Raw genomic sequence first — 57671 nt, 5'->3', positions numbered from 1 at the left:
CCAGGCCGTCGATCCTGGCCAGCTCCTGCGGATTGTCGGCGTTGACGGCGATGCCCAGCGCGAGCGCCTCGCGCAGCTCCGCCGGGGTCTTGGCGGGCGAGTCCAGCACCGTCCGCTCCGGCGGCACCCCGGCCGCCCGCGCCAGGGCCAGCTCACCGGGGCTCGCCACCTCCGCCCCGATCCCGGACTCCCGCAGCAGCCGCAGCACCGGCACCAGCGGACCCGCCTTCACCGCGAACGCGTGCAGCACCGGCGTGCCGGCCGGAAGGACCGCCTCGAACGCCGCCCGCAGCTCGGCCGCCGCCTCCCGTATCCCGGCCACGTCCAGCAGCCCGGCCACGGGTGTGCCCGGCCCGAGCAGCCCCTGCTCGACGACGGCCCGCACTGCCTCGTCCCGCCGCGCCACCCGCTCCCGGTCGGCGTCGGACAGCGGACCGTCCGCCGCCGGACCCCACACGTTCTCCGCCACGGCCCGCGCACCCCGCGCGGCCCGGCCCTCGTCGGCCTGTTCCATCGGTGTCCCCGTCGCCTCGTTCACGTCCATGGTCCCGGCCACGCGCCCGCGTCGCCGTCCGGTTCCCGTATTGACTAGCTATATTCAGCACGCGACGATGTGAATATCTGCAACCCGCACCCAGACTCGAACGCAGACCCAGTCCCACATTCCGGCCCGGGAGGCACCCATGTCAGGACCCCGTCCAGTCCGAGCCCCGCGCGGTACGGAGTTGAGTGCCCTCGGGTGGCAGCAGGAGGCCGCCCTGCGGATGCTCCAGAACAACCTCGACCCCGAGGTCGCCGAGCACCCCGACAAGCTCGTCGTCTACGGCGGCACCGGCAAGGCCGCCCGCGACTGGCGCTCCTTCGACGCCATGGTCCGCACCCTGCGCACCCTCAAGCAGGACGAGACCATGCTCGTCCAGTCGGGCCGCCCGGTCGGCGTGATGCAGACCCACGAGTGGGCGCCGCGCGTCCTGCTCGCCAACTCCAACCTCGTCGGCGACTGGGCCAACTGGGAGGAGTTCCGCCGCCTGGAGGCCCTCGGCCTGACCATGTACGGGCAGATGACCGCCGGCTCCTGGATCTACATCGGCACCCAGGGCATCCTCCAGGGCACCTACGAGACCTTCGCCGCCGTCGCCGCCAAGCGGTTCGGCGGCACCCTCGCCGGGACCATCACCCTCACCGCCGGACTCGGCGGCATGGGCGGCGCCCAGCCGCTCGCCGTGACGATGAACGACGGCGTCGTGATCTGCGTCGACTGCGACCCGCGCGCCATCGACCGCCGCATCGAGCACCGCTACCTCGACGTGCGGGCCGACTCCCTCGACCACGCCCTGCACCTCGCCACCGAGGCCCGCGACCAGCGCACGCCGCTGTCCATCGGCGTCCTCGGCAACGCCGCCGAGGCGGTGCCGAAGCTCCTCGCCATGGGCGCCCCCATCGACATCGTCACCGACCAGACCTCCGCCCACGACCCCCTGGCCTACCTGCCCACCGGCATCGCCTTCGAGGACATGGCCGACGCCGCCGCCAAGGACCCGGCCGGCTTCACCACCCGCGCCCGCGAGTCCATGGCCCGGCACGTCGAGGCCATGGTCGGCTTCCAGGACGCCGGCGCCGAGGTCTTCGACTACGGCAACTCGATCCGCGGCGAGGCCCAGCTCGCCGGGTACGAGCGGGCGTTCGCCTTCCCCGGCTTCGTCCCCGCCTACATCCGCCCCTTGTTCTGCGAGGGCAAGGGCCCCTTCCGCTGGGCCGCCCTGTCCGGCGACCCCGCCGACATCGCCAGGACCGACCGGGCGATCCTCGACCTCTTCCCCGAGAACGAATCCCTGGCCCGCTGGATCAGGATGGCGGGGGAGCGGGTCCACTTCCAGGGCCTGCCCGCCCGCATCTGCTGGCTCGGCTACGGGGAGCGGGACAGGGCCGGCGAGCGGTTCAACGACATGGTCGCGAGCGGCGAGCTGAGCGCGCCCGTCGTCATCGGCCGCGACCACCTCGACTGCGGCTCCGTCGCCTCCCCCTACCGCGAGACCGAGGCGATGCTCGACGGCTCCGACGCCATCGCCGACTGGCCGCTGCTCAACGCCATGGTCAACGTGGCCTCCGGCGCCTCCTGGGTCTCCCTCCACCACGGCGGCGGCGTCGGCATGGGCCGCTCGATCCACGCCGGGCAGGTCACCGTCGCCGACGGCACCCCGCTGGCCGGCGAGAAGATCCGCCGCGTCCTCACCAACGACCCCGGCATGGGCGTCATCCGGCACGTCGACGCCGGCTACGACATCGCCGAGGACGTGGCGGAGGGGCGGGGCGTGCGCGTCCCGATGCGCGAGGGCGACGAGACGCCCGAGGGCGGCGTCGCGTGAGCTTCCACAGCATGTGGACGGAGCTGCTGCCCGTCGGCCGCAGCTCCGCCTCCGGCGGCTACCGCCGCTACGCCTGGACCCCCGCCGACACCGACTGCCGGGCCTGGTTCCGCGAGCAGGCCGAGGCCCGCGGGCTCACCTACGAGACCGACCGCAACGGCAACCAGTGGGCCTGGCTCGGCGACCCCGCCGCCGGGAACGCCCTGGTCACCGGCTCCCACCTGGACTCCGTGCCCGACGGCGGCGCCTTCGACGGCCCCCTCGGCGTCGTCTCCGCCTTCGCCGCCCTCGACGAACTCCGCGCGCGCGGCGTGCCGTTCACCCGGCCCTTCGGCATCGTCAACTTCGGCGACGAGGAGGGCGCCCGCTTCGGCCTCGCCTGCGTCGGCTCCCGGCTCACCTCCGGCGCGCTCACCGTCGAGGCCGCCCACCGCCTCACCGACGCCGACGGCATCACGCTCCCGCGCGCCATGGAGGCCGCCGGGTACGACCCCGACACCCTCGGCCCCGACCCCGAACGGCTCGCCCGCATCGGCGCCTTCGTCGAACTCCACGTCGAGCAGGGCCGCGCCCTCGACCTCACCGGGGACGCCGTCGGCGTGGCGAGCGCCATCTGGCCGCACGGCCGCTGGCGCTACGACTTCCGCGGCGAGGCCAACCACGCCGGCACCACCCGCCTCGCCGACCGCCGCGACCCCATGCCGGCCTACGCCGAGACGGTCCTCGCCGCCCGCCGCGAGGCCGCCCGCGCCGGTGCCGTCGCCACCTTCGGGAAGGTCGCCGTCGAACCCAACGGCGTCAACGCCATCCCCTCCCTCGTCCGCGGCTGGCTCGACTCCCGCGCCGCCGACCAGCCCACCCTCGACACCGTCACCGGCGCCCTGGAGAAGGCGGCCCGCGCGTACGCCGACGCCCACGGGGTCGAACTGGACGTCGTCCGCGAGTCGTTCACCCCCGTCGTCGAGTTCGACCACGCCCTGCGCGACGAGATCGCCCGCCTCCTCGGCACCGGCACCGACCTCACCGTGCCCGTCCTCGGCACCGGTGCCGGACACGACGCCGGGATCCTCTCCGGCGCCGTCCCGACCGCCATGCTGTTCGTACGCAACCCCACCGGCGTCTCGCACTCCCCGGCCGAGCACGCCACCGAGGACGACTGCACGGCCGGCGTCACCGCGCTCGCCGACGTACTGGAAGGGCTGGCCCACAGGTGACGCGGACCTACTGGCTGGAGCACGCCTGGCTCGGCGACCACGTCGAACCGGGCGTCGCCGTCGGGACGGCCGACGGACGGATCACCAGCGTCCGCACCGACACCCCCGCCCCGCCCTCCGGCGCCGAGGTACTGCGCGGCCTCACGCTCCCCGGGCTGGCCAACGCCCACAGCCACGCCTTCCACCGTGCGCTGCGCGGCACCGTCCAGGTCGGCAGCGGCACCTTCTGGACCTGGCGCGAGGTCATGTACGCCACCGCCGACCGGCTCACCCCGGACACGTACCACGCGCTCGCCCGCGCGGTGTACGCCGAGATGGCGCTCGCCGGCATCACCGCCGTCGGCGAGTTCCACTATCTGCACCACGCCCCCGGCGGCACCCCCTACGCCGACCCCAACGCCATGGGCGAGGCACTGCTCGCGGCCGCCGCCGAGGCCGGCATCCGGATCACCCTCCTCGACACCTGCTACCTCTCCGCCGGCTTCGGCCGGCCGCCCACCCCCCACCAGCTCCGCTTCTCCGACGGCACCGCGGAAGCCTGGGCCGAACGCTGTTCAGTTCTCAAGGAACGGGATCACGCGCGGATCGGTGCGGCCGTCCACTCCGTACGGGCCGTGCCCGCCGACCAGTTGGCCACCGTGGCCGGCTGGGCCGAGCGGCGGCGGGCCCCGCTGCATGTGCACCTGTCGGAGCAGACGGCGGAGAACGACGACTGCCGCCGGGCCCACGGCCGTACCCCCGCCCGGCTGCTCGCCGACCACGGAGTGCTGGGCCCGCGCACCACCGGGGTGCACAACACCCACCTCACGGACGAGGACATCGCGCTCCTCGGCGGGTCGGGCACCGGCACCTGCATGTGCCCGACCACCGAACGGGACCTCGCCGACGGCATCGGCCCCGCCGCCGCCCTCCAGCGGGCCGGCTCCCCGCTCAGCCTCGGCTCCGACAGCCACGCCGTCATCGACCTGCTGGAGGAGGCGCGCGCGATGGAACTCAACGAGCGGCTGCGCACCCGCGCCCGCGGTCACTGGACGGCGGCCGCCCTGCTGCGCGCGGCCTCCGCCGACGGCCACGCCGCTCTCGGCTGGGACGAGGCGGGCCGCATCGAACCGGGCACGCTCGCCGACCTCACGACGATCGCCCTCGACTCCGTCAGAACCGCGGGAGCCCTGCCCCGGCTGGGCGCGGAGACCGCGGTATTCGCCGCGACGGCAGCGGACGTACGCCACACGGTCGTCGGAGGGCGGCACGTCGTACGGGACGGCGCCCACGCGCTCGTACCGGAGGTGCCGGCGGCGCTGGCACGGGCGATCGACGCCCTGCGCGGCTGAGACCGGCCACCTCCCGGACCGCCACGGCCCCTGTCACTGTCATCGTCACCGCCACCGCCACGACCACCGCGTCCGCCATCGCCCCCACCGAGGACACCATGAGCAGCAGCACGGTCATCACGAACATCGCCACGCTGATCACCAACGACCCCTCCCTCAGCGACACGGACCCCCTCGGCACGGTCCGGGACGCGGCCGTCGTCATCGAGGGCGACCGCGTCGTGTGGACCGGTGAATCAAGCAAAGCACCCGCCACTGACAATCGGGTCGACGCCGCCGGCCGGGCGGTGATCCCCGGCTTCGTGGACTCCCACTCCCACCTCGTCTTCGCGGGCGACCGCACCGCGGAGTTCCACGCCCGCATGTCCGGCCGCCGCTACGAGGCGGGCGGCATCCGCACCACCGTCGCGGCCACCCGCGCCGCCACCGACGCGGAACTGGAGGCGAACCTCACCCGTTATCTGGACGAGGCACTGCGTCAGGGCACGACCACGTTCGAGACCAAGTCGGGCTACGGACTGACCGTCGAGGACGAGGCCCGCGCCCTACGCATCGCGGCCGCGCACACCGACGAGGTGACGTTCCTCGGCGCGCACGTCGTACCGCCCGAGCTCGCCGAGGACCCGGCGGCCTACGTCGCCCTGGTCACCGGCGCGATGCTCGACGCCTGCGCCCCGCACGCCCGCTGGATCGACGTGTTCTGCGAGAAGGGGGCCTTCGACGGCGACCAGGCCCGCGCGATCCTCACCGCGGGCCGCGCCAAGGGCCTGCACCCGCGCCTGCACGCCAACCAGCTCACCTACGGCCCCGGCGTGCAGCTCGCCGTGGAACTCGACGCGGCCAGCGCCGACCACTGCACCCACCTCACCGACGCGGACGTCGACGCCCTGGCGAACAGCGGCACCGTGGCCACGCTGCTGCCCGGCGCCGAGTTCTCCACCCGCGCCCAGTGGCCCGACGCCCGCAGGTTGCTGGACGCCGGTGCCACGGTCGCGCTCTCCACGGACTGCAACCCCGGCTCGTCGTTCACCAGTTCGATGCCGTTCTGTATCGCCCTCGCCGTACGGGACATGGGCATGACCCCGGACGAGGCGCTCTGGTCGGCCACCGCGGGCGGCGCCCGCGCCCTGCGCCGGGACGACGTCGGCCGGCTCGCCCCGGGGGCGTACGCCGACCTCGTCGTCCTGGACGCCCCCAGCCACGTCCACCTGGCCTACCGCCCCGGCGTTCCCCTGACCGCCCAGGTCTGGCGCCGCGGAGAACGCGTGACCTGACCGGAACGGGGAACACGGCGGACGGGGAGGGAAGGCAAGGAAGAGGGACGGAAGAGGGACAAGAGAACAGAGGGACAAGAGAACAGAGGGACAGGAAACAGGGAGAAGAGGCCGCCTGAGCGCTACGTGCCACAGGCCGCCCGCCGGCTACTCCTCGAGCGTCAGGCCCTTGCGCAGCCGGACGAGCGTGCGGGCCAGCAGCCGGGAGACGTGCATCTGGGAGATGCCCAGCTCCTCGCCGATCTCCGACTGGGTCATGTTGGCCACGAACCGCAGCGACAGGATCTTCCGGTCGCGCTGCGGCAGCCCGGCGATCAGCGGCTTCAGCGACTCGACGTACTCGACGCCCTCGAGGTCGTGGTCCTCGTAGCCGATGCGGTCCGCGAGCGCGCCCTCGGAGTCGTCCTCCTCGGGCTGCGCGTCCAGGGACGACGCCGTGTACGCGTTGGAGGCGACCATGCCCTCGACGACCTCGTCGTTGGTCAGCCCGAGCCGGTCCGCCAGCTCGGTCACCGTGGGCGCCCGGTCCAGCTGCTGGGCCAGCTCGTCCCCGGCCTTGGCCAGGTCCAGGCGGAGTTCCTGGAGCCGGCGCGGCACGCGCACGGACCACGAGGTGTCGCGGAAGAACCGCTTGATCTCGCCGATGATGGTCGGCATCGCGAACGTGGGGAACTCCACCCCGCGGCTGAGCTCGAACCGGTCGATCGCCTTGATCAGGCCGATCGTGCCGACCTGGATGATGTCCTCCATCGGTTCGCTGCGGGTGCGGAACCGGGAGGCGGCGAACTTGACCAGGGCGAGGTTCAGCTCGACGAGCGTGTTGCGGACGTAGGCGTGGTCGTAGGTGCCCTCTTCGAGGGACTCCAGGCGCTGGAACAGGGTCTTGGACAGCGCCCGCGCGTCCACCGGTCCGACCTCGTCGTACGGGGGGATCTCGGGGAGTCCGGCCAGGGGGTCGGACCCGGTGAGGTTCTCGAAGTCCTCCAGCGCCTCGAGCCCTTCGAGGGACTCGACAGCGGGTTCGAACTCCCGTCGTTCCGGGGAGCGTGTCGACGTCGCCCTCTGGGTATGCGATTCGTCGAGCCGGGGTGACATGATGTCCTCCATCGTTCTCGGCATGTGGCAGCCGAAGCCATACGTGCACTGCGGTGTGCGGCGCCTCCAAAGCCGGCCGTGTCGATTGGGTGTCCCTACTAGCCCTACCCGCTTCCACAAGCCGGTTGCAAGTGCGTTTAGCTGCACGTTGTCCGGGTTTGTGCGTTTGTTCGGGTGTCGGGAGTCGTGGGGAAGGCGTAATGTTCGAGGGCGTCAAGCAAGAGCCACGACGGTCGGGAGAGGGACGGCATGGACCGCGGGACGGTCGGCAGCGCACAGTCGGGCCGGCTTCTGGTCGAGGTGCGCGAAGAGGGCACGAGCGCTGTCGTGACACCGGCGGGTGAGCTGGATCACCACACCGCCGATCTGTTGCGCGAGCCGCTCGACGACTGCCTGGAGAAGGGTTTCGCGCGTCTGGTGGTGGACTGCTCCCGGCTGGAGTTCTGCGACTCCACCGGGCTCAATGTGCTGCTCGGTGCCCGGCTGAAGGCCGAGGCCGCGGGCGGCGGGGTGCATCTCGTGGGGATGCAGCCGGTGGTGGCCCGGGTCTTCGAGATCACCGGCGCCGACTCGGTGTTCGTCCTCCATGACACGCTCGACCAGGCTCTCGCCTCCGAGTAGGCGAGGGGAGTGGAGCGGACACGCACGGGTGGAGCGCCGACATGCGGACGGCACGTACGGCCCGCGGGGCGGGCGGCGACCCGTCCGGTGTCCTCTGTGGTGTCCCCCGTGACGGATGTGACGAGCGCGTCGCGATCGTCACGGGTTCCGTCCGAATCCATGGGTGTTCCACCGGTCGGCCCGGGCAGGAGACATGCTGAACGTGCCGGTGGCACGGAAGGGCCGGCATTCCCGACGGCGCGAGCGGCGTCCTTCCCGCACGGAGCGGGGGCGGTGACGCGCGTGGCGTCCGGGGCGGCGATCCGTGCGTCGTCCGGAACGGTGGTCCGTACATTGTCCGGAACGGTGGCGGGTACACCCTTTCGTGCGAGTACCGAGTCGTGTAATGCGTCGTGCACGTCGTGTAGTGAGTCTTGAATTGTGAACTGGTGAATCGGTGAGGTGAAGCGCTGATGAGCACCACCCGGCCTTACTCGCCGGGCGACCGCGGCCCCGAGCCCAGCGGCGCTTCCGGGGTGACCGCGGACGGGGCGGTTTCCTCGGAGGGTCCGTCGTCCGTGCCGTCTGCGTCTTCCGCGTCCGCCGCGTCTTCCGCGTCCGCCGGTGGGCCCGCGTCCTCCGGTGGCTCCGCGTCCGCCGCGGGCGCACCGCCGTCCGGTGGGCGGCAGGTGCGGCGGCTGAACTTCGACGGGGCGAGCGGGGTGGTGCCGCTCGCGCGCGACTTCACCCGGCAGGCGCTCTACGCGTGGGGCTGGCTGCCGGCCGACTCCGCGGATCAGCGGGCCGCCGCGGAGGACGTCCTGCTGGTCGTCTCCGAGCTGGTCACCAACGCGTGCCTGCATGCGGAGGGGCCCGAGGAGCTGTACATCACCTGCGACAACAAGGTGCTGCGGATCGAGGTCTCCGACCGGGGGGCGGGGCAGCCGGCCCCGCGGAACCCTCACCGGGCGGGTCGGCCCGGCGGTCACGGCATGTTCATCGTTGAGCGGTTGTGTTTGGACTGGGGAGTTGTGCGGGCTGAGGGCGCCGAAGGCGCCGCCGGGTCCGCGGGGAAGACGGTCTGGGCGGAGTTGGGAGCGCCGTAGGTGCGTGCGATGTGCCCCGAAGGGCGGCGGTACCCCGGGGTACCGCCGCCCTTCAGCATGCGTTCACCTACAGGGGCGCGGGGAACTGCGCGAGAACCACGCACGGACCCGCACCCGCCCGCGCACAGGAACCCGCGAGCTACTGGGCGCCCCTCGCTCGCCCGGAGGGCTCAGCGCACGTCGCCCATCAGTTCCTTGACCTTGTTGCGGTAGAGCCAGACCGCCGCGCCCGCGACGACCGCCAGCGTGGCCTCCAGGGCGACGATGCCGTTCCTGTTGAGGTCGACGCCCGCGATGGAGAGCAGGCCCGTCGTCGCGTCGCCCGCGGTGACCGCGAGGAACCAGACGCCCATGAGCTGCGAGGCGTACTTCGCCGGCGCCATCTTCGTCGTCACCGACAGGCCCACCGGCGACAGCAGCAGCTCGCCCATCGTCTGGACGAAGTAGATCGCCACCAGCCACAGCGCGGCCGCCTTGTGGCCGCCGTCGGCGATCGACAGGGGGGCCAGGAAGACGAAGAAGGAGACGCCGACCAGCATCAGACCGGAGGCGAACTTCACCACCGTGCTCGGCTCCTTGCCGCGCCGGTTCAGCGCCAGCCACACCGCGGCGAACACCGGTGCGAACGCCATGATCAGCACGGGGTTGACCGACTGGTACCAGGAGACCGGGAAGCCCCAGCCGAGGACGGTGTTCTTCGCGGACTCGTCCGCGAAGAGCGACAGCGTCGAGCCGCCCTGGTCGTAGATCATCCAGAACACGGCCGCGGCCACGAAGAACCAGATGTAGGCGGTCATCCGGGACTGCTCGGCGCGGTCCAGCGAGCGGTCCCGCTTGATGCGCGCGATGACGAACACCGGGATGACCAGACCGGCCACGGTGATCGGCACCATCAGCCAGTTCAGCGTGTAGACGCCGGTCAGGCCGATGATCGCGTAGAAGATCACGGCGGCGGCCGCCCAGGCGCCGGTCTTGCGCAGCGTGGAGGACTTCTCGCGAGCCGACAGCGGCGTGGGGACGACGTCGGAGCGCGGGCTCAGGTGGCGGGTGCCGAGCAGGAACTGGGCCAGGCCCAGGCCCATGCCGACCGCCGCGAGCGCGAAGCCCAGGTGCCAGTTGACGTTCTCGCCGACGGTGCCGATGGCCAGTGGGGCGGCGAAGGCACCGACGTTGATGCCGACGTAGAAGAGCGTGAAGCCGCCGTCCCGGCGCGGGTCGTCGGGGCCGTCGTACAGGTGACCGACCATGGTCGAGATGTTGGCCTTCAGCAGACCCGAGCCGATCGCGACCAGTCCGAGGCCGCCGTAGAACGTGCCGGCCGACGGCAGCGCCAGCGTCAGGTGGCCCAGCATGATGATCGCGCCGGCGACGGCGACCGTCTTACGGGGGCCGAGGACGCGGTCGGCGACCCAGCCGCCCGGCATGGCGAGCAGATAGACGAGGGAGAGGTAGACCGAGTAGATCGCGGTGGCGGTGGTGGCGCTCAGGTGCAGGCCGCCCGGGGCCACGAGGTACAGCGGGAGCAGAGCCCTCATGCCGTAGTAGGAGAACCGTTCCCACATCTCGGTCATGAAGAGGGTGGCCAGTCCGCGGGGGTGGCCGAAGAAGGTCTTGTCGGAGCCGGGGGTGCCCGGGCGGACCGAGTCCTTCGTCAGGCTGGACGCCATGGTCGTTCCTTGCTGGTCGGGACGCGGTACGAAGCGTTGCGCCCGGTGGGGGGAGGCCGGCACCGGCGGTCGGGCGCCCACCCCACGCTCACGGGGAGTCCGCTCCGGAGCACGGAGCGGCGGACGGCGACCACCGGGATCCACGCCCCTCGCGTCGCGTTCGCGTCGTCGCGCACGCGCTCGGGGCCCGGCCACAGGTCATTGCTGGCAGGGCCGGAGAACCGGCCCGCACGCCCGTACGAAAAGGGACCCGGCGACAGGGCCGCCGCAGGTCCGCTCCCGGTTGTCCGGGTTGTTGTCACAGGCGCTCTATCTCACGATACGACACGACACCGCCCGGTATGGAAGCACTTGAGACGTGAATCACAGGTACGGACGGAACCGAACACCCGTTTCCAAGCTCTTTCCCAGCTTCCCACCCCATGGTCGCAGGCCGTACCGCCCGACGCGAACCGGTGACGGCCGACCGGCCACCCTCCCAGGTCAAGGTAAGAGAGCGGGCAGCCGATCACCCCCTCACCTCTTGCACGGGGCGGACTACCATCACCCCATGACCCGTGTACTGCTCGCAGAGGACGACGCGTCCATCTCGGAGCCACTGGCCCGCGCCCTGCGCCGGGAGGGCTACGAGGTCGAGGTGCGCGAGGACGGACCGACCGCGCTCGACGCGGGGATGCAGGGCGGCGTCGACCTGGTCGTACTGGACCTCGGGCTGCCCGGCATGGACGGCCTTGAAGTGGCCCGCCGGCTGCGCTCCGAGGGGCACACCGTCCCGATCCTCATCCTGACCGCGCGCGCCGACGAGGTGGACACCGTCGTCGGACTCGACGCGGGCGCCGACGACTACGTCACCAAGCCGTTCCGCCTCGCCGAACTGCTCGCCCGGGTCCGGGCGCTGCTGCGCCGCGGGGCCACGGAGCCGCAGCAGCCGCCCGCCACCCACGGCGTGCGGATCGACGTCGAGTCGCACCGGGCGTGGATGGGCGACGAGGAGCTCCAGCTCACGGCGAAGGAGTTCGACCTGCTGCGGGTGCTGGTGCGGGACGCGGGCCGGGTCGTCACCCGCGACCAGCTGATGCGCGAGGTCTGGGACACCACCTGGTGGTCGTCGACGAAGACGCTGGACATGCACATCTCCTGGCTGCGCAAGAAGCTGGGCGACGACGCGGCGAACCCCCGCTACATCGCGACGGTCCGCGGCGTCGGCTTCCGCTTCGAGAAGAGCTGACGAGGCCCCCGCAACCGTGCGCCGCCGTCTCATCCAGTCCACCCTCGCCGTCGTCCTCGTGGTGATCGCGGTCTTCGGCGTCTCCCTCGTCATCGTCGAGACCCGCACCATCAGCAACAGCGCGCAGGAACGCGTCGACTCCGAGGCGCTGCGCCTGGCCAGCATCGTCGACGGCCGCATCCTCGACCACGAGAAGGTCACCGCCGCGGCGCTCAAGGAGCAGCTCAAGGGCCAGGTCACCGAGGACCGGTACGCCGTCGTCACCCTGCCGGGCAAGGCGCCGGTCGAGGTCGGCTCCCGGCCCGACGGCGAGGTCATCCACGCCACCGCCCGGGGCGAGGAGGGCGAGACGGTCCGCGTCGAGGAGCCCCGGTCCACGGTGACCCGCGAGGTCGGCCGCACGCTGCTGATCATCGGCCTGGTCGCGCTGCTCGCGATCGTCGCCGCCGTGCTGCTCGCCGTGCGCCAGGCCAACCGGCTCGCCTCCCCGCTCACCGACCTCGCCTCCACCGCCGAGCGGCTCGGCTCCGGGGACCCGCGGCCCCGGCACAAGCGGTACGGGGTGCCCGAGCTGGACCGGGTCGCCGACGTGCTCGACTCCTCCGCCGAGCGCATCGCCCGGATGCTCACCGCCGAGCGGCGGCTGGCCGCCGACGCCTCCCACCAGCTGCGCACCCCGCTGACCGCGCTGTCCATGCGTCTTGAGGAGATCACCCTCACCGACGACCCGGACACGGTGAAGGAGGAGGCGACGATCGCGCTGACCCAGGTCGAGCGGCTCACGGACGTCGTGGAGCGGCTGCTCACCAACGCCCGCGACCCGCGCACCGGCTCCGCCGTCTCCTTCGACCTCGACGAGGTCATCCAGCAGCAGGTCGCCGAGTGGCGCCCCGCCTACCGCAGCGAGGGCCGGGCCATCGTCAGCTCCGGCAAACGGCATCTGCAGGCCGTGGGCACGCCGGGGGCGGTCGCGCAGGTGCTGGCGGCGCTGATCGAGAACTCCCTGATGCACGGCGGCGGCACGGTCGCGCTGCGCACGCGTGTCACCGGCAACCAGGCGGTCATCGAGGTCACCGACGAGGGCCCCGGCGTCCCCTCCGACCTCGGCGCCCGCATCTTCGAGCGCACGATCAGCGGACGGAACTCCACGGGCATCGGCCTCGCCGTCGCCCGCGACCTCGCGGAGGCGGACGGCGGGCGCCTTGAGATGCTCCAGGCGCAGCCGCCGGTCTTCGGCCTGTTCCTGTCCCGTACGCCGCTGAAGAAGACCCCGGCGGGCGACGAGCCCCGGCCGACGGTGCGCTGAGCGGCCCGGCGGTGCGCCGGGCCGGCCGTCAGCGGGGCAGGCGCCGGGGCGGCGCGGCCTCCTCCAGGAACGATTCCGCGCTCGCCACCGCCTCCTTGACGGGCAGCGCCCGGAACACCCAGGTGCGGTACGACCAGAAGCGGAACAGGGTCGCGACGCCGATGCCGAGGAACTTGAAGATGTTGCTCTGCAACGGGCTGTCCCAGCCGAAGCCGTACGTCGCCACGTACAGCACGCCGTTCTCGATCACCAGGCCGGCCGCGCTGAACAGCAGGAACAGCGTGAGTTCCTTGGTGCGGCCGCTCTTGTCGCGGTCCCGGTAGGCGAAGTAGCGGAACCCCACGTAGTTGAACGCGATCGCGACGATCGTGGCGATCACACTGGCGCGCACGACCTGCAGATCGGTGGCGTGCCGTACGAGGTTGAAGACGAGCAGATTGACGAGGAGGCCGGCGCCGCCGACCGCGCCGAACTTCACGACCTCGCGGCCGAACCGCTGGACCTGCCGGCGCAGGCCACGGCGGGAGCCGCCCCGCACCCCCGTGGAACCATTGCCCATCGTCTCGCCAGCCCCCGTCGGGTCGCATCCACCGGCCACCCCGGAGGGGGGACCACAATCCCCCCATGCTAACCAGCGCGCTGTCGCGACGGCGCGAGCGACGAGGACGCGAGGTCACAGGGCGGGTCGGCGGGGCGGAGCCCCCGCCGGATAACCTGGGGAACGTGACGTTCCCCGTAGTCGGCATGGTCGGCGGAGGCCAGCTCGCCCGTATGACCCACGAGGCAGGCATCCCGCTCGGCATCAGGTTCAAGCTCCTGAGTGACACCCCTCAGGACTCCGCGGCACAGGTCGTGCACGAAGTCGTCGTCGGCGACTATCGCGACCTGGACACGCTGCGCTCCTTCGCGCGCGGCTGTGACGTGATCACCTTCGATCACGAACACGTGCCGACCGAGCACCTCAGGGCCCTGGAGGCGGACGGCATCCCCGTCCGCCCCGGTCCCGACGCGCTCGTGCACGCCCAGGACAAGGGGGTGATGCGCGCGAAACTCGACGCGCTCGGCGTCCCCTGCCCCCGGCACCGCATCGTGAGCGACCCCGCGGACGTCGCGGCCTTCGCCGCCGAAGGCGTGCCCGAGGGTGTCGAGGGCGACGGTTTCCCCGTCGTCCTCAAGACCGTCCGCGGCGGCTACGACGGCAAGGGCGTCTGGGTCGTCGACTCCGTCGAGGAGGCCGCCGAACCGTTCCGCGCCGGCGTCCCCGTCCTCGCCGAGGAGAAGGTCGACTTCGTCCGCGAGCTCGCCGCCAACGTCGTCCGCTCCCCGCACGGCCAGGCCGTGGCCTACCCCGTCGTCGAGTCGCAGCAGGTCAAGGGCGTCTGCGACACGGTGATCGCCCCGGCGCCCGACCTGGAGGAGTCCCTCGCCCTGCGCGCCGAGGAGATGGCCCTCAACATCGCCAAGGAGCTGGGCGTCGTCGGCCACCTCGCCGTCGAGCTGTTCCAGACCCGCGACGGCCGCATCCTCGTCAACGAACTCGCGATGCGCCCGCACAACTCCGGCCACTGGTCGATGGACGGTGCGGTCACCAGCCAGTTCGCCAACCACGTCCGCGCCGTCCTGGACCTCCCGCTGGGTGATCCACGCCCGCGCGCCAAGTGGACCGTCATGGTCAACGTCCTCGGGGGCGACTTCCCGGACATGTACTCCGCGTATCTGCACTGCATGGCCCGCGACCCCCGGCTCAAGATCCACATGTACGGCAAGGACGTGAAGCCCGGCCGCAAGGTGGGGCACGTCAACACCTACGGCGACGACCTCGACGACGTGCTGGAGCGCGCCCGTCACGCAGCCGGCTACCTGAGAGGCACGATCACCGAATGAGCCCCGCCGCACAGCCCGTCGTCGGCATCGTCATGGGGTCGGACTCCGACTGGCCCGTCATGGAGGCCGCCGCCAAGGCCCTCGACGAGTTCGAGATCGCCCACGAGGTCGACGTCGTCTCCGCGCACCGCATGCCGCGCGAGATGATCACCTACGGCGAGCAGGCCGCCGAGCGCGGACTGAAGGTGATCATCGCGGGCGCGGGCGGCGCCGCCCACCTGCCCGGCATGCTCGCCTCCGTCACACCGCTGCCGGTGATCGGCGTGCCCGTGCCGCTGAAGTACCTGGACGGCATGGACAGCCTGCTCTCCATCGTGCAGATGCCGGCCGGCGTGCCCGTCGCCACCGTCTCCGTCGCCGGCGCGCGCAACGCCGGGCTGCTCGCGGCCCGCATCCTCGCCGCCCACGACGAGGAGCTGCTCTCCCGTATGCGGGAGTTCCAGCAGGACCTCAACGACCAGGCCACCGAGAAGGGCAAGCGGCTGCGCGCCAAGGCCGACGGCGCGGGCGGCGGCTTCGGCTTCGGCCCGGGCGCGGGGAAGTGACGGCGATGACCTCCACGACCTCCGCCTCCCTGGACGCCGCCCGGGAACTGCTGCGCGAGTTCCCCGTCGTCGACGGCCACAACGACCTGCCCTGGGCGCTGCGCGAGCAGGTCCACTACGACCTCGACGCCCGCGACATCGCCGGCGACCGGCAGGACCACCTGCACACCGACATCCCCCGGCTGCGGGCCGGCGGCGTCGGCGCGCAGTTCTGGTCGGTCTACGTCCGCTCCGACCTGCCCGGCGCCGTGACGGCGACGCTCGAGCAGATCGACTGCGTACGGCAGCTCATCGACCGCCACCCGGACGCGCTGCGTGCCGCGTACACCGCCGCCGACATGGAGGCGGCCCGCGCCGAGGGCCGGATCGCCTCGCTGATGGGCGCCGAGGGCGGCCACTCCATCGACAACAGCCTCGGCACCCTCCGCGCCCTGTACGCGCTCGGCGTGCGCTACATGACGCTCACCCACAACGACAACGTGGCGTGGGCGGACTCGGCCACGGACGAGCCGGGCGTCGGCGGCCTGTCGGCCTTCGGCCGCGAGGTCGTACGCGAGATGAACCGGCTCGGCATGCTCGTGGACCTCTCCCACGTGGCCCCCAGCACCATGCGGGCGGCGCTGGACACCACCTCGGCGCCGGTGCTCTTCTCGCACTCCTCCGCCCGCGCGGTCTGCGACCACCCGCGCAACATCCCCGACGACGTGCTGGAGCGGCTGCCCGGCAACGGCGGCGTGGCGATGGTGACGTTCGTCCCCAAGTTCGTCCTCCAGGCCGCCGTCGACTGGACGGCCGCCGCCGACGAGAACATGCGGGCGCACGGCTTCCACCACCTGGAGTCCACCGCCGAGGCCATGGCGGTGCACCACGCCTTCGAACAGACGCACCCGCGCCCGGTCGCCACGGCGGCCACCGTCGCCGACCACCTCGACCACATGCGTGAGGTCGCCGGCGTCGACCACCTCGGCATCGGCGGCGACTACGACGGCACGCCCTTCACCCCCGCGGGGCTGGACGACGTCTCGGGCTACCCGAACCTGATCGCCGAACTGCTCGACCGGGGCTGGTCACGGGCCGACCTGGCCAAGCTGACCTGGCAGAACGCGGTCCGGGTGCTCGGCGCCGCCGAGGACGTGGCCCGCGCGGAGCAGGCCGCCAGGCCGCCGTCCCACGCCACCCTGGAGCAGCTCGACCGGTAGCCGCGGCCCGGCGGGCGGCGGCCGTCGGGCCGCCCGCCCGGCCGCCGGGAGCCCTCAGTCCTCGTACCCCTCCGCCGCCCGCTTCTCCCGCAGCTCGCGGATGGCGCGGCGGCGGGCCAGCCGGTGGGTGCGGCGGATCTGCGCCTCCTGCTGCCGGCGGCGGTCCCGGTCGGTCTCCGGGAGCACGGGCGGCACCGGGCGGGGCTTCCCGTCGGCGTCCACCGCCGCGAAGACCAGGTACGCCGAGCCGACGTGGGTGGCCGGCGTCGACTCGTTCCAGCGCTCGGCCAGCACCCGCACCCCCACCTCCATGGAACTGCGCCCGGTCCAGTTGACCTGCGCCTTCACATGGACCAGGTCGCCGACCCTGACCGGCTCCAGGAACACCATCTCGTCCATGGACGCGGTCACCGCGGGCCCGCCGCAGTGCCGTCCGGCCACGGCACCGGCCGCGTCGTCGACGAGCTTCATGACCACTCCGCCGTGCACCGTGCCCAGCAGGTTCGTGTCGTTGTGGGTCATGATGTGGCTGAGCGTGGTGCGGGAGGCGGAGACGGGCTTCCCGGGAAGCCCCTCCGGAGTCGCCGACGAGGCGTGGTCTGTCATGACCTCCACCCTATGCGCCCCCGTCCTTCGAAGACTTTGTGTCGGCTTCGCAACAGCACTGGCCCAGTTTTCCGGGACCCCTGTAAGGCGCACAGCCCGGCACTGCACACTGGGCGGCATGAACGAGTGGCCGGACGGGTGGTCCGAGAGCAACAGCGGCAATCGGTACGGACGCGGCAGCGCCGGTGCGCAGCCCGAGGGCGCCCGGTCGATGCGGCAGGTCCGGCGCGGCCCGGGGCAGGGCTACGGCCCCTCCGCCCCGCCGCAGGGCAGGGTCCCGCAGCAGCCGTCCTACGTCGACGGCAGCGGCGGCCAGGGCGGTTACGACGACGGCTCCGGCTACGACAGCGGCTACAACACCGGCCACGTCTACGGCGGCGGCCCCGGCGCGGGCGGCCCGGCCGGGACCGGCGGCGGGCGGCCCGCCCCGAACTGGCGGCGGCGCATCAAGTGGACGGCGATCACCGTCGTCACGGTGCTCGTGGTGACCACCGTCGGCACGTACTTCTGGGCCGACTCCAAGCTCAACCGCGACGTCGACCTGTCCAAGGTCATCGACCGCCCCGCCGAGGGCGACGGCACCAACTACCTGATCGTCGGCTCCGACAGCCGCGAGGGCCTGTCCGCCGACCAGAAGAAGGATCTGCACACCGGCTCCGCCGAGGGCAAGCGCACCGACTCGATGATGATCCTGCACGTCGGCGACAGCGGGGACACCCTCATCTCGCTGCCCCGCGACTCGGACGTCGAGATACCGACGTTCAAGGGTTCGGAGTCCGGCAAGACCTTCCAGGGCACCGGCAAGCACACCAAGCTCAACGCGGCCTACGCCACCGACGGGCCGACGCTGCTGGTGCGGACCATCGAGTACAACACGGGCCTGCACATCGACCACTACGTGGAGATCGGCTTCGCCGGGTTCGCCAACATCGTGGACGCGGTCGGCGGCGTCGACATCACCATCGACAAGGCGTTCAAGGACAAGTACTCCGGCGCCGACTTCAAGGCGGGCAAGCAGACGCTGAACGGCGAGGAGGCCCTGGCCTTCGTCCGTACCCGGCACGCCTTCGCCGCCAGCGACCTGGAGCGCACCAAGAACCAGCAGAAGTTCCTCGCCGCCCTCGCCCACCAGGTCGCCACCCCCTCGACGGTCCTCAACCCGTTCAAGCTGTACCCGACGCTCGGGGCCGGCCTGGACTCGCTGATCGTCGACAAGGACATGTCGCTGTGGAACCTGGCGTCCATGTTCTGGGCGATGAAGGGCGTCAGCGGCGGTGACGGCACCTCGATGAACATGCCGATCTCCGGCTCCAGCGGCGGCAACCTCGTCTGGGACAAGACGAAGGTGAAGACGCTGGTCAAGGAGTTGAACAACGACGAGAAGGTGACGGTCTCGGGCAACTGAGGCCGGCGCCCGCGCCCGTACCCCGAACGCCCCGCCCACCAGGAAGCCGTCCGGGCTCCGTGCGACCGTGAACCGAACCCGTTCACGACACAGGGAGCCCGCCATGGCCGACCTGCAGGACGAGCTGCACACGACCACCGGACTGGGCGGGTTCGACGCACCCCTGCCCGGCCCGGAACGGCCCGCGGCCCGCTCCCCGCAGGACGCCGGGGGCAGCGGGGAAGGCACCGAGGAGGGCGGTTCGCTGCAGCGGGCCCGGGCCCTCCTGGCCGTCCATCCCGTGGCCGACGGCCACAACGGGCTGGCGCGGGTGCTGCGGAGCCTGCCCTGGTACGACCTCGAACTCGGCGAGAGCGCCCTCGGCACCGATCTGCCCCGGCTGCGCGCGGGCCACGTCGGCGCCCAGTTCTGGTCGCTGCACCTGCCCGACGCCCTCGCCGGTGAGCGAGCCGTCGGCGACGCGCTCGAACAGCTCGACCTGATCCGTACGGTGGTCGGCGCGCACCCCGAGGGGCTGCGGCTCGCGTACGACGCCGGACAGCTCGCCGACGCCCGCAACTGCGGCCGTACCGCCGTGGTCCCCGGTCCCGCGGCGGCCGCCGCGATCGGCGACTCCCTCGGCATCCTGCGCTCCCTGCACGCCCTCGGGCTGCGACTGCTCACGCTCGCCCGGGCGTCCTGGGCGAGTGAGGCGGGGCTGACCCGCTTCGGCGAGGAGGTGGTCCGCGAGATGAACCGCCTCGGCGTCCTGGCCGACCTCTCCGGTGCCTGTGACGCCACCGCCCGCCGCTGCCTCGCCCTCTCCAAGGCGCCGGTCGTCTTCACCCGCTCCGCCGCCCGCGCGCTGCGCCCGCACCCGGCCAACCTCCCCGACGACCTGCTCACCGAGCTGGGCACCGCGCACGGGCTGTGCCTCGTCCCGCTCACCGCCGAGCAGACCGGCCCCTCGCTGCGGGACGTCGCCGACCACCTCGACCACGTCCGACGGCTCGCCGGGGCGCACTGCGTGGGCCTCTCCGGCACGTACGACACCGGGACCGCGCACCCCGGCGGTCTGGCCGACACCTCCCGCTACCCGCACCTCGTCGCCGAGCTCCTGGACCGCGGCTGGACCGACTCCGACGTGGCCCTGCTGACCTGGGGGAACGTGCAGCGGGTGGTGCGGTGCGCGGACTTCACGGCCCGCGCGGCCCAGCAGCGCCGGGGCCCGTCGACGGCACGGATCGCGGACCTGGACGGCTGAGGGCCCGGGGGCGGACCCCGAGCCCTCGTGCGTACGTACCGCGCAGCGCAGGTGGTGTCAGCCGCCGTGTTCGATGCGGCACAGGCAGAACGGGTGCCCCGCCGGGTCCGCGTAGACCCGGAAGTCCTCGCCCTCGGGTGCCTGAAGCCGCCGGGCGCCCAGCGCCAGCACCTTCTCCTCGGCCGCGTCGATCTCCGCCCAGGTGCTGCCGCCGTCGAAGTCCAGGTGGAGCTGTTGCGAGTTGCGGTCGGAGCGCGGCCACTCGGGCGGGGTGTAGTCCTGCCCGGCCCGCTGGAAGGCGATCCGGGGCCCGCCGGGCACCTGGACGACGACCCAGTCGTCGCCACCGTCCTCCGCCTCCGGGGTGCCGCCGGCGATCCGGGCGTAGAACTCGGCGAGCGCGGACGGATCGGGGCAGTCGAGCACGACGGAACGGAACCGGGCGACGGTCTCGGGCATGGAACGTCCTCTCTCGGGGAGCGGGCCGGCTGCGTGGCTCAGCAGGCGCAGAGGCAGAACGGGTGCCCCGCCGGGTCCGCGTAAACGCGGAAGGTGCGCGTGCGGTCGTCGGCCTCCAGGGGTGTGGCGCCGAGCGCGAGGACGTCCTTCTCCGCCGCGTCGAGGTCGGAGACGGTGAGGTCGAGGTGGAACTGCTGCGAGGCGTCGGGCGCGGGCCACGTGGGCGGGACGAAGCCGGGGGCGGCCTGGAAGGCCAGCGGGGTCGCGCCGCCGGGCAGCTTGAGGTCCACCCAGTCGCCCTGGTCCTCCACCGTGCCGCCGAGCACCCCGGCGTAGAACCCGGCGAGGGCGTGCGGGTCGGGACAGTCCAGGACGACGGTGCCGAGCGTGGCGAGAGCCATGACGATCTCCTCCAGGTCCTACGGGCGACTGGTTACCCCATGCTGCCGTCCTTCCGGTAACGCCGCAAGAGGGTGGAGCGGTACCGTCACTGACATGAGTGAGCGAGTGCCCGCGCCGGGAGGTCTGGCCCTGGTGCAGGACCTGGTGAACACGCTGAACCTCGAGTCGGGCGCCGACTCGCTGGACACGGCGGAGGGCAGGGCGCGCTTCGGACTCACCGGGGAACGGGAGACGGCGGCGGCGCGGGAGTTGCGGGAGGCGCTGCGGGCGGCCCTGCTGGCCCACGCGGGCCACCCGCCGCACCGGGAGACCACCCCGCTGGACGTGCTCCTGGCCGAAGCGCCCCTGGTGGTGACCGTCGGCACGGACGGTACGACGACCCTGGCCCCGGCGGATCCCCGCCCCCTCACCTCCCGCGTGGCAGCGGCCATCGCGGAAGCACTGGTGGCGCACACCTGGCCCCGCCTCAAGGCCTGCGAGGCCCCCGACTGCCACTGGGCGTACTACGACCGCAGCCCGGCGTCCCGCGGCCGCTGGTGCTCGATGTCGTCCTGCGGCGCAAGAGCCAAAATGCGCCGCTACAGAGCGAAGTAGCCCCGCGTTTCTAGGGGCGCGGGGCTGTGTCAATTTGCGGCTACCGCCGCGCGGGCGCGACCCCCCACCCCCTACGGCAGGTTCCGCGCCATCACAATCCGCTGCACCTGATTCGTGCCCTCGTAGATCTGCGTGATCTTCGCGTCACGCATCATCCGCTCGACCGGGTAGTCGCGCGTGTACCCGTACCCCCCGAGCAACTGAACGGCGTCCGTGGTGACCTCCATGGCGACGTCCGAGGCGAAGCACTTCGCGGCGGCGCCCTGGAAGGTGAGGTCGGCATCGCCACGCTCGGACTTGGCGGCGGCGGCGTAGGTGAGCTGCCGCGCGGCCTCGATCTTCATCGCCATGTCGGCGAGCATGAACTGGATCCCCTGGAAGTCGCCGATCGGCTTGCCGAACTGCTTGCGCTCCTTGACGTACCCCTTGGCGTAGTCGAGGGCGCCCTGGGCGATCCCGAGGGCCTGCGCGGCGATGGTGATGCGGGTGTGGTCGAGCGTCTTCATCGCCGTGGCGAAGCCGGTGCCCTCCGCGCCGATCATGCGGTCGGCGGGGATGCGGACGTTGTCGAGGTAGACCTCGCGGGTCGGGGAGCCCTTGATGCCGAGCTTCTTCTCCGGGGCGCCGAAGGAGACGCCCGCGTCGGACTTCTCCACCACGAACGCGGAGATGCCCTTGGACCGCTTCTCCGGGTCGGTGACGGCCATCACCGTGTAGTACTCGGAGACGCCCGCGTTGGTGATCCAGCGCTTCACGCCGTTGAGGACGTAGGTGTCGCCGTCGCGGACCGCGCGGGTCTTCATGCCGGCCGCGTCGGAGCCGGCGTCCGGCTCGGAGAGGCAGTAGGAGAACATCGCGTCGCCCTTGGCGAGCGGACCGAGGTACTTCTTCTTCAGTTCCTCGGAGCCGGAGAGCATCACCGGCAGCGAGCCGAGCTTGTTGACGGCCGGGATGAGGGAGGAGGACGCGCAGACGCGGGCCACCTCCTCGATCACGATGACCGTGGCGAGCGCGTCGGCGCCCGCGCCGCCGTAGCTCTCGGGGACGTGCACGGCGTGCAGGTCGTTCGCGACGAGCGCGTCCAGCGCCTCCTGCGGGAAGCGGGCCTCCTCGTCCACCGCGGCGGCGTACGGCGCGATCTTCGCCTCCGCCAGCGAACGGATCGCGTCGCGGAGCATGTCGTGCTCCTCCAACGGGCGGTACAGGTCGAAGTCAGCCGATCCGGCCAAGGTCTCTCACGCTCCCAGAATGCTGCGGCGGCGACGCCGGTGCTGCGGCGGTGACGCTAACTACCGTTAAGTAACCCGAATTCTAGAGCCCGTCCGCATCCCTGGACAGGTGAGTTCGGCAACAACGGGGAGGCGACCGGCGAAGTGGCCCGTCCGCGCCCCGGATATGCTCGGGCGCGCACAATCGGCCGGACACCCCTGGAGCAGCCATGGCCCTGAAGATCACCGTGATCGGCACCGGTTATCTCGGCGCGACGCACGCCGCGGCCATGGCCGAACTGGGGTTCGAGGTGCTGGGGCTCGACGTGGTGCCCGAGAAGATCGCCATGCTGGAGCGCGGCGAGACGCCGATGTACGAGCCGGGCCTGGAGGAGCTGCTGCGGCGGCACGTCGCCGGCATCGAGGGCTCGACCGGCCGGCTCCGCTTCACCCTGGACTGGGCCGAGGCCGCCGACTTCGGCGACATCCACTTCGTCTGCGTGAACACCCCGCAGAAGCACGGCGAGTACGCGTGCGACATGTCGTACGTCGACTCCGCCGTCGAGTCCCTCGCCCCGCATCTGAAGCGGCCCGCGCTGGTGGTCGGCAAGTCCACCGTGCCGGTGGGCTCCGCGGACCGGCTCGCGGCCCGGCTGGCCGAGCTGGCGCCGGCGGGCGAGGCGGCGGAGCTGGCCTGGAACCCGGAGTTCCTGCGCGAGGGGTTCGCCGTCGAGGACACGCTGCACCCCGACCGCATCGTCATCGGCGTGCGCAGCGAGCGCGCGGAGGCGCTGCTGCGCGAGGTGTACGCGACGCCGGTGGGGGAGGGCTCGCCGTTCGTGGTGACCGACTTCCCGACCGCCGAGCTGGTGAAGACCTCCGCCAACTCCTTCCTCGCCACGAAGATCTCCTTCATCAACGCCATGGCCGAGGTGTGCGAGGCCGCCGACGGCGACGTGGCCAAGCTGGCCGAGGCGATCGGCTACGACGACCGGATCGGCCGCAAGTTCCTGCGGGCCGGGATCGGCTTCGGCGGCGGCTGCCTGCCCAAGGACATCCGCGCGTTCATGGCCCGCGCGGGCGAGCTCGGCGCCGACCAGGCGCTGACCTTCCTGCGCGAGATCGACTCCATCAACATGCGCCAGCGCGGCCGCATGGTCGAGCTGGCCCGGCAGGCGCTGGGCGGCGGCCCGTTCCTCGGCAAGCGGGTCGCGGTCCTCGGCGCGACGTTCAAGCCGGACTCCGACGACGTGCGCGACTCTCCGGCGCTCAACGTCGCCGGCCAGATCCACCTCCAGGGCGGCCAGGTCACGGTCTACGACCCCAAGGGCATGGCCAACGCCGCCCGCCTCTTCCCCACCCTGACCTACGCCCCCTCCGCCCTGGAGGCGGTCCGCGGCGCCGACGTCGTCCTGCACCTGACGGAATGGCGCGAGTTCCGCGAACTCGACCCCGCCGTCCTCGGCGAGGTCACCGCCACCCGCCTCCTCCTCGACGGCCGCAACGCCCTCGACGCCGACCTGTGGCGCAAGGCCGGCTGGACCTACCGAGCGATGGGCCGCCCGACGGCATAAGGGGACCGCGCCCCAAAGGGGCGCGGGACTGTGCCGATTTGCGGCTCCGCCGCGGTGGGCGCGAGCAACCGCGCTTCGTTAGGGGCGCGGGGCTGTGCCGATTTGCGGCTCCGCCGCGGTGGGCGCGAGCAACCGCGCTTCGTTAGGGGCGCGGGGCTGTGCCGATGTGCGGCTCCGCCGCGGCGGGCGCGAGCAACCGCGCTCCGTTAGGGGCGCGGGGAACTGCGCGAGAAGCCCCACCGACGGTCAGCCGACAACGAACCCCCACGGGGTCCAAGGGGCGAAGCCCCTTGAAGGGATGGGAAGGGTAGGGGCGGCGGGGGCGAAAAAGGCCCCCACCGCAACGCCCGCCCTACGGGCACACCACCTCGTCGCCCTTCACCACCTCCGGGTCGTCGGAGGACGGGGTCGGGGCGACCTTCACCTTGCGCACGTCCTTGAAGTCCGTGCCGACCGTGACCTTCAGGACCGGGCCCTGGCCCGGGACCGCGCGCAGTTCGCTGCCCGGCAAGGCCGTGGACAGCGACCGCGCCGACCGGTCCCAGCGCGGGTCGTACTCGACGACCGTGCGCCGCACATCGTGCGCCACCGCGTCCGCCGGCTGCGCCGCCGACCGGAACCCCAGCCCCGCCAGCGCCCGGTCCACCCGCCCAGCCAGCCCCTTCGTCGTCGTCCCGTTCAGCACCCGCATCCGGATCTGCTGCGGCGCCACCTCCACCGTCGGCGTCCGGTCCACCGGCGCCTTCCGGCGCGGCGCCGCCAGCGGCCGGTCCTCCCGCAACGCGTCGAACAGCTTGCGCGCCTTCGCCTCGTCCCACTTCAGCGTCGAGCCGATCCCCTTCACCGGGAACGCCATCTCCGCGATCGGCACGGTCGTGAACTCCGACGACGACGGCGAGAAGTTCCGCATCGCCCGCCCCAGGTCGAGCAGCTCGTCCGCCCCGAACCCCTTGTCCGCGCGCACCGACCCGAGCACCGCCCGCGTCACGTCCCGGAACTTCATCGGGTTGAGCAGCACCCCGGAGGACGTCGTCCGCTCCAACAGCGCGGCCAGGAACCGCTGCTGACGCCGCATCCGGCCGAGGTCGGAGGCCCCGTCCGCGTGCCGGGAGCGCACGTACTGCAGCGCCTGCCCGCCGGTCAGCCGGTGCGTGCCGGCGGGCAGGTCGAGTCCGGTGTACGAGTCCTTCAGCGGCTCCGGCGTGCACACCTGCACCCCGCCGAGCACGTCCACCGTCCGCATGAAGCTGGTGAAGTCGACCTCCACGTAGTGGTCGATCTTCAGATCGGTCATGTGCTCGACGGTGCTCACCGTGAGGTTCGGCCCGCCCTCGGCGTAGGCCGCGTTGAGCCGCACCGGGTGCGCGGCCCGCTGCTGCCCGGTCCTCGGGTCGGTGCGCGCGGGCACCTCGGCGTAGGAGTCGCGGGGCAGGCTGACCACGCTGGCCCGCTCCCGGTCGGCCGAGACGTGCACGATCATCATGGTGTCCGTGCAGTGGCAGGGCGCCCCGCCGAGATGGAAGTCGCGCCGCTCGGCGGCGGTGAGCCGGTCGCGGCCGTCGGTGCCGACCAGCAGCACGTTCATGCCGTGGCCCGCCGCGGGCCGGTTCTTCATGTCGCGGAAGGCGTCGACCCGGTCGATGTCCGACTCGATGCTGCTGACCACCGCGTGCCCGATGCCGGCGGAGGCGAGGACGACCACCGAGAGCGTGGTCGCCATCCGCGTCGCCCACCGCGGCCTGCCCCGCCGCAGCCGGGGCCGCCCGACACCGCCCGGCCGCCGCCGGCCCGCCGCCGGCAACGGCGCGGCGGCACCCGGCCGGGACGGCACCGGCGCACCGGCACCGGGCCGAGGCGGCACGGGGGCGGGCGGCCGGTGGGGCGGCGGCGGGGGCACGGGAGGCTCGGACGGTGCGGGCACGGGGGACACCTCCGTGACGAGGGGGCCTGAACCGTGAGCACGGTATGCCCATACGATCTGCGGCCCGCCGCAGCAACCCGGCGGCGCGCACCCGTGTCCCCCGATCGCGGTAACGTGAGCACCGATTCGGATGAGAACCCTCCGGACGAAGACCCCCGGACGACAATCCGGACGAAGACCCCCGGACGAAAAGACGAGATGGGATCCCACCACGTGAGTCAGGTGCGCTCCGACGGGCAGCTCCCCGCCGTGTCCGTGATCATGCCCGTCCTCAACGAGGAGCGGCACCTGCGCGGAGCCGTCACCGCGATCCTGGCCCAGGAGTACGCCGGTGAGATGGAGGTCGTCATCGCCCTCGGTCCCTCCGGCGACCGTACGGACGAGATAGCCGCCGAACTGGTGCGCGAGGACGCGCGCGTGCACACCGTGCCCAACCCGACCGGCCGCACCCCCGCCGCGCTCAACGCCGCCATCAAGGCCTCCCGGCACCCGATCGTGGTCCGCGTCGACGGCCACGGCATGCTCTCGCCGAACTACATCGCCACCGCCGTGCGCCTCCTCGAGGAGACCGGCGCGCAGAACGTCGGCGGCATCATGCACGCCGAGGGCGAGAACGACTGGGAGCACGCGGTCGCCGCCGCCATGACCTCGAAGATCGGCGTCGGCAACGCGGCCTTCCACACCGGCGGCGAGGCCGCCCCCGCCGAGACGGTCTACCTCGGCGTCTTCCGCCGCGAGGCGCTGGAGCGGCAGGGCGGCTACAACGAGGAGTTCATCCGCGCCCAGGACTGGGAGCTGAACTTCCGCATCCGCGAGGCGGGCGGCCTCATCTGGTTCTCGCCCGAGCTGCGGGTCTCCTACCGGCCCCGCCCCAGCGTCAGGGCGCTGGCCAAGCAGTACAAGGACTACGGCCGCTGGCGGCACGTGGTCGCCCGCTACCACGAGGGCTCGATCAACCTGCGCTACCTCGCCCCGCCGACCGCCGTGTGCGCGATCGCGGCGGGGATCGTGGTCGGCGCCGCCCTGACTCCGTGGGGCTATGTAATCCCCGTCGGCTATCTCGCGGCGATCGCCGCCGGGTCGCTGCCCGCGGGCAAGGGGCTGCCGCTGAAGGCGCGGCTGCAGATCCCCGTCGCGCTGGCCACCATGCACATGTCGTGGGGCTGGGGCTTCCTGACCAGCCCCCGCTCACTGGCCCGCAAGGTGATCGCCTCCCGCCGCCCGGCCGTGACCGCCCCGGACACGGGCACCAGCGCCGCCACCGGCACGAGCACCACCGCCGCCGGCTGACCGTACGGCACCACGGAAACGGGCCCCTCTCCGACGGCGAACGCGCCGGAGAGGGGCCCGAGCCGTGTCTCACCAGGTGTAGTCCGGGTCCACCTTCATGCACGCCCCGGTGTCCGAGCCCTTGTCGAGCTTGGCGGACGAGGGCACCTTGTCGTCGTCCTCCGGCGCCTTGTAGGTGCTGCCCGAACGCCAGTCGCCGCCCACGTACAGGGTGACGCCGGAGACGTCCGTCGACTTCTCCACCGCGTTCGTCGGGATGCCGAGCTCCTTGGCGACCCGCCGGGCGTCGCCCTCCAGGTCCGCGCTCGGATAGCGGACGACCGTGGTCTCCTCGGACGGCAGCGTGGCGCCGTCCGCCTTGGCCTGGGTGAAGCCCTTGCCCACGAGCAACTGGGCCACCTGCGTGGCCCGTCCGCTCATCGGCCCCAGCGTGTCGGTGCGGGTGCCGTTCACCACCTGGACGGCGATCCGGTCGTCCGCGGCGGCCGGGTCCGTGGGCTCCGCCTCCTTGGCCTTCTTCTTGTCCTTGCCGTCCAGCGCCACGTCCTCGCGCACCAGCCGGAACAGCTTGTCCGCGTCGTTCGGCTTGGGCAGCACCCGGTTGCCGTCGGAGGAGTACACCCACGGCATCGTCGTCATGCTGATCCGGTCGGTGGGGACCTTGCGCAGCTCCATGCTCAGGTCGTACAGCTTCTTCACCGTGCCGAGGCCGTCGTCGACGGTGAGCGACTTGGTGGCCGTCTCGGCGAGCTTGCGCATCTTGTTCGGGTTGCCCAGCGTGGCGTTCTCGCGCAGCTGGCGGACCATCGCGTTCATGTACTGGTGCTGCGCCTTGGTGCGCGCGATGTCGCTGCCGTCCTCGAACCCGTACCGGGTGCGCAGCCACTCGAGCGCCTGCTTGCCCTTGACGTACGTGGTGCCCTTCTTCAGCTTCAGGCCGGAGCCGTGGCCGGTCGAGGTGTGCGAGTAGACGTTCTTGTCGACGCAGACGGGGACGCCGCCGATGGCGTCGGCCATCGACACCACGCCCGCGAAGTCGACCATCATGAAGTGGTCGATGTGGATGCCGGTCAGCTTCTCCCAGGTGGCGACCGTGCAGCCGGGGCCGCCGTGGTTCAGGGAGTCGTTCGTCATGGCCAGCGACGTGGTCGCCTGGTAGACCTGCTTGGTCTCGGGGTCGGTGCACTTGGGCAGGTGCAGCAGGGTGTCGCGGGGCATGCTCACCACCGACATGTTGCTGCGGTCCGCCGAGACGTGCACCAGCATCTGCACGTCCGCGCGGGCGTCCCCGCCGAAGGTGTCCTTCGCGCCGCCGAGCTTCTGGTTCTCCTTGCTGTCGCGCGCGTCGGAGCCGATCAGCAGGATGTTCAGGGGGGTCTGGCCGGCCGCGTTGGGGGTGGGCTTGGCGGCGCGGTCCTTGGAGTCGCCGAGGTTGAGATCGTCCTTCTTGATGTTGGCGTTGAGGTGCTCGTAGTAGAGGTATCCGGCACCGGCGGTCCCGAGTATCACCACCGCCAGGACCGTCGCCGACCAGCGCAGCACCCGGCGTCTGCGGCGCGGCCTGCCCGCCGCGTTGCCGGGCCCGTCGCCGTCGCCGTTCCCCGGCCCGCCGCCGCGTCGGCCCCCGCCCCGCGCGGTCGGGCCGCTGGGCGCCTCGCCGTCGCCGTCACCGTTCTGAGAGCCGGCGCCGCCGGTCTCCTTGGTGCCCTGTGCGGCACCGCCCCGGGTCTCGGCCCCCCGGGCGGTGCCGGCCCTGTCCCCGGCTCCGTCCCCCTCGTAGAGGTCTTCGTCCCAGCCGAGGTCACCGGCGTCCCGGGCGCGTGGTCGCGCCCCCTCTCCCCGCACACCGCTAGGCACCATCGCCGCCCTGCCTCCCACCCTGCGCCCGTAAACGGGTCCGTTCACGGTCCGGCCGGGCGCCCCGTCGCGCCCGGTCCGGACCATCGCCGTACGGTTGGACGCCCCACGCGCCCGACCGGATGTATCCGCGCGGGAATTCCGTCGTGTCCGCCGCTCCTCGCGGCCGTACGACCACCCCGCGTCCGGCCGGGCGCGCGGTGCGGCCCGGCCGGCGGCGGGAGCCTCCGTGTGACACCCGCCCGATGTCCTCGCGTCCCGTTGGACGCCACACACGCCGTACCGGATGCGCTCCGGCGGGCGGTGCGTCTGCGCCCTGTTAGACGCGCAACGGCCCCGTCAGGTCATCACGTGGAGCAGACTTGCTTGTCCGCGGTCGACTTTCCGTCGACGTCCGGCGCCTTGGACGACGACTTCACCGGCGTTCCGGCGCCCTTGAAGTCCTTGCCGAGGGTGAGCACGATCGCGGGCAGTCCCTGGTCGTTCTTCTCGCTCTCGCCCGGCTTCATCGCGGAGGCGGGCAGCCCCATCAGGTCGGCCAGCTTGCGGGCCTGGTCGGCCTGGTCGGGGGAGTACTCCAGCGTCGTCTTGCTGAGCGTCTTCTCGGCGTTGCCGAGCTGGCTGGCCTTGGTGACGCCCTGCTCGTTCTGCAGCCAGGCCAGGGTCTCCTGGGCGCTGCCGGTGGCGGCCCCGCCGTTGTAGATGTCGACGCGGATGTCGGCGGCGGCGGAGCGGGAGCCCTTCAGCCGGGCCGCGACGGCCGCCTTCTCCTTCTTCTCCTTCTGCTTGACCGCGGTGAAGGAGACGTCGTCCTTGATCGCCTGGAACACCGCCGGGGCCGTCGACTGGTTGACGACGACCGTCGCCTTGACCTTCTCGGCGGGGTTGTCGAGCACCGGGACGGTGAGGAAGGTGATGTTCTTCGGCGGCACCTTCTTCAGTTCCAGGGCCATGTCCTTGAGCGTGCTCGCCTTGCCGATGCCGGTGTCGACGGTGAGGGCCTTGGTGGCCGCCTCGGCGAGCTTGTAGAGCTTGGTGGGGCTGGTCAGCGTGTCGCTGGAGGACATCTTGCGGGCCAGCGAGCCCAGGAACTGCTGCTGCACCTTGATCCGGTCCAGGTCACCCTCGTTGCCGAAGCTGTGCCGGGTGCGCAGGAAGGCGAGCGCCTGTTCGCCCTCGATCGTGTGCTTGCCCTTGGACAGCTTCAGGTGCGAGTCCGGGTCGTCGACGTCCTTGCCCACGCACACCTCGACGCCGCCGACCGCCGAGGTCAGCGTCTTGACGGCGTTGAAGTCGGCCATCATGAAGTGGTCGGGTTCGATCCCGGTGACTTCCTTGACCGTGCGCATGGTGCAGCCCGGATCGCGTTCGTCCTGGCCCAGGCTGGTGTTGAACCGGACGTTCGGCGTACCGGGGATGACCTTCTCGCTGCCGTCCTCCTGCTTGGTCGGGCAGTCCGGGATGTTCGCGATCAGGTCGCGCGGGATGCTCAGCGCGGTGGCGTTGGTCCGGTCCTTGGAGACATGCAGCAGGATGTTGGTGTCGGCGTGGCCGACGCTGTTCTTGTCGCCGTAACCCTCGTTGCCGGCGCCGGTGCGCTTGTCGGTGCCGATGATCAGCAGGTTGAAGGCCTCGTCCTTGCTGAAGCTGCTCTTGGCCGCGTCACCGACGTCCGTCGTGGTGATGTTTCCCTCGAGGTGCTTGAGGTACAGGTAACCCGCACCGGTCACCGCGACGAGCACGAAGGCCATGCCGCCGCCGGTCCAGAGGAGGACCTTCTTGGCCTTGCCCTTCTTGGGTTTGCCCTTGGTACGACCACTGGTCCTGCCGCGCCGGCGGCCGGGCGGCGGCTCCTCCGGGGTGCCGCGGCGGCGGCGCTGCCCGGGCAGGGCGTCCGGTGCCGGGGCCTCGGGGCCCGGCGCGCTGCGGGACCGCCCGGCGGGGGCGGTGGCGCCGCGGGGTCTGGGGACCGACGACTGCGGAGGGGAAGGAGCCAGTCGCAGTTCGTATTCGCCGGTGTCCGGGTTGAGTACCCACTGGTCTGCGGGGTCGATGTTGTCCGCCCGCCCACGGCCTTGCGCGTCCACGGTTGTCCGAATCCTCCGTCGGGGCCACGCGGCGCCTTTCCCCTCAAAGACGCTCGGGTCACTTCATGCGATGCGATGAGCCCAGGACGGACCTCGGGGCAGTGCACCGGGTCGCTCACACTATCCGCCCGGTTGGGACTTGAGCGACGGCAGTGCGCTTTTTCACGTGCCTACAACCGGGCAATCCGACCTATTTCTCAGAGAGTTCTTAGCTCTGGTGTTCCCGGTCTTGGGCCGGGCTTTACCTACGGTGCCCAAAAGGGAAGCCGGAACGGGAGATTCCGGCACTCTTGGTGAGGCGTTGCCGCGACGCCTGTCGTCTATCGGGCCGTCGCCGTGACGCGTTCCGTCTCGACGCGCTGTGCCAGCCGCTCCTCGGGGAGCGCGTCCAGGTTCCGGCACAGCACCACGGAACCGCCCGTCGCGAGCGGGGCGTAGAGGCCCGCCGCGAGCCCCTCCCAGGTGTCGTACGGGAGTCCGGACAGCAGCCGCGACCCCGGCCCCGTCAGGCCGAGCCCCGGTGCGTCGGCGCGGGCCCGCTCCACCACCTCGGCCCCGCTGAACTCCCGCCCGGCGACGATCAGCGCCGGCTCCTCCGGGGCGACCGGCGCGTACGGCCGGAAGAGGTCGCCCTGGCCGGGCACCTCCACCGCGTAGTCGAGGAACCCCTCCGGCGGCTGCGGGAACCGCCCGCCGAGGGGGCGCAGGGCGAGCGCCACGCGCTCCCCGGAGCAGGCGCGCGCCGCTTCGAGCGACTCCGGGCCGCTGACGACGACGTCGGCGGCGCCCGGCGCGCCCGCCACGTCCGCGACCGCCCCCACCGACGCGCACGCCAACAACCACACCGCCGTCTGCCAGTGCGCGGGCAGCAGCAGCGCGACCCGGTCGCCGGGCTCCACGGACAGCTCGCCCTGGAGCAGGTTGGCGGTCTTGGCCACCCAATTGGCGAAGGTGGCGACGGAGAGTTCGACGCGTTCGCCCGTGGCGTCGTCGTAGAAGGTCACCAGGGGGCGCGCGGGGTCCGCGGCGAGCGCGGATCGCAGCAGGTCGGCAGGGGTGCGGTCGGTGGCGTTCACGCGCGCCAGCCTACGCGGGCGGCGCGGCGGGAACCGACCGTACGGGCCACCCGGGGGCCACCGGTTCGGCGCAACGCCGATCGACGGCCCGTCAAGTCCGCGATGGACAGATATGTATGACTATGTCCAGGATCGAGGGCATGCGTGGATACCTTGCTTCCTCGATCGGCGTCACCTGCGCGGCGGCACTCACCCTGCCGCTCGCCCCGACCGCCGCGACCGCGGCCGCCTCGCCCTCGCAGACCGTCTCCACCACCGTGCGCGGAGCCGCGCCCGGGGCCGTCCCCGGCAGCACCGCGCCCGGGGCCGTCCCCGGCAGCACCCAGTCCCTCGCGCTCGCCCCGCTCTCCCGCACTCGGGCCGGGGCGGGCGCCGGCGTTCAGGGGCTGACCCGGCGTGAGGTGCGGCCGTTCTCGCTGCTCGGCGTGGTCTGGGACGACCCCCGTGCCGCCCTGCACGGCACGGTCCAGGTCCGCACCCGCGCCACCGGCACCCACCAGTGGTCCGACTGGCAGGAGGTGGAGACCCACAACGACGACCATGCGGCCGACCCCGGCACCGCCGAGAGCCGCTCCGGCCGGGTCCGCGGCGCGACGGCCCCGCTGTGGGTGGGCGACTCGGACGGCGTCGAGGTCCGCGTGCGCCCGGCGCAGCCCGGCGAGGCGGGGACCGACGGCCGTACGGCGGCCGGGGGTTCCGCCGACGCGGCGGACCCCGACCCCACCGCATGGGAACTCCCCGGCGGCCTCCGCCTGGAGCTCGTCGACCCGGGGGAGCAGCCCGCCGCGGACACCAGCACAGACACCAGCACAGACACCGGCACCGGCACCGGCACCGACGCCGCCCCAGCTCCCGTCCCCGCGCTCGGCCCCGTCTCCGCCGACCGCGCCCCCGTCCTGGACGCCCGTACGGCCGAGACCGCCGCCGCCAACGCGGAGCTCGCGGCTCCGGAGGCCACCGTCATCCCGGCCCTGTCGAAGGAGGAGACCGAGGCGGCGTACGCCGCGAGGCTCCCCGACTCCGCCGACGGCACCCGCGCCAAGCCGTACATCGGCCCCCGGCCGAGCATCACCACACGGCGCGGCTGGGGCGCCGACGAGGGGATCCGCAAGGGCGGGTTCACGTACACCAAGAAGGTCAAGGCGGCCTTCGTGCACCACACCGCGACCGGCAACAACTACACGTGCGCCCAGGCGCCCTCCGTCATCCGGGGCATCTACCGCTACCACGTGCTGAGCAACGGCTGGCGCGACATCGGCTACAACTTCCTCGTCGACAAGTGCGGAAAGATCTACGAGGGCCGCGCGGGCGGCGTCGCCAAGCCCGTCATGGGCGCCCACACCCTCGGCTTCAACACCGACAGCACCGGCATCGCCGTGCTCGGCACCTACAGCTCCAAGAAGCCGTCCGCCGCCGCGGTGAAGGCCATCGCGCGCCTGACGGCGTGGAAGCTCGGCCTGTACGGCGTCAATCCGAAGGGCAAGACATACCTGACGTCCGGGGGTGGCAACCTCTACGCCAAGGGCAGGAAGGTACGGCTGCACACGATCTCCGGCCACCGGGACGGCTTCGCCACCAGCTGCCCCGGCAAACGCCTCTACGCCAAGCTCGGCTCGGCCAGGTCCACCTCGGCGGGCTACCAGGGACGCTGACGGCACGTCCGCACCCGCGTTCGCCGCAAAACGCCATAAAGTGCCCGAGGCGAGGCGCGTCGCGGGCGCACTGCGGGCGCCTCGAAAGCGCGTCGAACGGACTGCATACACTGACCGGCCGAGGGGCCTCGGCCGGTCCCGGCAGGAAGCGGAGACGACAGGTGACAGAAGCGATCCTCCTGGTCGGGGGCAGAGGCACCCGCCTGCGCCCGCTCACGGTGCACACCCCCAAGCCGATGCTCCCGGCGGCCGGCGTCCCCTTCCTCACCCACCAGCTCGCCCGGGCGCGGGCGGCGGGCGTGGACCACATCGTGCTGGCGACGTCGTACCTCGCCGAGGTGTTCGAGCCGTACTTCGGCGACGGCTCCTCCCTCGGCCTCCACCTGGAGTACGTCACCGAGGAGGAACCGCTCGGCACCGGCGGCGCCATCCGCAACGTGGCCGGGCGGCTCCACTCCGGCCCCGACCAGCCGGTCCTGATCTTCAACGGCGACATCCTCACCGGCCTGGACATCCGCGCCCTCGTCCGCACGCACGAGTCGACGGGCGCGGACGTCTCCCTGCACCTGACGAAGGTGACCGACCCGCGGGCGTACGGGCTGGTCCCGACGGACGGGACAGGCCGGGTGACGGCGTTCCTGGAGAAGCCGCAGACCCCGGAGGAGATCGTCACCGACCAGATCAACGCGGGGGCGTACGTCTTCCGCCGCTCGGTCATCGACACGATCCCGGCCGGCCGCCCGGTGTCGGTCGAACGCGAGACCTTCCCCGGACTGCTGGCGGCCGGCGCCCACTTGCAGGGCATGGTCGACTCCACCTACTGGCTCGACCTCGGCACCCCCGCCGCGTTCGTGCGCGGCTCGGCCGACCTGGTCCTGGGCCGCGCCCCGTCCCCGGCGGTGCCCGGGCGCTGCGGCGACCGGCTGGTCCTGCCGACGGCGGAGGTCGCCACGGACGCCAAGCTGACCGGCGGCACGGTGGTCGGCGAGGGCGCGTTCGTCGGCGAGGGCGCCCGGATCAGCGGCAGCACGCTGCTGTCCGGTGCGGTCGTGGAGCCCGGCGCGGTCATCACCGACTCCATGATCGGCGCCCACTCCCGCGTCGGCCGCCGCACGATCCTGACGGGCACGGTCATCGGCGACGGCGCGACGGTGGGCCCCGACAACGAACTACGCGAAGGCACCCGCATCTGGTGCGACGCCCACATCCCGGCGGGCGCGGTCCGCTTCTCGCCGGACGAGTAGGGCTAAGCCAGGGCCACGGCACTGTGTTCGTTCCGCGGCTCCGCCGCGGGGGCGCGACCGGCACGGGGGTTCAGGGGCGCGGGGAACTGCGCGACAAGCCACAACGCACCCGCACCCGCGCAGACACCCCACCCACCCGAGCTCTCACGCGCCCTACAACCGCCCGATATCCCCCCGCCGCATCCGCGGCGCCCGCCGCCCCGGCACCCGCCCACTCAACAACACCAACCGCACCGCCCGATGCCGCTGCCCCTGCCCCGCATACGGCTCCAGCAACGACAACATCACCGCATCATCCGCCCCCCGATCCCCCGCGAGCGCGAACCCCACGATCCCCGGCAGATGCAGATCCCCCACCGTCACCGCATCCGCCGCCCCATGACTCCGCTGCACGGTCTCCGCGGACGTCCACACCCCCACCCCCGGCACCACCTCCAACCGCGCCCGCGCCTCCGCAGGCGCCATCCCCACCCCCTGCTCCAGCCGCGCAGCGACCCGCACCGCCCGCAGAATCGCCGACGCCCGCTTGTCGTCGACCCCCGCCCGATGCCACTCCCAGGAGGGAATCAACGCCCACGTCCGCGGCTCCGGCATGACCCACATCCGCCCCGCCACCGGCCCCGGCGCCACCTCCCCGAACTTCCGTACGAGCAGCCGCCACGCCCGGTACGCCTCGTCCGTGGTCACCTTCTGCTCCAGCACGGACGGAATCAGCGACTCCAGCACAAGACCGGTCCGCGTCAGCCGCAGCCCCGGCCGCCGGTGCCGCACCATCGCCAGCAGCCGGTGCCGCGGCTCGAAGGCGTCGGGATCGTCCAGCGCGCCCAGCATCTCGGGCAGCTTCTCCAGCAGCCACTCCGCTCCCGGCCCCCAGGCCTCCGCCTCGGCGACCCCACCGCGCACCCAGACCCGCAGCGTCCCCGGCCCGACCGGCGTACGGCTGGCCCGCCACACCGACCCGTCCGGCGTCGTACGGAAGGTCGGATCGGCGGGCCCGCGCCGCAGCGGACCGAGCACGAGCCCGAGGTCGAGCGGCCAGGGCAACGCCCAGGACCGCCGCAGCCCGGCGACGGGACGGGGGGACGCCGGCGAGGGCACTGCCGGGGGCACGACGACGTCCCCGCCGCGCATGGTCGTACGCGTGGGCCGAGGAGCGAAACGTCCAGCCACGGAGGAGGTCCCTGAGACGTAGGAGGTGAAAGACGCCTACGAGACTAGGCCGCCTTCAGCCACCCGTTCCCCAAAACCCATGTGCCCCCTGTCACCGCACCGCGAGAAACCCCTCGGCATCCCGCTCCCCCCGCGCCGCCGGCTCCCCCGCCGGATGCCCCACCGCCACCGCCCCCATCGGCTCCCACGCCTCCGGCAGCTCCAGCACCTCCCGTACGACGTCCCGGCAGAACATCGTCGAGGACACCCATGCCGAGCCCAGCCGCTCCCCGGCCAGCGCGACCAGGAAGTTCTGCACCCCGGCCCCCGTGGCGACCACGAACATCTCCCGCTCGGCCGCGTCCCGCCGCGCGTCGCCGTACGTGTGCGAACCGTCCATGACCATGCACGGCACCACCAGATACGGCGCGTTGCGCAGCACGTCACCCCGGCGGACCCGCTTGGCGATGGACTCCTCGCTCTTGCCGTCGCGACGCAGATCGGCGATCCACGCGTCCCGCATGGTGTCGAGCAGCCGGGTCCGTGCCCCGGGCGATTCCAGCAGCACGAACCGCCACGGCGTCGTGTGGTGCGGCGCCGGCGCGGTGACCGCCGCGGCCACCGCCCGCCGTACGGCACCGGCGTCGACGGGCTCGTCGGTGAACGCCCGCACCGTGCGCCGCTGCGTCACCGCCTCCCGTACCGCCTCCGACGTACCGAGCCGGAACATGTCGTCGCGCGCGCCGCGCACCATCGCCCGCGCCCCGTCGCCGGCACCGCCGCCGACGAGGTGCGCAAGGCCGCGCACCACCGCGACGGGCAGCCCGGCGGCCTTGCCCTTGACCAGGTCGCCCGCGGCGGCCAGTTCGTCGGCGGTGGCGACGACCGTCGCGCTCAGCGGATTGCCGTGCGCGTCCGTGCCGCCGCGCAGGTCGTCCAGGACCCGTACGCCCGCGGCACCGATCGCCACGTCCGTCAGCCCGGTACGCCAGGGGCGCCCGAACGTGTCGGTGACCAGCACCCCGACCTCGACCCCGAGCGCGTCCCGCAGCCCGTCCCGCAGCGCCCGTGCGGAGGCGTCGGGGTCCTCGGGCAGCAGCAGTACGGTCCCCTCGGGGGTGTTGGACGCGTCGACCCCGGCGGCGGCCATCACCAGGCCCTGCCGGTTCTCGACGATCCGCAGCGGCCCGCGCCGCGCCACCACCCGTACGGTCTCGGCGTCGATCGCGGCCTCCCGGTCGGCGGCCCGCAGCACGCGCCCCTCCGCCTTGGAGACGATCTTGGAGGTGACGAGCAGCACGTCCCCGTCGGCCAGCTCCGGCTCGGCCGCGGCGATCAGCTTGGCGAGGTCGTCGCCCTGCCGCACCTCGGGCAGCCCGGGTACCGCCCACACCCGGAACCCGGCACCGGCGGTCGACCCGCCACCGATCCCGCTCACGCGACCCGCACCTCCTCCGCCAGCGCGAGCGCCTCCCGGGCCATCTGCGCCGCCGCCTCCGGATCGGTCATCATCAGCGGTACGGCACGGCAGCGGATGCCGGCCGCCTCTACCCGTTCGACCGCCGCCGCGTCGACCGTGTCGACCAGCCAGCCGTCCAGCAGCCCCGAGCCGTAGTGCTCGGCGACCGCCGCGGCCGTCGACTCCACGCCGACCGCCGCGAGCACCTTGTCGGCCATCCCGCGCACGGGTGCGTCGCCGACGATGGGGGAGAGGCCGACGACCGGCACCCCGGCGTCGGCGATCGCCTCGCGGATGCCGGGCACGGCGAGGATCGTGCCGATGGAGACCACCGGGTTCGACGGCGGGAAGAGGATGACGTCCGCCTCGGCGATCGCCTCCAGCACCCCCGGCGCGGGCTTCGCCTGCTCGGCGCCGACCGGGACGACGGCCTCGGCGGGCACGGAGGCGCGCAGCCGGACCCAGTACTCCTGGAAGTGCACCGCCTTGCGCTCGCCGTCCAGTTCCACGGCGACGTGCGTCTCGACGCGGTCGTCCGACATCGGCAGGAGCCGCACCCCAGGCCGCCACCGGTCGCACAGCGCCTCGGTCACCGCGCTGAGCGGGTAACCGGCGCCGAGCATCTGCGTCCGCACGATGTGCGTGGCGAAGTCGCGGTCACCGAGCCCGAACCACTCGGGCCCGACGCCGTAGGCCGCGAGCTCCTCCTTGAGGTGGAAGGTCTCGTCGGCCCGCCCCCACCCCTGCTCCTCGTTGATCCCGCCGCCGAGCGTGTACATCACCGTGTCGAGATCGGGACAGACCTTCAGCCCGAAGAGATGGATGTCGTCCCCGGTGTTCCCGATGACGGTGACCTCGGCATCCGGCACGGCCCCACGCAACCCGCGCAAGAACCGAGCCCCACCAATCCCACCGGCCAAAACCACAATCCGCATGGACACAGTCTGTCAGCCCGCACCCCGGGAAGGGGCGCGGGCTGTGTCGATCTGCGGCTCCGCCGCGCGGGCGCGACCAGCCACACACAAGGCGCACCCGCCAACGAACAAAAGGTCCCGAACTAGAAGGCACCCAAGGGGGCAGCGGGGGCGCAAGCCCCCGCCCCCACCTCCCGTACGGCCGGCATATCCGTCAACCCCGGCCAATACACATGCAAGCTCACCGCAGGTACCAACGCATCGTTGACGACCTCATGCGCGTACCCCGCCGCGAACACCCTCTGCGTCCCCGCCCCCAGCGCCCCCACCCCCCGCGCGCTCCGCTCCGTCAGCACCCCGTCCAGCACCGTCAGCACCCCCGACGACGGCCCGTGCCCGTGCGGCCCGGTGCCCTGCCCGGGGACCCACGACAGCAGCCACACCTCGTATCCGGGCCCGGTCCGCAGCCGGTGGTACCACCGGGACGTCGCGTCGTACCGGACGAGCGGCTCCCACTGCGCGCGGTCGGCCGCGACGGCCCGCGCCAGCCCGGCGAACTCGGCCACGGTGGACGGATGCTCACGCGGCGGCTGGAGCAGATGCGGCACTTCGAGGATGTCGCCGGCGATCTGGAGGTCGCTGTCACTGTTCATGGATGCGGTGGTTCCTCGGCGGAGAGTGGGGCGGGAACGGTACGAGAAGACGCGGAACGCGAAACGCGGGCGCGGATGACCGGAAGCGAACAGACGGCCGGATCACGCATCGCGCGGGTCGAGGACGAAGCCCGGCAGGCGAGGACGACGCCCTCGTGGACCCAACGAGGAGACCGGCCGGACGACTACACCCGGACCCGGCGACGACCGGAGCGACAGACGGCGCTCAACAGCCGGAACAACGACAACAGCTACAGCGGGACCGGGCAGCACCGTGGGACCCGGTGAGCCGGGTCGAGGCGATGGCCAAGTTCGCGAGCATGCCCCCTAGGACACCGGTTCACACTCCCGGTGTCAACTCGTCCCCCGGCCCGTACGGGTGTTTCACCTCATCCGGTGGATCGCCCAGGCGAAAGGTTTGCTCTCCCGGATCCGGGGACACATGGCCCACACCCGGGTGCACGGCCGCCGTTGTGATCCTGTGATACGAACGTGATCAAGTTCGCTTCGACGACCGGGGCGGAACGAGATCGAACGTCTGGGCGTCCTTCCCTGTGAAGGGGTGGAGGCCCGCCGGGGCCCCTGTCGGCTGTCATGATTTAGGCCGATTTGAACACTTACTGCGCCGCCTTGGTTCCGCAGAGTGAATAAGGGGCCCAATAGCAGATCTCGGCTTGACTCGCCCGGAGCAGCACACTTGTAATTTCACTCGTGTCGTTCAGCCGGAATCGGTAACGACCGCATCACGGGGACGCGAAAGACAGACGAGGGGCGCACATGACCGAGCTGGTGGAGCAACTGCTGGTCGACGACGCGGACGAGGAGCTCGGCTGGCAGGAGCGCGCGCTGTGCGCGCAGACCGACCCCGAGTCCTTCTTCCCCGAGAAGGGCGGCTCCACGAGGGAGGCCAAGAAGGTCTGCCTGGCGTGCGAGGTCCGCTCCGAGTGCCTGGAGTACGCGCTCGCCAACGACGAGCGGTTCGGCATCTGGGGCGGTCTGTCCGAGCGCGAGCGCCGCCGCCTGAAGAAGGCCGCGGTCTGACGGCCCGTCGGCCGCCACCACGAACCGCACGAACCGTCCGCACGGGTCGCCCTCCGTGCCGCACGCGCACAACCCGCCCGAACCCTCCGCACAGCACACGCACGACGTACGCACCTCACCCCCGGAACACCCACTCCCCGCCGCACCCCCGCGTCTCGGCGGCGCGCCTCGAAGCGCCCTCGGGACGCCGCGAAACACCACGAACGGCCCGCCGCCGCGGGGTTGTCCACAGGCGGCGGGCCGTGATCTTGCGCAGCCGTTAGTGTGGGCCTCCGTCCGAGACACCCCGCCGTTCCCATGAGGTTCGGGCACGGGTGTCCACCGCAGTCCATCGAACCGGGGCCCGTACCTCGATGTCCGTGCACAGCCACACGGCGGTTCCTCACGACACCGCCCTCCCAGAGTTCCCGCGTCACGTGGTGACCGCGGTGCTCGTCTCCCACGACGGCGCCCGCTGGCTGCCCGACGCGCTCGCCGGGCTGCTCGGCCAGGAGCGCCCGGTGCAGCAGGCCTGGGCCGCCGACACCGGCAGCGCGGACGACTCCGCACGGCTGCTCGCCGAGTTCCTCGGCGACGACCGCGTGCTGCACCTGGCCCGCCGCACGGGCTTCGGCCAGGCCGTCGAAGAGGTGCACCGCACCGCGCCCACGCCCACCGTCGAGGACCTGCCGTACCTCAAGCGCCCCAGCGGCTGGGACCCCGTCACCCGCTCCTGGCGGGACGACACCTACGACCTGCCCGAACTGCCGTACGGCGAACCGGAACACTGGCTCTGGCTGCTGCACGACGACAGCGCCCCCGCCCCCGACGCCCTGGCCCAGCTCCTCGGCGTCGTCGAGCGCGAGCGCGAGGCCGGCCAGGACGACGTCGCCGTCGTCGGCCCCAAGCTCCGCGGCTGGTACGACCGCAGGCAGCTCCTGGAGGTCGGCGTCACCATCGCCAACTCCGGCCGCCGCTGGACCGGCCTGGACCGCCGCGAACAGGACCAGGGCCAGCACGACTACGTGCGCCCCGTGCTGTCCGTCTCCACCGCCGGCATGCTGATCCGGCGTGACGTCTTCGAGGAACTCGGCGGGTTCGACCGGCACCTGCCCCTGATGCGGGACGACGTCGACCTGTGCTGGCGCGCCCAGGCCGCCGGCCACCGCGTCCTGATCGCCCCCGACGCCGTCGTACGGCACGCCGAGGCGGCCTCCCGCGAGCGCCGCGCCGTCGACTGCGTGGGCCGCACCGCCGCCTCCCCGCACAAGGTGGACAAGGCGGGCGCCGTCTACACCCTCCTCGTCAACGCCCGCGGCGCGCAGCTGCCCTGGATGGCCGTCAGGATCGTCGTCGGCACCCTGCTGCGCACGCTCGCCTACCTCGTCGGCAAGGTGCCCGGGCAGGCCCTGGACGAGATCCGCGGACTCCTCGGCGTCCTGCTGCGGCCCGAGCGGATCCTCGCCGGCCGCCGCGAACGCCGGGCCCACCTCGACAAGGACGAGTCCAAGCCCCTGTTCCCGCCGCCCGGCGCCACCCTGAGAGCCACCGTCGAACAGGTCGCGGGCAACCTCATGGGCGGCTCCGACCCCGAGGCGTCCTCGGCCGGCCGGCACGGCGGCGCCGTCGAGTCCGGGCCCGGCGGCGACGACGCCGACTTCCTGGAGATCGAGCAGTTCGCCCGTCTCAAGCGCATCGCCCGCCGCCCCGGCCCGGTGCTCTTCCTGGTGCTGCTGCTCGTCTCCCTGGCCGCGTGCCGCAATCTGCTCGGCGGCGGCGCCCTGGCCGGCGGGGCCCTGCTGCCCGCCCCCGCGGACGCCTCCGAGCTGTGGTCGCGCTACCTCGACGCCTGGCACCCGGTCGGCGCCGGCGGCACCCCGTCCGCGCCGCCCTACCTCGCCGCCGTGGCCCTCCTCGCGAGCGTGCTGCTCGGCTCCACCGGGCTCGCGATCACCGTGCTCCTGGTCTGCTCCGTGCCGCTGGCCGGCCTCACCGCGTACTTCGCCTCGCGCCCGCTGGTCACCTCCCGGCTGCTGCGCGCCTGGGCGGCCGTCGCCTACGCCTTCCTGCCCGCCGCCACCGGCGCGCTGGCCGGCGGCCGCCTGGGCACCGCCGTCCTCGCCGTGCTGCTGCCGCTCATCGCCCGCGCGGGCGTCGCCGCCGCCGGGCTCGCCCACGCCCCGGGCACCCGCGGCAGCTGGCGCGCCACCTGGGCCTACGCCCTGCTGCTCACCGCCACCACGGCGTTCACGCCGATCGTGTGGCCGATCGCGGCCGTGCTCGGCCTCGCCGTCCTGGCCGTGCGCCGCCGCGAGGCGCTCGCGTACCTGCCGCGCTACCTCGTCCAGCTCGGCGTGCCGCTGCTCGTGCTCGCCCCCTGGTCGCTGACGCTGCTGCCGACCGGCTTCTTCCAGGAGGCCGGACTGGAGTTCGGCGCCGGCGCCGCCTCGGCCACCGACCTGCTCGGCGCGAGCCCCGGCGGCCCGGGCACGGTCAGCGGACTGATGCTGATCGGCATCGTGCTCGCCGCGCTCGCCGCCCTGCTCCGCTCCGAGCGCGGCCTCGGCATCCGCACGGCCTGGGCGATCGCCCTGGTGGGCCTCGTCTTCGCCGTCCTGTCCAACGACTCCACCTGGGCCGGACCCGCGACCCTGGTCTACGGCATCGCGCTGCTCGCCGCCGCCGTGCTCGGCGCCGACGGGGCACGCGCGCGCGTGGCCGAACAGAGCTTCGGCTGGCGCCAGCCCGTGGCCGCGCTCATCGCGTTCGCCTCCGCGGCCGGCCCGCTGCTCGTCGCCGCGGGCTGGATGATCGGCGGCGCCGACGGCCCCCTGGAACGCCGCGACCCCGTCCAGGTGCCCGCGTTCGTCGCCGAGGAGAGCACCAGTTCGGACCAGCCGCGCACCCTCGTCCTCGACAGCCCCTCCGCCGCCGACGTCCGCTACACCCTGGTGCGCGGCTCCGGGGCCCGTCTCGGGGACGCCGAACTGGCGGCGGCCGACGGCGAGAACGCGCGGCTCGACAAGGTCGTCGCCAATCTGGTCGCCGGTTCCGGCGCCGACCAGGCCGACGAACTCGGCGGCTTCGCCGTGCGGTACGTGCTGGTCCGCAAGGGCACGCCCCGCCAGGTGAGCCGCGTCCTCGACGCCACGCCCGGGCTGAGCCGGCTCAGCCAGAAGGACGGCAGCGCGCTGTGGCGGGTGGACCGCCAGGTCTCCCGCGCGGCCATCGTGAGCGGCTCCGGGTCCGGATCCGACGCGGGGGCGGATTCCGCCGCCGCCTCCGACGAGCCCGAGGCCGTCGCCGCCGGGCCCGTCGAGATCCACACCAAGATCCCGGCCGCCTCCGGCTCCGGCGACCGGATCCTGCGGATCGCGGACACCGCCGACTTCAACTGGACCGCGACACTGGACGGCAAGCCGCTCACCCGCACCACCGTCGACGGCTGGGCCCAGGGCTTCCAGCTCCCCGCGACCGGCGGGCGGCTGGACGTCACCTACGACACGCCGCTGGCCCACAGCGCCTGGCTGTGGGCGCAGGGACTGCTCGCCGTCGTCCTGGTGGTGCTGGCCCTGCCGGGGCGCCGCCGCGACGTCGATGACGACCTGCCCGACGAGCCGCTCGTCCCCGCCCAGGACCTCACCGGCGACGGCCGCCGCGCCCGCCGTCTGCGCGAACGCGCCGAGAACGCCGAGGCGGCCGAGGCCACCGGGGAGTTCGAGGCGGCCGGGGCCACCGGCGAGGGCGCCGACGGCCCCGTACCCGAGGCGCCGGACGACGAGTTCGCCGTACCGGCCGGACAGCGGGAGGACGACGCGGACCCGGCCGCCGCCGTCCCGCGGCAGTCCGTCCCGCAGCAGGGGTACGACACCTGGGACACCGCCGGCTACCAGGACGCCGAGTACGCCGGCTACCAGGCCGACCCGTACCAGGGCGGCCAGTACTCCCAGGACCCCTACGAGGCACAGCAACAGCCCTATCAGGGCGACCCCTACCAGGGCGCCCAGGCCACCCAGAGCGGCCAGTACGACCCCTACGCCTACGGCGCCGGCGCCCCGTACGACCAGGGGTACGCCCAGGGCTACGACCCGTCGTACGACCCCCAGGCCCCGTACGACCCCCAGGCCCCGTACGACGCACAGACGCCGTACGAACCGGGAGCCCCGTACGACCAGGGCGTCCCCTACGACCAGGGTGCGCCGTACGACCCGGCGCACGACAACGGCACCGACAGCGAGCGCCCCCACGGGAGCCAGCAGTGAAGCGCACCACCCTGTCCCTGATCGCCGGCACGGCCGCGCTCGCCGCCGTCACCGGGTTCGCCACGATGAACGCCCCGGCCGACACCGGGGCGGACACCGCCCGCGCGGCCGCCCAACTGCCCGTGGAGCGCACCAGCCTGCTCTGCCCCGCGCCGAGCAACTCCGACCTGGCCGAGACCGACTACACGTCGTTCACACCGGTCACCAAGGGCACCGGCAGCGACGGCAAGGCGGAGCTGACGGCGGCGGACGGGCAGTCCCCCGACGACGCGGAGGGCGGTGAGGCGAAGAGTGACTCCGAAAAGGGCTCCAGGAGCGACGCGAAGAGCGCCGACACACCGTCACTAAAACCCAAGGAGCCCGGCACCCCGGTCGCCGACGACACCTCCGGCGCCGAGACCCCCGCCCTGGCGGGCATCGCCACCGGCCGGTTCGCGCCCGGCTGGACGGTGCAGCAGACCACCCAGGTCGCCGCCGGCGCCGGCCGCGGACTGCTCGGCACCGCGTGCGGCCTCCCGGACACCGAGTTCTGGTTCCCGGGCGCCAGCACCGCCGCCTCCCGTACGGACTACGTGCACCTGACCAACCCGGACGACTCCGCCGCCGTCGTCGACGTCGAGCTCTACGGCAAGGACGGCGCCCTGAAGACCACCGTCGGCGACGGCATCACCGTCAAGCCGCACGCCAGCGAGCCGCTCCTGCTGTCCACCCTCACCGAGGCCGACGAGAAGGACCTCACCGTTCATGTGAACGTCCGCAGCGGCCGGGTCGCCGCCACCGTCCAGGCCCTCGACGACGAACTGGGCGGCGACTGGCTGCCCGCCACCACCGACCCGGCCACCCGGCTCGTGCTACCCGGCATCCCCACGGACGCCACCGACGTACGGCTGGTCGCGTTCGCGCCGGGCGACTCCGACGCCGATCTGAAGGTGCGGCTCGCCTCGCCCTCCGGGCTGATCACCCCGGCGGGTCACGAGACGGTGCACGTCAAGGCGGGCACGACCACCGCCGTCGACCTCGGCGACCTCACGCGCGGCGAGGCCGGTTCGCTGGTGCTGACCCCGAGCGAGGGCTCGGTGCCGGTGGTGGCCGCCGTGCGGGTACTGCGCGGCAAGAGCGGCAAGCAGGAGACCGCCTTCATCCCGGCCACCGCGCCGGTGGACACCAGGGCGACGGCCGCCGGGAACGGCGCCAAGGGCACGGTGCTGTCCCTGGCCGCGCCCGGCTCGTCGGCGAAGGTGCGGGTGACGGCGTCGGCGGGCAGCGAGGGCGGCACGGCGGCGACCAAGGAGTACTCGATCAAGGGCGGTGCCACCGAGAACGTCACCGTGCCCGTGCCGGGCGGCCTGAAGGGCACGTACGCCCTCACGGTCGAACACCTGTCGGGCGGTGCGGTGTACGCCTCGCGCACCCTTGAACGGACGTACGAGGGCGTTCCCGCCTTCACCGTCCAGACGCTCCCCGACGACCGCGGCACGGTCGCGGTCCCGGAGGCGGACCAGGACCTGTCGGTGCTGCAGAAGTAGGCGACCGGCAGCCCCCTGCCGCCTCCGGGGTCAGTCCTCGCCGCGCGGCGGATCGGCCGTCTCCGGGGTCAGTCCTCGCCGTACCGAGGGTCGACCGTCTCCGGCGTGAGGCCGAGCACCTCCGCGACCTGCTCCACGACCACCTCGTGGACCAGCGCCGCCCGCTCGTCGCGCCCCTTGGTGCGGATCTCCACTGGCCGCCGGTAGACGACGACCCGCGCGGGCCGGCCGCCCTGCGCCGCGACGGTGCCGCCCAGCGGGACGGTGTCGTCGCTCCAGCCCGCCGTGCCGTCGAGCTGGGGCACGTCCAGGACCAGGAAGTCGACGTCCGACAGCTGCGGCCAGCGCCGTTCGAGCCGTTCCACCGAGTCCTGCACCAGGTCCGCGAAGGCCTCGGCGCGGCTCGCGGCGAGCGGCACCTGTGGCGGTGCGATGGGGCCGCGCATGCCTCTGCCGTGCCGGTCGCGGCGGCGGGGCCCGGGGGCGGCGGCGCGGTGCGGTACGAGGTTGTCCATCACTTACGAAGCGTAGCCCCGCCGTCGCCCGTGCGCCCGGCCCCGACGCGACGGGAGCCTGGGGGACGCCGGGGCCGCCCGGACGCGGCACGACCGAAGCGGATCATTCCAGCCAAGCTCGGCTTGATTGCGTATCTTTTAGAGGTCGTCCGAGGTCGCCCGACTCACGCGAATTGATCGTTTTCGTACGTTCTTCTGACTGGATTCCTACCTGTTCGGTATTTCGCCGGTCGCTGTCCTCGCAGGTCAGCGAGGTGGTTCGAACAGTGCGTGTGGGGCGTCTCACACCCCGACACGGGGGAGTGACCTGGGGGAGAGTCGTCGCGGCCCGCTCAAGAGTGCGGTACCGTCCAACGTCGTGAGCCCTGTACGTCGCTGTTCGCGCACCGCTTGCGGCCGTCCCGCCGTAGCGACGCTGACGTACGTCTACGCCGACTCGACCGCGGTCCTCGGCCCGCTCGCCACCTACGCCGAACCCCACTGCTACGACCTGTGCGCCGAGCACTCCGAGCGCCTCACCGCGCCCCGCGGCTGGGAGGTCGTACGCCTGCTGGACGGCTCCGCCCCGGCGCGCCCCAGCGGCGACGACCTGGAGGCGCTCGCCAACGCGGTCCGCGAGGCCGCCCGCCCGCAGCAGCGCGCGGCGGAAGCGGGCGGCGGCCGCACCGCCGACCCGATGGAGGTGGCCCGCCGCGGCCACCTGAGGGTGCTCCGCTCCCCGGACAACTGACGGCGCCCACCCGCCGACCGGCCGGGCCACCACACCTCACGGGCACGCACGGGTACGTTGGGCCAGTCCTCGGACTAGCAAGTAACCCCAGGTGCCCAATGACCTCAGAAAGGCCGGCCGTGGCTGCTGATCTGTCGCAGATCGTGAAGGCGTACGACGTACGCGGTGTCGTACCGGACCAGTGGGACGAGACGCTGGCCGCACTGTTCGGCGCGGCCTTCGTCGAGGTGACCGGCGCGGACGCGATCGCGGTGGGGCACGACATGCGGCCCTCGTCGCCCGGCCTGTCCGACGCCTTCGCGCGCGGCGCGGCGGCCCGGGGCGCCGACGCCACCCACATCGGCCTGTGCTCCACCGACCAGCTCTACTACGCCTCGGGCGCGCTGGACCTGCCGGGCGCCATGTTCACCGCCTCGCACAACCCGGCCCGGTACAACGGCATCAAGCTGTGCCGCGCGGGCGCCGCCCCGGTCGGCCAGGACACCGGCCTGACGGAGATCCGGACACTGGTCGAACGGTGGAGCGCGTCGGGCGCCCCGGAACCGACGGAACGTCAGGGAACCCTCACCCGGCGCGACACGTTGAACGACTACGCGGCGCACCTGCTCTCCCTCGTCGACCTGACCTCGGTCCGCCCGCTGAAGGTCGTCGTCGACGCGGGCAACGGCATGGGCGGGCACACGGTGCCGACCGTCCTCGCCGGCCTGCCCCTGACCCTCGTCCCGATGTACTTCGAACTGGACGGCACGTTCCCGAACCACGAGGCCAACCCGCTCGACCCGGCCAACCTCGTGGACCTGCAGCGGCGTGTCCGCGAGGAGGGCGCCGACCTCGGACTCGCGTTCGACGGCGACGCCGACCGCTGCTTCGTCGTCGACGAGCGGGGCGAGCCGGTCTCCCCGTCGGCGATCACCGCACTGGTCGCCGCGCGCGAACTCGCCCGGTACGGCGGCCGGGGCACGGTCATCCACAACCTGATCACCTCCCGGTCGGTCGCGGAGGTGGTGCGCGAGAACGGCGGCACCCCGGTCCGCACCCGGGTGGGCCACTCCTTCATCAAGGCGGAGATGGCGAGGTCCGGCGCGATCTTCGGCGGCGAGCACTCCGCGCACTACTACTTCCGCGACTTCTGGAACGCGGACACGGGCATGCTGGCCGCCCTGCACGTCCTCGCGGCCCTGGGCGGCCAGGAGGCCCCGCTCTCCCGCCTCGTCGCCGCGTACGACCGCTACGCCGCGTCGGGCGAGATCAACTCCACGGTCGACGACCAGCAGGCCCGCCTCGCGGCGATCCGCGCGGCGTACGAGCCCCGCGAGGACGTCACCCTCGACACCCTCGACGGCCTGACGGTCTCCACCAAGGACTGGTGGTTCAACGTCCGCCCCTCCAACACGGAACCCCTCCTCCGCCTCAACGCGGAGGCGAAGGACGACCCCACGATGACGAAGATCAGGGACGAGGCCCTGGCTCTGATCAGAGCGTGAGGCGTCCTCACGTCTGTCGGGGGCGCAGGGGCGCAGCCCCGAGCCCCCGGGGGTCCAGGGGGCAGAGCCCCCTAGGGGCCGCCTTGTAGGGGGCCCGGGGGCGAAGCCCCGCACGTCTTTCGGGGCGCAGGGGCGGAGCCCCGCGGGGGTGCAGGGGGCGAAGCCCCCGCCGGGGCACGGGGCGGAGCCCCACCCCACCCCACCCCACCCCACCCCCACCCGCCCCTCGGGGTCGAAGGGGCGGAGCCCCTGGAGGGACGGGAAGGGTAGGGGCGGCGGGGGCGAAGACCCCCCCCTGGCCCACCCCCACCCGCAGCCCCCCACAGCGGTACCCTGACCAGGCCACCCACGCCCACCCCACCTCCACCCCGAAGGGACCCCCGACATGCCGCTCGAAGCCGGCCTCCTCGAGATCCTCGCCTGCCCGGCCTGCCACGCCCCCCTCAAGGAGGCGGACAACGAGCTGATCTGCACCGCCGAGGCCTGCGCCCTCGCCTACCCCATCCGCGACGGCATCCCCGTCCTCCTCGTCGACGAGGCCCGCCGCCCGGCGTAGGGCATCCGCCGGGCCGCCCACAACGACACGAGCGCCGGGCCGCCGACAACGGCACGAGAAGACCCCAGCCCACCCCCCTGCTCGTCGCCGCCCCGCGCCCGGAGGCCCCGCACCATGCTCGACGAATCGCTGCTAGACACCCCCGCCGCACTCGCCGAAGCCGACCGCCGCGGCCTCCTCCGCGGCGCCGCCGAGGCCGGCGCCCGCGTCCGCACCGCCCTCCGCCACGCCACCGAGGCCGGCATCGGCCAACTGCAGCCGGACGGCCGCCCCCGCGCCATCCTGATCGCGGGCCCCGGCACCGCCTCCGCCGGCGTCGCGGAACTGCTCACCACCCTCGCCGGCGCCGCCTGCCCGGTCACCCGCGTGCACCCCACCGGCGTGGCCCCCGCCCCCGGCGCCCTGCGCTGGGAACTCCCCGGCTGGGCCGGCCCCGTGGACCTCCTCCTGGTGGCCACCCCCGACGGCAACGAACCCGGCCTCGCCCTGCTCGTCGACCAGGCCTACCGCCGCGGCTGCACGGTCGTCGCCGTGGCCCCCACCAGGACCCCGATCGCGGACGCGGTCGACCGCGCCCACGGCCTCTTCGTCCCGATGGCATCCGCCCCGCACGAACCCCCCACCCCGTACGAACCGCCCACCCCGGACCACCTCCGAGAAGCCGGAATCCCCGGCACCGCCCCGGAACTCTCCGAACCCCGCAGCCCCGAGCCGCCCGCCCCCTCCGCCCCCGGCGTCCTCTGGGCCCTGCTCACCCCCCTCCTCGCCCTCCTGGACCGCACCGGCCTGCTGACCGCACCCCCCGAGACGCTGGAGAAGGTCGCCGACCGCCTCGACCGGGTCGCCGAACGCTGCGGCCCCGCCATCGCCACGTACGGCAACCCGGCCAAGACCCTCGCCGCCGAACTCGCCGACAGCCTCCCGGTGATCTGGACGGAGGGCACCTCCGCGGGCCCCGCCGGCCGCCGCTTCACCGCCGCGCTCGCCGAACTGGCCGGCCGCCCCGCGGTCACCGCGCAGCTCCCCGAGGCGCTCGCCGCCCACCGCGTCCTGCTCTCCGGCCCGCTCGCCGCCGGCGCCGACCCCGACGACTTCTTCCGCGACCGCGTCGAGGAGCCCGCCGCCCTCCACGCGCGCGTGGTGCTGCTCCGCGACCGCCCGATCGGCGGCCTCAGCGCGGCCCCCGCCGCCCGCGAACTGGCGTTCGGCCACGACACACCGATCAGCGAACTGGAACCGGAGGAGGGCGGGGAACTGGAGACCCTCGCGGAACTCATCGCCGTCACGGACTTCGCCGCCGTCTACCTGGCCCTCGCCTCGAACGCCTGACCAGAACGACCGGAACGCCACAGATCACCCACCACACCAGTCGCACCCACCACCCGCATCGCCACCGCGCCCACACCCCACACCACCCACACCGCCCACGGGGCCCCGGGGCCCCACCCGTCCCGGAGACACCACACATGGACCGCCTCACCAACACCGTCCGCCCCTACGCCTGGGGCTCCACCACCGCCCTCCCCGCCCTGCTCGGCGAGGAGCCGACCGGCGAGCCGCAGGCGGAGCTGTGGATGGGCGCCCACCCCGGCGCCCCCTCCCGCACCCCCCGCGGCCCCCTCGACCAGGTGATCACCGAGGCCCCGGAACGCGAACTGGGCGAGCGGACGGTCGCGGCGTTCGGCCCCCGGCTGCCGTTCCTGCTCAAGCTCCTCGCCGCCGGCGCCCCCCTCTCCCTCCAGGTGCACCCGAACCTCGACCAGGCCAGGGAGGGCTACGAGGACGAGGAGCGCCGCGGCGTCCCGATCGACGCCCCGCACCGCAACTACAAGGACGCCAACCACAAGCCCGAACTGATCTGCGCCCTCACCGAGTTCGACGGCCTGTGCGGCTTCCGCGACCCGGCCGAGGCCGCCGCCCTCCTCGAAGGCCTCGGCGTCGACTCCCTCAAGCCGTACGCCGACCTGCTGCGCGCCCACCCCGAGGACGCCGCCCTGCGCGAGGTCCTCACCGCCGTCCTGACCGCGGACCCCGACGAGATGCACCGCACGGTCACCGAGACCGCCGCCGCCTGCGCCCGCCTCGGCGGCCCCTACGCCCCGTACGCCGGCATCGCCCACCACTACCCGGGCGACCCCGGCGTCATCGCCGCGCTGCTGCTCCACCACGTACGGCTGCAGCCCGGCGAGGCGCTCTTCCTGGGCGCCGGCGTCCCGCATGCCTACCTCGACGGCCTCGGCGTCGAGATCATGGCCAACTCCGACAACGTGCTGCGCTGCGGACTGACCCCCAAACACGTCGACGTCCCCGAACTCCTGCGCATCGTCCGCTTCGAGGCCGGCGACCCGGGCGTACTGCGTCCGGAGGCGGGCCCCGACGGCGAGGAGCTCTACGAGACCCCCATCGACGAGTTCCGCCTCTCCCGCCACGTCCTGGCCGAGGGCGCCGCCCCGCAGGACCTCACCCGCCCCGCCCCGCAGATCCTGCTCTGCACGGCGGGCACGGTGCGCGTGGGGGAGGAGGACCTGACGCCGGGCCACTCCGTCTTCGTCCCGGCCGGCGAGACGGTCCGGGTGAGCGGCCCCGGCACCCTCTTCCGCGCCACGGTCGCCGTCTGAACCACCGCCGGGCCGCGAGCGGTTCGGGCGGCCCGGCGCATCCCCGCCGCACCGGGCTGCAAGAATGACCCACCGGCAAAGGACGGGCAAAGCCCGGCACGAGCGACCACGACGGCCACGCACGACGGCACCGGCGGTCCGCACGGGCTTACGACGGTTACGAAGGGACAACGCGACCACATGAGCGCGTCAGGCGGCACCAGGGCGATCGTGGCGGCACTCGGCGCCAACCTCGCCATCGCGGCATCGAAGTTCGTGGCGTTCGCCTTCAGCGGCTCGTCCTCGATGCTGGCGGAGGGCGTCCACTCGGTCGCCGACTCCGGCAACCAGTTCCTGCTCCTCATCGGCGGCAAGCGCGCCCAGCGCGAGGCGACCCCGCAGCACCCCTTCGGCTACGGCCGCGAGCGGTACATCTACGCCTTCCTCGTCTCCATCGTCCTCTTCTCCGTCGGCGGCATGTTCGCCATCTACGAGGGCTACGAGAAGATCAGCCACCCCCATGACGTCGAACACTGGTACTGGCCGGTCGGCGTCCTCGTCTTCGCGATCCTCGCCGAGGGCTACTCCTTCCGCACCGCCATCAAGGAGTCCAACCAGACCCGCGGCACCCTCTCCTGGGTCGAGTACGTCCGCCGCGCCAAGGCCCCCGAACTGCCCGTCGTCCTCCTGGAGGACTTCGGCGCCCTCATCGGCCTCGTCCTCGCCCTCGGCGGCGTCGGCCTGGCCCTGCTGACCGGCGACGGCGTCTGGGACGGCATCGGCACCGTCTGCATCGGCGTCCTCCTCGTCCTGATCGCCCTCGTCCTGGCCGCCGAGACCAAGTCCCTGCTCCTCGGCGAGTCCGCGGGCGCGGAGGAGGTCAGGAAGATCGAGGCCGCGATCGTCGACGGCGACACCGTCACCCGCGTCATCCACATGCGCACCCTCCACCTCGGCCCCGAGGAACTCCTGGTCGCCGCCAAGATCGCCGTCGAGCACGACGACACGGCCGACGAGGTCGCCGTCGCCATCAACGCCGCCGAGGCCCGCATCCGCGCCGCCGTCCCCATCGCCCGCGTCATCTACCTCGAACCGGACATCTACAGCGAGGCCGAGGCCACCAGGGGCGCCGACCGCGAGGCCACCCCCGGCGGCCCCACCCCCACCGACGCCCCCGGCCACTGACCCACCCGCGCGCCGCGCACACGGCCGGAACCGGCCCCTCCCGCCCCGACGCGGACTGGGGCCCACCCGGCAGCCCGGTGTAGCTTGGAGGCGAGCCAGACGTCGCTGCTGATGGCGGTCGGGCGGTCCCCTCACGGACCGGCCGAGGGAGAGAGGGCCTCCGACGGACTGCGCTGCGCGCACTCGGGCACGCGTACGCCCCGGGGCACACCCGTGCCCTCCCGGGCACCGCCGTGCCGACGGGCTGCCGCGCAGACCAGCCGTACCCACCTCGATCCGACCCCGAGGAGCAGCACACCATGACGACTGTCGACAACCGACAGGACTTCAAGGTCGCCGACCTCTCCCTGGCCGAGTTCGGCCGCAAGGAGATCACCCTCGCCGAGCACGAGATGCCCGGCCTGATGGCCATCCGCAAGGAGTACGCCGAGGCCCAGCCCCTCGCCGGCGCCCGCGTCACCGGCTCCCTGCACATGACCGTGCAGACCGCCGTCCTCATCGAGACCCTCGTCGCCCTGGGCGCCCAGGTCCGCTGGGCCTCCTGCAACATCTTCTCCACCCAGGACCACGCCGCCGCCGCCATCGCCGTGGGCCCCGACGGCACCCCCGACAACCCCCGCGGCATCCCCGTCTACGCCTGGAAGGGCGAGACGCTGGACGAGTACTGGTGGTGCACCGAGCAGGCGCTGACCTGGCCGGACAGCCCCACCGGCGGCCCCAACATGATCCTGGACGACGGCGGCGACGCCACCCTCCTCGTCCACAAGGGCGTCGAGTACGAGAAGGCCGGCAAGGTCCCCGCCCTGGACACCGCCGAGTCCGACGAGCACCGCGTCATCCTCGAACTTCTGCACCGCACCATCACGGACGGCTCCCAGAAGTGGACACAGCTGGCCTCCGAGATCCGCGGCGTCACCGAGGAGACCACCACCGGCGTCCACCGCCTGTACGAGATGCAGCGCGACGGCACCCTCCTCTTCCCGGCGATCAACGTGAACGACGCCGTGACGAAGTCGAAGTTCGACAACAAGTACGGCTGCCGCCACTCCCTGGTCGACGGCATCAACCGTGCCACCGACGTCCTCATCGGCGGCAAGACCGCCGTCGTCTGCGGCTACGGCGACGTGGGCAAGGGCTGCGCGGAGTCCCTGCGCGGACAGGGCGCCCGCGTGATCATCACCGAGATCGACCCGATCTGCGCCCTCCAGGCGGCGATGGACGGCTACCAGGTCACCACCCTGGACGAGGTCGTCGGCCTCGCCGACATCTTCGTCACCACCACGGGCAACAAGGACATCATCATGGCCTCGGACATGGCCAAGATGAAGCACCAGGCCATCGTCGGCAACATCGGCCACTTCGACAACGAGATCGACATGGCCGGCCTCGCCAAGGTCCCCGGCATCGTCAAGGACGAGGTCAAGCCCCAGGTCCACACCTGGACCTTCCCGGACGGCAAGAAGATCATCGTGCTCTCCGAGGGCCGCCTGCTGAACCTGGGCAACGCCACCGGCCACCCGTCGTTCGTGATGTCCAACTCCTTCGCGGACCAGACCCTGGCCCAGATCGAGCTGTTCACCAAGCCCGACGAGTACCCGACCGGCGTCTACGTGCTGCCCAAGCACCTCGACGAGAAGGTCGCCCGCCTCCACCTGGACTCGCTCGGCGTCAAGCTCACCAAGCTCCGCCCCGAGCAGGCCGCGTACATCGGCGTCGAGGTCGACGGCCCCTTCAAGTCGGACCACTACCGCTACTGAGCCCCTCCGCCCGGCTGCCGTGCATGCCCGGCAGCCGGCCGGCGACTCAGGCCCGGTGAGCGAGCAGGCCCCCGCACCCCCGTGACGGGGGCCTGCCCGTCCGGCCCTCCGGCCGCACCAGCCCGTTCACGACCCAGGAACCCCATGCCCCGCGGCCGGTATTCGCTCCACGATCCGCACGATCACACCTCCCTCGGCGAAGAACACTTCCAGTGCGCGCCCGGCCCCTCCGGCTGGCGCTACGTCGCCCAACGCACCTCCCCCTCCGGCGACCCCACAGGCTCCGTCGACCTCGCCCTCGACGAACTGGGCCGCCCCATCCGGCTCGAACTGCGTGCGGCGGACTGGCAGGTCCGCGGCGCCGCCCTCGACGGCGTCACCTGGGTCCGCACCGACCCCACCGGAACCCACGCCACCGAAGGCAATGTGCGCGCCCACGCCTTCACCGGCACGTCCCCGGCGTTCCTCGTCGCCACCGCCCGTCTCCTGCGCCTCACCCCCTCTACCTCCGCGACGCGCATACGCCTCGTCGCACTCACGGATCCGGTCCTCGCCCCCCGCACCGTGGACCAGTCCTGGGCCTTGGTCCAAAGAGAAGCACACGCCACTGACAACGGCCCTCTGACCGTGGAGAAGTACCAGGTCACAGACCTGGACACGGGTGAGCAGCACACCGTTCACCTCACTGGCGACGTGGTCCTCGAAGCCCCCGGCATCGAGCTGGAGGACCTGCAGTCCCCGCCGTCCGTCTTTCCCTGACCCCGGCCTCGCCGGCACGGCGGACCCGCGCCGGGCGCGTCCGACTCAGGCAGGCGGCACGAACCCGGTGGCGGGACGGTCGGGCCGCGGCTCCCGTACGGCGCCGGCGGAGGGCACTTGCGGAGACGCGGAAGCGGTGGCTGCCTGCGGAGGCGTCGGGACCGCTGCCGGGGGAGCTGCCGTCTGCCAGGCCGCCGGAGCCTCGGATGCGCCCGTGGCGAGCGGCGCGGCCGGATACGGCTGCGGGTGAGCGGCAGCAGGGTGCCCGCTTTCCGGCGCCCCTGTTCCCGCACCGGAGGCCCGGCGCACCTCCCGCAGCTGACGCTCGTGCATCACGGCCGCCAAAAACGCGGCCGGCGGCAGATCGGACGGCACCGGCGCCCCCGTACGCGCGGCCAGATCACCCGCGAGCCGCTCCGCCATGCCCCAGCCCACCCCCGGATCCAGCTGCGGCATCCGCGTCAGGTACTGCCGCACCGCCAGCCACAGCCCGTCCGGCACCGCCGACAGATCGAGTCCGGCGAACCTCCCCGCCAGCCATGGCGGGGGAGGAGGCACGAAACCCGTCCGCCCGACCGGGATCCGCTCCCGCACCACCAGCGTCCCGGCGAACACGTCACCGAGCCGCCGCCCTCGTGCCGACACGAGGGAGGCGATGCAGGCCACGACGCCGAACGTCATGAGGATCTCCACGACTCCGATCGCACCCCGCACCAACGCGTGCCGGAACCGGATCGGCCCGCCGTCGTCCCGCACCACCCGCAATCCGCACGCCACCTTCCCCAGCGACCGCCCGTGGCTGAGCGTCTCCACCGCGATCGGCCCGCCCACCAGCACCAGCAGGAACGCGGCGATGGACAGGGCGATCTGCGCGGCCTCGTCGAGGCCCGACGCGGAAAGCGCCAGTACGACCATCACAACGATGTACGCCACCACCGTCACGACCAGATCGAGCGCCACCGCGAGCACCCGGCTCGGCAGCCTCGCGGGCCGCAGCTCCAACGCCACGGCCTCGCCCGTCACCAGCTCGCTCACACCGCGTTCCTTCCCTGGTCCACCCCACCCCCGGCCAGTCTGCCAAGCTGAGAGCAGATCGCGCCGCAGTACGACAAGCTGACGTACGGGGCGCAGTACCGGCTGACCGCGGGACGAACGGACGAGGAGCGGCACACCCATGGACCTCGACGTCTTCGCCGCCGCGCACCGCGCCGAATGGGACCGCCTCGACGCCCTGCTGCGCCGCCGGCGCCGTCTGACGGGAGCCGAGGCCGACGAACTCGTCACCCTCTACCAGCGTGCCGCCACCCACCTGTCCCTGATCCAGTCCAGTGCCCCGGACCCACAGCTCACCGGCCGCCTCAGCCGGCTCGTGGCACGCGCGCGTGCCACCGTCACGGGCACTCGCCGCGCCTCCTGGCGCGACATCACCCGCTTTCTGACGACGGGATTCCCCGCCGCCGTCTACAGGTCACGTCACTGGTGGGTACCCACCGCGCTGCTCTCCACGGCGGTCGCCGTACTCCTGGGGTGGTGGATCGGCACTCATCCGGAGGTGCAGTCCACGATCGCGGCGCCCAGCGAACTGCGCGAGCTCACCCGGCCCGGCGGCGAGTACGAGACCTACTACTCGAGCCATCCCGCGGCGTCCTTCGCCGCCCAGGTATGGACGAAC

48 protein-coding genes (2 of these 48 running past the window's edge) are annotated in these 57671 nt (G+C 72.8%); 30 read left to right on the top strand and 18 right to left on the bottom strand.

Annotation, left to right across the window (positions count from 1 at the left end; translation table 11 throughout):
* Nucleotides 1-514, bottom strand: the 5' portion of a protein-coding gene (locus OIE12_RS13170; protein WP_329141917.1) for a diaminopimelate decarboxylase. 920 nt of this gene lie to the left of the window's left edge; only the first 514 of its 1434 coding nucleotides appear in the window; its start codon is at nt 512-514; its stop codon lies off the left edge, out of view.
* A gap of 169 nt (nt 515-683) precedes the next feature.
* Here OIE12_RS13170 and hutU point away from each other — a divergent pair, with 169 nt between their 5' ends.
* The 4 genes from hutU (at nt 684) to hutI (ending at nt 6185) form a co-directional block, all read left to right on the top strand.
* Nucleotides 684-2366 carry a urocanate hydratase gene (gene hutU, locus OIE12_RS13165; RefSeq protein WP_329134954.1) on the top strand — a complete coding sequence of 561 codons (1683 nt, stop codon included), beginning with the start codon at nt 684-686 and terminating at the stop codon, nt 2364-2366.
* Nucleotides 2363-3580, top strand: coding sequence for an allantoate amidohydrolase (locus OIE12_RS13160; protein WP_329134953.1), 1218 nt, complete (start codon nt 2363-2365; stop codon nt 3578-3580). The genes hutU and OIE12_RS13160 overlap by 4 nt, the downstream gene beginning before the upstream one ends.
* Nucleotides 3577-4911, top strand: a complete 1335-nt coding sequence (locus OIE12_RS13155; RefSeq protein WP_329134951.1) for a formimidoylglutamate deiminase — start codon at nt 3577-3579, stop codon at nt 4909-4911. The genes OIE12_RS13160 and OIE12_RS13155 overlap by 4 nt, the downstream gene beginning before the upstream one ends.
* Before the next feature lie 98 nt (nt 4912-5009).
* Nucleotides 5010-6185 (top strand): imidazolonepropionase, encoded by a 1176-nt coding sequence (hutI, locus tag OIE12_RS13150; protein WP_329134950.1) that lies wholly within the window; start codon nt 5010-5012, stop codon nt 6183-6185.
* Nucleotides 6186-6332: 147 nt separating this feature from the next.
* On the opposite strand, the gene OIE12_RS13145 is transcribed toward hutI, so the two are convergent.
* Nucleotides 6333-7292: an RNA polymerase sigma factor SigF gene (locus OIE12_RS13145; protein WP_329141914.1), complete on the bottom strand. Its 960-nt coding sequence runs from the start codon at nt 7290-7292 to the stop codon at nt 6333-6335.
* Between the two features lie 237 nt (nt 7293-7529).
* On the opposite strand from OIE12_RS13145, the gene OIE12_RS13140 reads away from it, so the two are divergent.
* Complete coding sequence (locus OIE12_RS13140; protein WP_030377535.1) at nt 7530-7901, top strand: STAS domain-containing protein; 372 nt, start codon at nt 7530-7532, stop codon at nt 7899-7901.
* 452 nt (nt 7902-8353) lie between these two features.
* Complete coding sequence (locus OIE12_RS13135; protein ID WP_329134948.1) at nt 8354-8986, top strand: ATP-binding protein; 633 nt, start codon at nt 8354-8356, stop codon at nt 8984-8986.
* A gap of 170 nt (nt 8987-9156) precedes the next feature.
* Here OIE12_RS13135 and OIE12_RS13130 read toward each other — a convergent pair whose 3' ends face one another.
* Nucleotides 9157-10653, bottom strand: coding sequence for an oligopeptide:H+ symporter (locus tag OIE12_RS13130; RefSeq protein WP_329134946.1), 1497 nt, complete (start codon nt 10651-10653; stop codon nt 9157-9159).
* Nucleotides 10654-11203: 550 nt separating this feature from the next.
* On the opposite strand from OIE12_RS13130, the gene OIE12_RS13125 reads away from it, so the two are divergent.
* Both OIE12_RS13125 and OIE12_RS13120 read left to right on the top strand, forming a co-directional pair.
* Nucleotides 11204-11881, top strand: coding sequence for a response regulator transcription factor (locus tag OIE12_RS13125; RefSeq protein ID WP_030377538.1), 678 nt, complete (start codon nt 11204-11206; stop codon nt 11879-11881).
* A 16-nt stretch (nt 11882-11897) separates the two neighbouring features.
* Nucleotides 11898-13187, top strand: coding sequence for an ATP-binding protein (locus tag OIE12_RS13120; RefSeq protein WP_329134942.1), 1290 nt, complete (start codon nt 11898-11900; stop codon nt 13185-13187).
* Nucleotides 13188-13215: 28 nt separating this feature from the next.
* On the opposite strand, the gene OIE12_RS13115 is transcribed toward OIE12_RS13120, so the two are convergent.
* On the bottom strand, nt 13216-13746 hold the full coding sequence (locus OIE12_RS13115) for a GtrA family protein (protein ID WP_329134940.1): 531 nt from the start codon (nt 13744-13746) through the stop codon (nt 13216-13218).
* A gap of 164 nt (nt 13747-13910) precedes the next feature.
* Between OIE12_RS13115 and OIE12_RS13110 the strand changes: the two genes are divergently transcribed.
* The 3 genes from OIE12_RS13110 to OIE12_RS13100 are packed head-to-tail and all read left to right on the top strand — an operon-like array spanning nt 13911 to nt 16815.
* Nucleotides 13911-15071, top strand: a complete 1161-nt coding sequence (locus OIE12_RS13110; RefSeq protein WP_329134938.1) for a 5-(carboxyamino)imidazole ribonucleotide synthase — start codon at nt 13911-13913, stop codon at nt 15069-15071.
* A complete protein-coding gene (purE, locus tag OIE12_RS13105) occupies nt 15068-15616 on the top strand; it encodes a 5-(carboxyamino)imidazole ribonucleotide mutase (protein ID WP_329134936.1) in 549 nt (182 codons plus the stop codon). Before OIE12_RS13110 ends, purE begins: the two co-directional genes overlap by 4 nt.
* Before the next feature lie 5 nt (nt 15617-15621).
* Nucleotides 15622-16815, top strand: a complete 1194-nt coding sequence (locus OIE12_RS13100; RefSeq protein WP_329134935.1) for a dipeptidase — start codon at nt 15622-15624, stop codon at nt 16813-16815.
* Nucleotides 16816-16869: 54 nt separating this feature from the next.
* Here OIE12_RS13100 and OIE12_RS13095 read toward each other — a convergent pair whose 3' ends face one another.
* Nucleotides 16870-17421, bottom strand: coding sequence for an acyl-CoA thioesterase (locus tag OIE12_RS13095; protein WP_329134932.1), 552 nt, complete (start codon nt 17419-17421; stop codon nt 16870-16872).
* A gap of 118 nt (nt 17422-17539) precedes the next feature.
* Between OIE12_RS13095 and OIE12_RS13090 the strand changes: the two genes are divergently transcribed.
* Complete coding sequence (locus tag OIE12_RS13090; protein ID WP_329134930.1) at nt 17540-18826, top strand: LCP family protein; 1287 nt, start codon at nt 17540-17542, stop codon at nt 18824-18826.
* 103 nt (nt 18827-18929) lie between these two features.
* Complete coding sequence (locus OIE12_RS13085; protein WP_329134928.1) at nt 18930-20069, top strand: dipeptidase; 1140 nt, start codon at nt 18930-18932, stop codon at nt 20067-20069.
* 57 nt (nt 20070-20126) lie between these two features.
* Here OIE12_RS13085 and OIE12_RS13080 read toward each other — a convergent pair whose 3' ends face one another.
* Together OIE12_RS13080 and OIE12_RS13075 are read right to left on the bottom strand one after the other, a co-directional pair.
* Complete coding sequence (locus OIE12_RS13080) at nt 20127-20528, bottom strand: VOC family protein (RefSeq protein WP_329134926.1); 402 nt, start codon at nt 20526-20528, stop codon at nt 20127-20129.
* A gap of 38 nt (nt 20529-20566) precedes the next feature.
* Nucleotides 20567-20929: a VOC family protein gene (locus tag OIE12_RS13075; protein ID WP_329134924.1), complete on the bottom strand. Its 363-nt coding sequence runs from the start codon at nt 20927-20929 to the stop codon at nt 20567-20569.
* A gap of 94 nt (nt 20930-21023) precedes the next feature.
* Between OIE12_RS13075 and OIE12_RS13070 the strand changes: the two genes are divergently transcribed.
* Complete coding sequence (locus OIE12_RS13070) at nt 21024-21524, top strand: CGNR zinc finger domain-containing protein (protein ID WP_329134922.1); 501 nt, start codon at nt 21024-21026, stop codon at nt 21522-21524.
* A gap of 71 nt (nt 21525-21595) precedes the next feature.
* Here OIE12_RS13070 and OIE12_RS13065 read toward each other — a convergent pair whose 3' ends face one another.
* Nucleotides 21596-22753 carry an acyl-CoA dehydrogenase family protein gene (locus tag OIE12_RS13065; RefSeq protein WP_329134920.1) on the bottom strand — a complete coding sequence of 386 codons (1158 nt, stop codon included), beginning with the start codon at nt 22751-22753 and terminating at the stop codon, nt 21596-21598.
* 209 nt (nt 22754-22962) lie between these two features.
* Between OIE12_RS13065 and OIE12_RS13060 the strand changes: the two genes are divergently transcribed.
* On the top strand, nt 22963-24306 hold the full coding sequence (locus OIE12_RS13060; protein WP_329134918.1) for a UDP-glucose dehydrogenase family protein: 1344 nt from the start codon (nt 22963-22965) through the stop codon (nt 24304-24306).
* A 352-nt stretch (nt 24307-24658) separates the two neighbouring features.
* Here OIE12_RS13060 and OIE12_RS13055 read toward each other — a convergent pair whose 3' ends face one another.
* Nucleotides 24659-26137: an LCP family protein gene (locus tag OIE12_RS13055; RefSeq protein ID WP_443054039.1), complete on the bottom strand. Its 1479-nt coding sequence runs from the start codon at nt 26135-26137 to the stop codon at nt 24659-24661.
* 288 nt (nt 26138-26425) lie between these two features.
* Here OIE12_RS13055 and OIE12_RS13050 point away from each other — a divergent pair, with 288 nt between their 5' ends.
* Nucleotides 26426-27517: a glycosyltransferase family 2 protein gene (locus tag OIE12_RS13050; RefSeq protein ID WP_329134915.1), complete on the top strand. Its 1092-nt coding sequence runs from the start codon at nt 26426-26428 to the stop codon at nt 27515-27517.
* 69 nt (nt 27518-27586) lie between these two features.
* On the opposite strand, the gene OIE12_RS13045 is transcribed toward OIE12_RS13050, so the two are convergent.
* The 3 genes from OIE12_RS13045 to OIE12_RS13035 all read right to left on the bottom strand — a co-directional run bounded on the left by OIE12_RS13045 (nt 27587) and on the right by OIE12_RS13035 (nt 32537).
* Entirely contained in the window at nt 27587-29377 is a 1791-nt protein-coding gene (locus tag OIE12_RS13045) for an LCP family protein (protein WP_329134913.1), read from the bottom strand.
* Between the two features lie 344 nt (nt 29378-29721).
* On the bottom strand, nt 29722-31461 hold the full coding sequence (locus OIE12_RS13040; protein WP_329134911.1) for an LCP family protein: 1740 nt from the start codon (nt 31459-31461) through the stop codon (nt 29722-29724).
* Between the two features lie 320 nt (nt 31462-31781).
* Nucleotides 31782-32537: a TIGR03089 family protein gene (locus tag OIE12_RS13035; RefSeq protein ID WP_329134909.1), complete on the bottom strand. Its 756-nt coding sequence runs from the start codon at nt 32535-32537 to the stop codon at nt 31782-31784.
* Nucleotides 32538-32677: 140 nt separating this feature from the next.
* Between OIE12_RS13035 and OIE12_RS13030 the strand changes: the two genes are divergently transcribed.
* Nucleotides 32678-34189: a peptidoglycan recognition protein family protein gene (locus tag OIE12_RS13030; protein WP_329134907.1), complete on the top strand. Its 1512-nt coding sequence runs from the start codon at nt 32678-32680 to the stop codon at nt 34187-34189.
* Nucleotides 34190-34350: 161 nt separating this feature from the next.
* Nucleotides 34351-35433 (top strand): NDP-sugar synthase, encoded by a 1083-nt coding sequence (locus OIE12_RS13025; protein WP_329134905.1) that lies wholly within the window; start codon nt 34351-34353, stop codon nt 35431-35433.
* Nucleotides 35434-35586: 153 nt separating this feature from the next.
* Here the strand turns inward: OIE12_RS13025 and OIE12_RS13020 are convergent, their stop codons facing one another.
* The 4 genes from OIE12_RS13020 to OIE12_RS13005 all read right to left on the bottom strand — a co-directional run bounded on the left by OIE12_RS13020 (nt 35587) and on the right by OIE12_RS13005 (nt 39608).
* On the bottom strand, nt 35587-36603 hold the full coding sequence (locus OIE12_RS13020) for a DNA-3-methyladenine glycosylase family protein (RefSeq protein WP_329134903.1): 1017 nt from the start codon (nt 36601-36603) through the stop codon (nt 35587-35589).
* A 91-nt stretch (nt 36604-36694) separates the two neighbouring features.
* Nucleotides 36695-38020: a coenzyme F420-0:L-glutamate ligase gene (locus OIE12_RS13015; RefSeq protein WP_329134901.1), complete on the bottom strand. Its 1326-nt coding sequence runs from the start codon at nt 38018-38020 to the stop codon at nt 36695-36697.
* On the bottom strand, nt 38017-38976 hold the full coding sequence (gene cofD, locus OIE12_RS13010; protein ID WP_329134899.1) for a 2-phospho-L-lactate transferase: 960 nt from the start codon (nt 38974-38976) through the stop codon (nt 38017-38019). Before cofD ends, OIE12_RS13015 begins: the two co-directional genes overlap by 4 nt.
* Nucleotides 38977-39098: 122 nt before the next feature.
* Nucleotides 39099-39608: a cysteine dioxygenase gene (locus OIE12_RS13005; protein WP_329134897.1), complete on the bottom strand. Its 510-nt coding sequence runs from the start codon at nt 39606-39608 to the stop codon at nt 39099-39101.
* Nucleotides 39609-40385: 777 nt separating this feature from the next.
* Here OIE12_RS13005 and OIE12_RS13000 point away from each other — a divergent pair.
* The 3 genes from OIE12_RS13000 (at nt 40386) to OIE12_RS12990 (ending at nt 46416) form a co-directional block, all read left to right on the top strand.
* The gene (locus OIE12_RS13000; RefSeq protein WP_030377564.1) at nt 40386-40649 is read left to right on the top strand and encodes a WhiB family transcriptional regulator; all 264 of its coding nucleotides are present in this window, start codon (nt 40386-40388) and stop codon (nt 40647-40649) included.
* 353 nt (nt 40650-41002) lie between these two features.
* A complete protein-coding gene (locus OIE12_RS12995) occupies nt 41003-44890 on the top strand; it encodes a glycosyltransferase (protein ID WP_329134891.1) in 3888 nt (1295 codons plus the stop codon).
* Nucleotides 44887-46416, top strand: coding sequence for a DUF5719 family protein (locus tag OIE12_RS12990; protein ID WP_329134889.1), 1530 nt, complete (start codon nt 44887-44889; stop codon nt 46414-46416). Before OIE12_RS12995 ends, OIE12_RS12990 begins: the two co-directional genes overlap by 4 nt.
* 68 nt (nt 46417-46484) lie before the next feature.
* Here OIE12_RS12990 and OIE12_RS12985 read toward each other — a convergent pair whose 3' ends face one another.
* Nucleotides 46485-46931, bottom strand: coding sequence for a metallopeptidase family protein (locus OIE12_RS12985; protein WP_329134887.1), 447 nt, complete (start codon nt 46929-46931; stop codon nt 46485-46487).
* A gap of 358 nt (nt 46932-47289) precedes the next feature.
* Between OIE12_RS12985 and OIE12_RS12980 the strand changes: the two genes are divergently transcribed.
* The 8 genes from OIE12_RS12980 (at nt 47290) to OIE12_RS12945 (ending at nt 55999) form a co-directional block, all read left to right on the top strand.
* Nucleotides 47290-47661: a DUF3499 domain-containing protein gene (locus OIE12_RS12980; RefSeq protein WP_006143699.1), complete on the top strand. Its 372-nt coding sequence runs from the start codon at nt 47290-47292 to the stop codon at nt 47659-47661.
* Nucleotides 47662-47780: 119 nt separating this feature from the next.
* Nucleotides 47781-49145: a phosphomannomutase/phosphoglucomutase gene (locus OIE12_RS12975; protein WP_329134885.1), complete on the top strand. Its 1365-nt coding sequence runs from the start codon at nt 47781-47783 to the stop codon at nt 49143-49145.
* A gap of 385 nt (nt 49146-49530) precedes the next feature.
* Nucleotides 49531-49701: a Trm112 family protein gene (locus OIE12_RS12970; protein WP_329134883.1), complete on the top strand. Its 171-nt coding sequence runs from the start codon at nt 49531-49533 to the stop codon at nt 49699-49701.
* Nucleotides 49702-49815: 114 nt separating this feature from the next.
* Complete coding sequence (locus tag OIE12_RS12965; protein ID WP_329134881.1) at nt 49816-51030, top strand: SIS domain-containing protein; 1215 nt, start codon at nt 49816-49818, stop codon at nt 51028-51030.
* A gap of 137 nt (nt 51031-51167) precedes the next feature.
* A complete protein-coding gene (gene manA, locus OIE12_RS12960; protein WP_329134879.1) occupies nt 51168-52319 on the top strand; it encodes a mannose-6-phosphate isomerase, class I in 1152 nt (383 codons plus the stop codon).
* 180 nt (nt 52320-52499) lie between these two features.
* Entirely contained in the window at nt 52500-53483 is a 984-nt protein-coding gene (locus tag OIE12_RS12955; RefSeq protein ID WP_329134877.1) for a cation diffusion facilitator family transporter, read from the top strand.
* Between the two features lie 299 nt (nt 53484-53782).
* Nucleotides 53783-55240 (top strand): adenosylhomocysteinase, encoded by a 1458-nt coding sequence (gene ahcY / locus OIE12_RS12950; RefSeq protein ID WP_329134876.1) that lies wholly within the window; start codon nt 53783-53785, stop codon nt 55238-55240.
* 144 nt (nt 55241-55384) lie between these two features.
* The gene (locus OIE12_RS12945; RefSeq protein WP_329134874.1) at nt 55385-55999 is read left to right on the top strand and encodes a hypothetical protein; all 615 of its coding nucleotides are present in this window, start codon (nt 55385-55387) and stop codon (nt 55997-55999) included.
* Nucleotides 56000-56044: 45 nt separating this feature from the next.
* Here OIE12_RS12945 and OIE12_RS12940 read toward each other — a convergent pair whose 3' ends face one another.
* Entirely contained in the window at nt 56045-57034 is a 990-nt protein-coding gene (locus tag OIE12_RS12940; RefSeq protein WP_329134872.1) for an RDD family protein, read from the bottom strand.
* Nucleotides 57035-57173: 139 nt separating this feature from the next.
* Between OIE12_RS12940 and OIE12_RS12935 the strand changes: the two genes are divergently transcribed.
* Nucleotides 57174-57671, top strand: partial view of a stage II sporulation protein M gene (locus OIE12_RS12935; protein ID WP_329134870.1) — the start only. The gene runs 510 nt beyond the window's last position; the window shows 498 of its 1008 coding nt (coding positions 1-498); its start codon is at nt 57174-57176; its stop codon lies off the right edge, out of view.

The organism is Streptomyces sp. NBC_00670, from assembly GCF_036226765.1.
Lineage (GTDB): Bacteria > Actinomycetota > Actinomycetes > Streptomycetales > Streptomycetaceae > Streptomyces.
The sequence above is the reverse complement of the archived record's forward strand: the minus strand, read 5'-3'. Positions and strand labels throughout refer to the sequence as shown.

Coding starts and splice junctions, on each gene's coding strand:
- hutU (WP_329134954.1), top strand. CDS start 684: ATGTCAGGACCCCGTCCAGTCCGAGCCCCGCGCGGTACGGAGTTGAGT.
- hutI (WP_329134950.1), top strand. CDS start 5,010: ATGAGCAGCAGCACGGTCATCACGAACATCGCCACGCTGATCACCAAC.
- OIE12_RS13145 (WP_329141914.1), bottom strand. CDS start 7,292: ATGGAGGACATCATGTCACCCCGGCTCGACGAATCGCATACCCAGAGG.
- OIE12_RS13140 (WP_030377535.1), top strand. CDS start 7,530: ATGGACCGCGGGACGGTCGGCAGCGCACAGTCGGGCCGGCTTCTGGTC.
- OIE12_RS13135 (WP_329134948.1), top strand. CDS start 8,354: ATGAGCACCACCCGGCCTTACTCGCCGGGCGACCGCGGCCCCGAGCCC.
- OIE12_RS13130 (WP_329134946.1), bottom strand. CDS start 10,653: ATGGCGTCCAGCCTGACGAAGGACTCGGTCCGCCCGGGCACCCCCGGC.
- OIE12_RS13125 (WP_030377538.1), top strand. CDS start 11,204: ATGACCCGTGTACTGCTCGCAGAGGACGACGCGTCCATCTCGGAGCCA.
- OIE12_RS13115 (WP_329134940.1), bottom strand. CDS start 13,746: ATGGGCAATGGTTCCACGGGGGTGCGGGGCGGCTCCCGCCGTGGCCTG.
- purE (WP_329134936.1), top strand. CDS start 15,068: ATGAGCCCCGCCGCACAGCCCGTCGTCGGCATCGTCATGGGGTCGGAC.
- OIE12_RS13100 (WP_329134935.1), top strand. CDS start 15,622: ATGACCTCCACGACCTCCGCCTCCCTGGACGCCGCCCGGGAACTGCTG.
- OIE12_RS13095 (WP_329134932.1), bottom strand. CDS start 17,421: ATGACAGACCACGCCTCGTCGGCGACTCCGGAGGGGCTTCCCGGGAAG.
- OIE12_RS13090 (WP_329134930.1), top strand. CDS start 17,540: ATGAACGAGTGGCCGGACGGGTGGTCCGAGAGCAACAGCGGCAATCGG.
- OIE12_RS13085 (WP_329134928.1), top strand. CDS start 18,930: ATGGCCGACCTGCAGGACGAGCTGCACACGACCACCGGACTGGGCGGG.
- OIE12_RS13080 (WP_329134926.1), bottom strand. CDS start 20,528: ATGCCCGAGACCGTCGCCCGGTTCCGTTCCGTCGTGCTCGACTGCCCC.
- OIE12_RS13075 (WP_329134924.1), bottom strand. CDS start 20,929: ATGGCTCTCGCCACGCTCGGCACCGTCGTCCTGGACTGTCCCGACCCG.
- OIE12_RS13070 (WP_329134922.1), top strand. CDS start 21,024: ATGAGTGAGCGAGTGCCCGCGCCGGGAGGTCTGGCCCTGGTGCAGGAC.
- OIE12_RS13060 (WP_329134918.1), top strand. CDS start 22,963: ATGGCCCTGAAGATCACCGTGATCGGCACCGGTTATCTCGGCGCGACG.
- OIE12_RS13050 (WP_329134915.1), top strand. CDS start 26,426: ATGGGATCCCACCACGTGAGTCAGGTGCGCTCCGACGGGCAGCTCCCC.
- OIE12_RS13045 (WP_329134913.1), bottom strand. CDS start 29,377: ATGGTGCCTAGCGGTGTGCGGGGAGAGGGGGCGCGACCACGCGCCCGG.
- OIE12_RS13030 (WP_329134907.1), top strand. CDS start 32,678: ATGCGTGGATACCTTGCTTCCTCGATCGGCGTCACCTGCGCGGCGGCA.
- cofD (WP_329134899.1), bottom strand. CDS start 38,976: ATGCGGATTGTGGTTTTGGCCGGTGGGATTGGTGGGGCTCGGTTCTTG.
- OIE12_RS13005 (WP_329134897.1), bottom strand. CDS start 39,608: ATGAACAGTGACAGCGACCTCCAGATCGCCGGCGACATCCTCGAAGTG.
- OIE12_RS13000 (WP_030377564.1), top strand. CDS start 40,386: ATGACCGAGCTGGTGGAGCAACTGCTGGTCGACGACGCGGACGAGGAG.
- OIE12_RS12995 (WP_329134891.1), top strand. CDS start 41,003: ATGTCCGTGCACAGCCACACGGCGGTTCCTCACGACACCGCCCTCCCA.
- OIE12_RS12985 (WP_329134887.1), bottom strand. CDS start 46,931: ATGGACAACCTCGTACCGCACCGCGCCGCCGCCCCCGGGCCCCGCCGC.
- OIE12_RS12970 (WP_329134883.1), top strand. CDS start 49,531: ATGCCGCTCGAAGCCGGCCTCCTCGAGATCCTCGCCTGCCCGGCCTGC.
- OIE12_RS12965 (WP_329134881.1), top strand. CDS start 49,816: ATGCTCGACGAATCGCTGCTAGACACCCCCGCCGCACTCGCCGAAGCC.
- manA (WP_329134879.1), top strand. CDS start 51,168: ATGGACCGCCTCACCAACACCGTCCGCCCCTACGCCTGGGGCTCCACC.
- OIE12_RS12955 (WP_329134877.1), top strand. CDS start 52,500: ATGAGCGCGTCAGGCGGCACCAGGGCGATCGTGGCGGCACTCGGCGCC.
- ahcY (WP_329134876.1), top strand. CDS start 53,783: ATGACGACTGTCGACAACCGACAGGACTTCAAGGTCGCCGACCTCTCC.
- OIE12_RS12945 (WP_329134874.1), top strand. CDS start 55,385: ATGCCCCGCGGCCGGTATTCGCTCCACGATCCGCACGATCACACCTCC.